We start from the raw sequence: 57671 nt of genomic DNA on the forward strand, positions 1-57671 counted from the left end.
GTCGCAGACAGAGCTTCAAAGAAGTCATAGTGAAATCCCGTTTGTTCCTTCAAATAAGATCTGAAAGAAAAAGGTTTTTCCAAAGTTCTTTGCCGATGATTTCTCAGAGTAGAAATCATGTTGCCGTAAGCATCGGGCGTAGAGCTTTCGCGTAGAGAATGGCAGACGAAAGCTTCGATAAAGCGATATGTTTTTTCGATGCTCGTGGGCTCGGGAGTTGTGATCAGGAACTTCTCGTCAGCAGCTTTAAATAGCTCTAAGTGCGCTTCTAAAGCGCCAGCACCCAGGTCCACGATGACATAGTCGGCGCGAAGCTTTTTTAGTTCTGGCAAAAGATTCTGAATTTGAGCGTAAGAAAAATCTGTCGGCGTCCATGAATCCCAAAATCCCTGAACATAAGAAAGATGTGGAAACGGGGTTGGAATAACCAGCTCTTGCAAAGTTTTAACGCCTTCAAAGAAATGACGGATATTCATGTGGGAAGGGGGTAAGCCAAGAGAAGTGTGAATATTTGCACCGCTAAGATCCAAATCGACGATCACAACGGAGTGACCCAATTTTGAAAGGGTGATGCCTAAACTTGAGGAAACAAACGTTTTGCCGACTCCACCTTTTCCAGAGGCGACGACCCACAGCTTTGTTTCAGTGTGCTCATTTGAAGTTTTTTTGAACTCCAAAGATTCTAAATAGGCCTTATGAAGATCTCGTTCCATGGTGTTTCCTCTACTTCAGCGGCGAGATTAAAATTCCTTTTTTTGTCTCTTCGGCTTCAGAGGCGCGAATATAAAGAGGTACGAAAGATTTCCAGTCTAAAGTGCGGCCCGCTAAAGCGCGTTGTTCCGCCATAATTCCCAAAGTCGATGCCAAAGCATGATCGGGAAGTTGGGGATCGCGAAGGCATTTTTTCATCAGCTCTTCAGGAAAGTACTCACTATAAGCTTCCCACCCATCACCGACGACCAGGCACTCCCTGTCGACGTGATTTTTTAGGTCGCGTACGGGGACGGCGTCAGGACCTTTGATGTAGGTGGGTTCTGCTCCACGAACATCGAATAGCCCCATGTAAACCATGTTTTTGTAAGCGTTGATGATAGCAAGGACAGGCTTGCTTTTGTCCTGCACCTGGGCGGCCAGAAGCATCAGCGTATCGATGGTCACGAGCGGCTTGTTGAAGCTATAAGAAAAAGTTTTCCCGGCATTGGCGGCAACGCGAATACCAGTGAAACTTCCCGGCCCTTGGCCTACGGCGAAGACATCAATGTCCTCAAGTGTAATTTGGGCTTTTCGTAAACAGTGCTCGATGAAGGGGCTGATGTTTTCGCTATGAGTCTTCTGACGTAAAGAGGATTCCTCAGCCACCACTTGTCCATCAATGACAACAGCAACTCCGCCAAGCAGAGTGCTGGTTTCCATAGCTAAAATCTTCATAACCCAAGAATGCGTGTGAAGTCGTTAAACAAGGCGAAGATCATAAGACTCATCAATAAAGCCAGACCTACTTGTTGTGCCAGCTCCATTTTTCTCATGCTTAATGGTGCACCCTTCACAACCTCGATGGCATAGAACACCAAGTGTCCGCCATCTAGCACCGGGATTGGTAGCAGGTTTAAGATAAAAAGGTTCACGGAAATGATCGCCATCATTTGCAAGAATTGAGTCAGGCCGATTTTGAAAGTTTCGCTGGCCGCCTGACCGATCGAGATGACGCCGCCGATATTTTTCGGAGAAATCTTCGCCTGGAATAGACGCACAAAGCTCATCACCGTCATGACTGACACGTCCCAAGTTTTTTCCACACCGCGAGCGAAAGCTTGGCCAATGTTTTCAGATCGAACGATCATCAACTCTGGAGCGGCAATATTAGCAATAGGCGCAATGCCGATCGTGTAGCGTTTTTCTTCTGTTCCGGTTGGAAGCATCTGGGTGGTCATCTTCGGCGTGATATTCAGATTCAACTTCTGACCATCGCGTAGAACCGTTAAAGCCACAGGATTTTTTCCATCAAAGGACTTGATGTTATTAATGACATCTTCCCATTTTTTAAGTGCGACATTGTTAATGGAAATCAAGCGATCCATCGCATGCAGTCCGGCAGCCTTTGCCGGAGAGTTATCCATGACTTTGCTGAGGTAAAGTTCAGAGCTTTCAAATCCTAAGCTAGCCATAGAGTACGTCTTGATTGAAGCCGTTGGTGCTAAAGTGATTGTCAAAGGTTTGGCTTCTTTGTCACCTTCGCGCAAACCCATAATTTCTATTGTTAAGGGTTCTTTGGCATTCTGTTTTGCTAAAGTGTCTTCCAGCTGTCTCCAGTAGGAAACTTTTTGTCCGTTGATAGACATGATGGAATCGCCAGTTTGCACGCCCAACGCCGCCAGCGGAGATCCTTCTAGTACGCCAATCGTGGTGCCCGCAGAATACGGAGTCAAACCATCCACATTCGCGACATAGTCGTAAGAGCTAAGAACGTTAGGGTTTGGCTCCGCTTTCGCGTCGGTTGCGATCTTCGCCGTTTCGCCAGTGCCTTCGCGTTGTACGACGACATCAATATGAAGATTGTGATTTTCTTTAAGGCTTAAAGAACGTTGTAAGTCTTCCCATGTGTTGACGGGAGTTTCGTTGATAGAAACAACTTTATCGCCAGAGCGGAAACCAGCCGCATACGCAGGCGTATTTTGAGCGACATCACCAACAACCGGAGTTTTTGCGTCTTCGCCGATAAGGGCTACGGCAAAAAATACCAAAACTGCGAACAGGAAGTTCATTAAAGGACCGGCAATAACCACAGCAATTCTTTGCCATACATTCTTATGGGTGAACGAATGCTTCTTATCTTCGTCAGAAATATGATCGCCCGGTTGTTCGCCGAACATTTTCACATAACCGCCCAAAGGAATAAGTGACAGTGCGTAGGTAGTATCACCTTTTTTATATTTCAGAAGTTTTTTGCCAAAACCCAAACTGAAAACTTCAACACGTACTCCACACCAGCGAGCGACAAGGAAGTGTCCAAGCTCGTGCACGAAAATCAAAATTCCGAGCAAGATAACAAAAGGGATGATTGCTGATAAACCTGATTGAAGATAAGAAAAGATATTCATTTGAATATTCTAGGGTTTTGGACCGGGACGAGCTAGAAAATAAAAATGTTAATGCCGGGGGGCTCGACCTTTCGATTACGACAAAAGGTGAGATAGAATCAGAATTCCGGATAGGACAACAGGACTTGCGAATAGGACCCCATCAATACGATCTAATACACCGCCATGGCCCGGCATAATCTTGCCAGAATCCTTTACGTCGGCGACTCGTTTTAAGAGCGATTCGAAGAAATCTCCAAATTGGCCGACAAAACCGGATAGAGCGGAAAGTATCAAAAAGAGACTCAAGGACTGTTCTGAAAAGAGAAAATGCCAACAGACAAATCCCGCAAGCATGGAGCCGACGATGCCACCGATGGAGCCCTGCCAAGTTTTTTTCGGAGATACGGACGGCATCACTTTATGCTTCCCAATCAAGACGCCAAAGATGTACGCCATGGTATCGCCCGCAAAAACCACAGCAAGCAAATAGACAAACCACGAAAGACCCTGAACCTGATCCAAGATGCGAAAGGCAAAGGCGGGTAATAATCCCATGTAAAACAGACCCAACGCGGCTTTCGAGTGAGCGTCAGTCATGTATTGCAAATTTCCATCTTTATGAGCGGATAACAAAACCGCAATGATCATCGCAATCAAAGAAATTGAAAAAACCAAGCCACCGGTGCTCAATGATGTGAGGGTGGCGCCAAAAGTCAGAAGCGTTAGTAGATAGAACAGAACTTTAATGAACAAAGATTTTTCTGTTTTGAAAAGCAGGCTGGTCAATTCCCAGGTGCCGACTGCAACGACGAAAGCGATCGCGATCTTCAAACCCTGGATATTGAGCGCAATATAAAGCGCGATGATTAGAGCGAGGGCTACTGCAGCCGAAACAGCTCTAGTTAGAAAGCTTTTCCACGTTGTCATTCGCTGTAACCTTGCCAAAGCGGCGTTGTCTCATCGAGAAAGCATTTAGGGCCTCCTCTAGATGAGACTCGGTGAAGTTGGGCCATAACACATCAGTAAAATAGAACTCTGAATAGGCCGCTTGCCACAACAGGAAATTTGACAGTCTTTGTTCGCCACTTGTGCGAATGATCAAATCTGGATCCGGCGTCGGATAAGTGCTGAGCGCAGAGTTGATAACAGATTCGTCAATTTCTTCAGGGTTTAATTCACCGGCCGCCACACGAGCAGCAATGTCGCGAACGGCTTCTGTGATCTCTTGGCGAGAACCATAGCTCAAAGCAAAGACCAGATTCAAGCCTGTGCACTGAGCTGTAGCTTCGATGGATTTGTCGATCGCCTCTGCGACATCCGCAGGAATGCGGGACATATCCCCGATCACCGAAAAACGAATATTTTCTTTAACAAGATTTTCTGTTTCGCGCTTTAAATAGCGACGAAGAATTTGCATTAACAAACTGACTTCGGCCTGAGGGCGAAACCAGTTTTCAGTACTGAAAGCATAAAGGGTCAGATTCTTGATTCCGCGTCGCGAACAATCAGTAATGATCTTCTTCGCGACACGAGTTCCCTTGATATGACCGAACGTGCGAGGACGACGCTTGAGCTGAGCCCAACGACCGTTACCATCCATAATAATAGCTATATGCTTCGGAAGAGTCATCGCAACCAATTTTAAAAAGCTAATTAGATAGTCAAAATAGACTTTTCTTTTTCATCAGCCACTTGGTCTACTTTTTTGATGAAATCGTCAGTCACTTTTTGAATATCAGCTTCAGCTTTTTTGCCTTCGTCTTCACTGATCGCTTTATCTTTTTGAAGTTTTTTAACTTCGTCATTGGCATCACGACGAGCCATGCGAACAGCGACGCGTGCTTCTTCAGCAATTTTTTTAACTTGTTTTGCCAAGTCTTTACGGCGCTCTTCAGTAAGATCAGGAACTTTAAGGCGGATCACTTTACCATCGTTCATGGGCGCCATGCCCAACTCAGATTTAATGATGGCTTGTTCAATATCTTTAAGAATAGAAACTTCCCAAGGAGCGATAAGGAAAGATTTTGCATCTGGTGTTGAAATAGATGCCACCTGAGAAAGAGGAGATGGAGTGCCGTAGTAGTTCACGCGGATATTATCAAGCATAGATACTTGAGCGCGACCGGTGCGGATCTTTTTAAGCTCTTCGCCCAAAGCCGCCAAAGTCTTTTCCATTTTTGCTTGAGCATTCTTTTTTACATCTGCGACTGACATAGTTGTCTCCTTTTTGCTCTATCGTTTGGTTAGTGAACCAATGTTCCGATATTTTCACCCTGAACAGCTTTTAGGATGTTGCCTGGCTGAGTAAGGTCGAAAGTGATAATTGGAAGTTTATTGTCCATGCACATGCTGATCGCGGTCGAGTCCATCACCTGCAAACCGCGGTTCAGGACATCAATGTAGCTGATCTTATCGAATTTTTTTGCATCTGCATGCTTTGCAGGATCTTTATCGTAAATTCCGTCGACTTTTGTCGCTTTCATGATGACCTGAGCATTGATCTCCATAGCGCGAAGAGAAGCTGCAGTGTCAGTCGTGAAGAAAGGATTGCCGGTTCCTGCACCGAAAATCACAATGCGATCTTTTTCTAAATGGCGAATGGCTCTGCGACGGATATAAGGCTCCGCGATTTCAGCCATTTCAATGGCCGTTTGAACGCGGGTGGGAACGTTTTCTTTTTCAAGGGCGTCTTGAAGGGCTAAAGCATTGATACAAGTCGCCAGCATACCCATGTAATCGGCGCTGGCGCGATCCATGCCTTCAGCAGAAGCGGCAACACCACGATAGATGTTACCGCCACCGATGACGATACCCATTTGAACGCCTGCTTTATAAGCCTCTGCTACGTCTTGTGCGATTTGTTTAATCGTTGCTGTACTAATCCCAGTCCCTTGCTTTCCAGCAAGAGCTTCACCACTTAACTTTAGCAAAATGCGTTTATAGACAGGCTCTTTCAAATTAGTGTCCTTTCATTTGAGCTGCAACTTCAGCAGCGAAGTCATTGGACTTCTTCTCGATACCAGCTCCCAATTCATAACGTACGAAGCGTTTGATTGTAACGTCAGCACCGATCTCTTTACCAACAGTTTTCGCCAAATCAGACACTTTCATGTCTGGATTTTTAACGAAAGCTTGGTCCATCAAACAGTTTTCAGCCAAGAACTTACGGATTTGACCTTCTACGATCTTTTCGATCATTTCTGGTTTTTTACCTGATTCAAGGTTTTTAGCAGTCAAAATTTCTTTTTCTTTTGAAACAACTTCCGCAGGGATTTGGTCAGAAGAAATAGCCATTGGGTTCATAGCAGCGATATGCAATGAAACGTCTTGAGCGAAAGTTTTCAAAGCAGGGTTCGCCACAGCTTCTGGTTTAGAAGCGGCAACTTCGATCAATACGCCGATTTTACCTTCACCGTGGATGTAAGTGTGAATCAAAGTGTTAGCAGCAGCTGTGTACTTCTCTGAACGGCGAAGAACGATTTTTTCACCGATAGTCGCAGTAGCTTCAGTGAAAAGATCAGCCAATTTCTTAGAAGGATCTTTAGAGTAAGCGTGTTCTAAAACATCGCCAGTTGCAGTTGTTTTAACCAAGTGTTCAGCAACGTCAGCAACCAAAGCTCTGAAGCCGTCGTTACGAGCAACGAAGTCAGTTTCAGAGTTGATTTCAACCACGATACCTGTGTTGCCCACAACTTGTGCGAATACGGTACCTTCAGCAGCAATACGGTCAGCTTTCTTTGCAGCAGCGCCAAGACCTTTTACGCGCAACCATTCAACAGCAGCATTGAAATCGCCAGAAGTCGCCTCAAGCGCCTTTTTGCAATCCATCATACCTGCATTTGTTTTTTCTCTTAGCTCTTTAACAAGAGTAGCGGAAATAGACATTAGGAGTCTCCTTACAATAGATTTTTAAACGAATCGATCAAACACGAAGAGCCGCGAAAGCCCGTTTATGGATGCGGCACTTATGAAAAAGGTGGCTAGGCCACCTTTTTCATTTCAATTACAGGGGAATTATTCCGCCGCTGTATCGTCTTCTTTGTTCTCAAGCTCAGCTTGGATTTCAACTTCTTCTGCTGTACCAGCAGCAACAAGTTTACGACCTTTAGTTGCTTTAACAACTGTAGGACCTGCTGATTTCTTAGGAGCTTCTTTCGCGCCGACGCGAGGACCCGCACCACGACGTTTTGGAGCCTCTTCTTTACCTTCAGAAGCTTCTTTAGCAACGTCAGATTGTTTGTCTGTCATTGTGCGAAGTTTTTGTTCCCAAGTTTTAGCACCTTCTAGGTAAGCTTCAGCAACTAGGTTTGCGAACAATTTGATAGAGCGGATCGCATCGTCGTTACCAGGGATCGCGTATTCAACAGACTCTGGATCAGAGTTTGTATCAGCGATAGCAACAACAGGGATGCCCAAGCGTTTTGCTTCAGCAACAGCGATGTGTTCTTTAGGAAGATCTACTACGAACATAGCAGATGGCATTTCCTTCATGTCACGGATACCAGACAAGAACTCAGTCAAACGAAGATATTCTTTTTCAAGCTTCGCGCGTTCTTTCTTAGTCAGGTAGTTGAATTCGCCTTTTTCTTTCATTGTGTCGATTTTGCGAAGACGATCGATAGAAGATTTGATCGTTTCGAAATTCGTCATCATACCACCCAACCAACGCTTAGTTACGTAGTACTGACCGCATTTTTGAGCTGCCTCTTGGATAGGCTCAATAGCTTGCTTTTTTGTTCCAACGAAGATCAAACGACCACCGTTAGCAGCGATTTCTTTTACGAAGTCAGCAGCTTTGTTAGCGCGTACAACAGTCTTTTGAAGGTCAATGATATGAATGCCTCCGCGAGCTGTGTAAACATAAGGTTTCATTTTTGGGTTCCAACGCTGAGTTTGATGTCCGAAGTGGACGCCAGCGTCTAACATTTCTTTCATGGTCACTTGTGCCATGGCAGTACTTCCTTTCTGGTTATTCGTCCCCGCAGGTAGAGCCAGCTTATTTTGTTTCGCCGGAAGACCCCCTTTTTCAGTACTTTGGGGGACCAGTTAATGCCTACGAGTGCTTATTGTTTGGAGTTTGGGGATATCACAGGGTGGCATAGCACGCAAGCAGTCTTTCAAGGACTCTCCCTTTGAGACGCGAGGATTACATTCGAACTTAGCCACATTAAGAAATGTTTAGACGCGGCGAATTGGATCCGATAAATAGCTCAAGCAATCCCGTTATTTGTGAACGTAAGCGAGAGGGAATGAAAGTACAAGACGATCCAAGACTCCATCATGATGTGGAGAAAATCTTCAGTGATCAGACCGATGAGATCTGCGCCCGCGTAGATCGCGGTTTTGCATATCTTATGGGATTTCAATGGCTTGGCTGCATTCTGCTGGGGGCCTTTGTGACCCCAAGTACATGGCTTGGGCAGTTAAGCGGATCAAAAGAAAATGCGTTAATTGGGCTCCTTTTTGGGGCTCTTTTTGCAATTCCCCCTATCTATGGGGCTTTGAAGCTTCCCGGAGAAAAGGTGACTCGCTATGTGGTCGCCCTAGGGCAAATGCTATTTTCGACCCTTATAATCTATCTTACTGGCGGACGAATCGAATCGCATTTCCATATCTTTGTCTCGTTGGCGGCGCTGGCTTTTTACATGGATGTGCCCGTGTTGTGGCTGGGGTCTTCCGTCGTGATTATCGATCATCTGCTTCGTGGATTTATGCTGCCGATGTCGATCTATGGGGTGAGTGCGGGGATCGAATGGAGATGGATCGAACATACAGCCTGGATTGGTTTTGAAAACTTTGTCCTGATGCTTGGAATTCAGCGCCATCGTACGGAACTTCGCGATGTGGCGATTTCGAAGGTTCAGATGATACAGGCGCGTGAAGAAGCTTTGCGACTGGCTTCCGTAAAATCCAGCTTTCTCAGTAACGTCAGTCATGAAATCCGCACGCCACTGAATAGCATTATGGGATTTTCGGATATCTTAAGAGATACGTCCCTTGATGAAGAACAGCAAGAATACGTAAACACCATTCATCGTTGCTCTGATTCCCTTCTGCATCTGGTGAATGACATTCTAGACGTCTCAAAAATTGAAAATGGTCTGCTGCAGGTGGACTCTCATCTTTTTGATGTGAAGGAGCTGCACAGCGATATTCAGAAAATATTCTTTATCAAATGTCAGGAAAAGGGACTGAGTTTAGAGCTTCACATCGATGAAAATATTCCGGCCCAAGCCGTGGGAGACTCGCACCGGTTGCGACAAGTTCTTATGAATCTTGTTGGGAACGCTGTGAAGTTCACAGAACGGGGGCGGGTGCGTATTGAGGTGAAGAAAGACTGCATTGCAAAAACCTATTCGTGGCATATCAGCGATACGGGGCGCGGAATTAAACGGGAAAACCTCAAGAAGCTGTTTCGCAGTTTTTATCAGGAGGACCCTTCCATTGCGCGCAAATACGGCGGCACGGGTTTGGGTCTTATGATTTCAAAAAACTTGATCGAAATTATGGGCGGACAGATTTCCGTTTCAAGCAACTACGGAGAAGGAACGACATTTTCCTTCTCATTGCCATTGGAAGACGCATAAGAGGCTGGTTCCCTTCTTTAGAAAAGGAACCGTGCTTTTTAGAGAGCTGCTTCTGTTGAAGAAGAAGTCTCGTCAAGAGTTTCCACTTTGAAGCCCAAAGAAGCGACAATCATTTCTGCCTGAAGCAAAGAGCCGACAAGATTCTTTTGTTCGTTGACAGTCGCTGAAGCAATCCAAAGATTTTCAAGTTCCGGAATAGTCATATTGGCGCTCAATTTGATATCACCGTTGCCAGCAATAATAGGCGCAACAAAAATTCTTTCCAACTTCAGATTATCCAATGCTTCTGGATATGCCCGCTTAATTTGGCGTTTGATTTTCTTCAAAGCCATACCAACCACTTCGGAATCCTCGGTCACTTCTTGTTCAATGAAGGTCATCCACTGAGAAGCCTGCAAAGGTCCGTTTTCAGTTTCCACTGAAGGCAGGAAGCGACCTGCACAAGGCCCAATTTCATCCTGAGTCGTGCCGTTAAGGATGTGCATTGCTGTGGAATCCGTGACGGGTTTTGCATGGCAAAGATCCAGGCAAAGAGCCGTCCAATAAGTATTCTTTGCAAGCTTCGAGCGAGCACGAATAGAGATAGCATCTTCCGGTAGAAGAAGTGCCAGATCTTTCACGGTTCCCGCAAAGATGAAGTTATGTGCGTGCAAGGTTTTTGACCCGTTGATCGTCACGTGAGTGACTTTTTCGCCCTCTTGATGAAACTTTGTGACGTACGAGCGGGGCATAAATTCGCCCTGGAATTTTTCAAACAGGGCTTGAGTCCATTCGAAAGGCTCCATCGCCAAATCCAAACGCTTGCTGGAAGTGAAGTATGCAAGCTCTTCATAGAAAGCAGGCGGGTTGTCGCCAAAACCCAGGAATGTTTTAAAGCCGCCCGATTCGTAGGTGATCGGAGCTTCTTCTGAAGCGGTATCTACCACTTTCATGTTTAAAAGATTTTCTAAAAAGCGTAGTGCCTTTTCGGAAAGAACGGAGTCTGGAACAAAACGAAGACCGTTGTTCATGGGGCCGGTGGGAAAATTCACTTTCTTGTTCACACCGAATGGAACATCAGCACCTTCAAGAAGAGCGATGTTTTTCGTTTCGCGACTAAGTGCCGCTGCGATGCTAAGGCCAGTTAAACCGCTTCCAATAATTGCATAATCGTAGATATGAGCCATGCAAATACATTCCCTTAAAAAGTGGCAGGTTTGCAAGCATCAAAGCGAAGGAATTCTAGCTAACGCATTTAATCAAAAGTCGGAGAATTGCTCTGACTGCGGGTTTCAGATGCGGTTGCTTATCGAGTAAGCAAGCAATGTGAGGAGAGAACTTATAGTAAATGGCAATAAATTTACGGCCCCATTTCGTGGGGCGAAGTGTGAAGTCACGGTAAGCTCGCAAAATCATGACTTCTGCGGACTGGGGATCTTCAAAAGCCGCTGTGGCAATAAAACAGCGAGGTCGCTCTTTGTCCGACATCTTCAAAAATTGTTTCACAATTTGAGGATTGCGCGCGGTTTTCTGAAAAGATTCAGCTTTGCGAATGATGTCTGGATAAATTGGCGTGAACTGAATAAACATTGCCAGTTGTTTGGCGGCATTGCTCATGCGCTCTGCATATTTATCGTGCGTATCGTAGATTCGCATCAAGTCCCAATACACCGAGGCGACCACTGTCAGTTCAGTCGTGCGCGCACTGTCTTTGAAAGCTTCGGGCTTAAGGCGTTCGCCTTTTTTTATGTCGAAGACGATGTCTAAAATTTTCAAATATTTTTCGTAGGCAACGGCCGCCTCTGAATAAAGCTTCTGACTCATGCACATGCGGGCCTTTTTAATCAGCATCACGCGGCTTTTCCAAAGTTGTAAGCGGTGCTGTTCTTTGGCGCGCTCTTGCGCCATCAGAATTCCCCCACTGCTAGAGGCTACTGTTCTGCGCAAATCAGAAATACATCCTGCGCAAACCTGTGGAGGCAAATTGCTTTCGCCGGCAGCCTGTAACTTCGTAATAAGTTCAGCATCTACCGGATGAAGTTCAGTAACTTGTATTCCGCAGCGAGGACATTGGATCATGAATCAAGACTTCCTTAACTTCCCATATTAGGAAAGTGTGGGAATTAAAGCAAACTCATTGGGTCAATATCGATTAAAATTTTTACGCCGGAAGGAACCCATTCTTGGTCACCCAGAAGTTGTCTTGAAAAGGGATTTGCCGCCGCAACCTGAGTCGTTTTTATAAGGAGATGAAATCGAAATTGTCCTCTTAACTTCGATAAGGGTGCTTCTGCAGGCCCTAAAACCTCGATGGAGTTGTACTGAGGAAACTGAGATTTCAAAGCATGCGCGCGCCTCGCTAAAAGTCCGGCTGTCTCTTCGACCTTTCCTAAATGAGTGCCTTGAATGCGGAAGCTCACCAAACGTCCAATCGGAGGATAGCTGAGTTGTCCGCGGATATTGAGTTCGTGTTGCGCAAAACCTTCGAAGTCATGGTTGCGAGCGAAAGTGATACTGTCATGTTCCGCATTGAAAGTTTGAATGATCACGAGTCCTGGAGCTTCACCTTCTTGAACGTGACGTCCCGCTCGGCCACTCATTTGCGTGATCAATTGGAAGCTTCTTTCTGTGGCGCGGAAGTCGGGCAGATTGAAGCCCACATCTGCCAAAACCAGTCCTACCAATTTCAGCTTTGGAAAGTCCAAACCCTTCGCGATCATTTGTGTGCCGACCAGAATATCGATGTCGCCAGTTTCCATTCTTTGTACTAAATCTTCCAGGTCAGCACGACTTTGAATTTCATCACGGTCCGCGCGGGCAATGATCTTTCCAGGGAACAAACGAGCAAGATCTGTTTCTACAAGTTCAGTTCCCAGTCCAATGGCTTCCAAATGTCCCTCTTTGCAATCCGGGCACTTTGTTTTGAAATTTTCGTGATAGTCACAATAGTGACAGATCAGATGGGAATGAGCATGTAAGGTCAAAGAAATATCGCAGTTCGGGCACTCGCGCGTGTGGCCGCAGGCGGGACAAACCACCATCTGTGCGATTCCCCGTCTATTCAGAAACAAAGCAGCTTGATCCCCACGATCCAGGACTTCATGCATTCGTTCATAAAGTTGTGGGCTTAACCAAAAGGGCAGGTGCGAATACTTTTCGATGATCTTCTTCTGCTGTTCGCTGTCGTCCTTCTGCTTTCTTAAGTCAATGACTTCGATATCTGGCAAAGCACGGTTGGCAACCCGGTTGCGAAGTGTGTGCAGATGGTATTTACCGTCTTGCGCGTTTTTCCAGGTTTCTAAACTTGGCGTGGCGGAACCCAAAACGACGGGACAATTCATCATTTTTCCCATCATGACTGCGGCATCCCGGCCATTGTATTTCAACTTTTCGTCTTGCTTGAAGCTGGGTTCGTGCTCTTCATCGACGATAATCAGCCCTAGGTTATCAATCGGACAGAACAGAGCAGAGCGGGCGCCAATAAGTATGGATTTTCGTCCCTCCACGATATCCCACCACTGATTGGTGCGCTCACGATCGGTGAGTTGAGAATGCAGGGCCGCAATCTTGTCGCCAAATCTTCGCGCGAATCTTTGAATCAGTTGAGGGGTTAGTGAGATCTCAGGAACCAGCACCAGGCCTCTTTTGCCTTCGCTCAGCACTTTTTCCAGAAGTCTTAGATAGACTTCGGTTTTTCCCGAACCTGTGACGCCGAAAAGCAGGTGAGTAGAAAAATTCTGATGCTGAGAAATGCTTTCAAAACAGGTGCGCTGTTCATCGGTCAAATTTAAATTCGTATCGCTTTCCAACTGGGGAATGACCGGAGGGCGTTTGGATTGTCGCTGTTTTTCGGTTTTTTTTAGAGGAGGAAAAGCAGACTGCGCCACCTGCCCAATCGGATGGATATAGTATTGCGCCAGCCATTCAAGCCACTTCATAAAGGGCTCGGGAAGGGGCTTGTACTCTTCATCGATAGAATCGATGCTTTTAATTTCGAAATCAGGAACTTTATCCGTGGGCCCTAGAACAAGGCCTTTTACTTTGCGACGGCCAAGAGGCACGTTGACAAGCTGGCCGCGATTTAAGGGTTCAGCAAAGCTGTACGTCAAAGCCTCTGGAAGAGGAGCGTCGACAGCCACTCTCCACAGTTGGACATCACTCATCTAAACCTCGTGTAAAACTCCGTGACGACGTCTTTTGCGGGAAGACTGTCAATGCCGTCCCACTTCAGATTAGTATCCAAAGAGGAAGGCTGGAAGAGGCTGACCGCTGTTTGCGGGCGGGCGGAAGCACTGATTAGGCGAATAGTCACTGTGTTATTACCCCAGCGAATAGTGCGCGCGCGCGGGTAGGAAAGATTTTTTGCAAACTGATTGTAGTTGTCAGCACTCATTTCCACCTGGCTTGGCAGACGAAGTTTGCGAACGACAAATTGGTCTTGCTCAATCCACAATCCTGGATAATTGATTTCCTTTTCAACAGGCGTCGGAATTCCCAGGGCGTAGTTGACCACGCCGCCAGTGCGTGAATAGCGAACCCAAGTTTCAGGTTCATACTTAATTTCCGCACCAGTGCGAGGCAGGGCCTTTTTGTTATAGGCCGTGGTCGGAATAATCTTAAAATGCGCCAAAGTATTTGCGAATATTTCTGGATTGCGGAAGTTCAAGTATCTTTCCAGAAAATCATCGGGAACTTTCTCGCTTTTACGAGTGTTTCCGATCATGCTCCACTTTTGTCCGCCGTTATAAAGGTATTGCAGGCGGAAACTGTTTTGCAGATCTTTGCCACCGGTCACCGTTAAGCGCATTGTACGGTCACTGTCGATCAGCCAAGTCTCTTTGACCGACAAAGTTTCATCGCCATTGGAAAATTGCACTTCCTGCTCAATCGCATAAATACCACTGCCGGCGTTTTCCACGGTTTTTTGCAGAATTGTGCGCGTCGGGGGAATGTAGGCGAAGGCTGAGGTCGAAAGCAAAAAAGACAGTAAAAGAATTAATTTTTTCATAGAAATTCCTAATTCAATTTTCGCGCAAGCTGTTGGATATAACTTTTCAACTCGGGTCCAAGCTCGGGATTTTGTAAAGCAAGCTCAATGTTGGCCTGCAGATAGCCCAGCTTGTCGCCGGCATCATAGCGTTCGGCGGTAAACGTCATCGCATTCAAGCCCTTTTCTTTACAAAGAACTTTCATGCTATCGGTTAACTGAATTTCTCCGTTCAGCGAAGGCTTGGCATTCTGAAGAATATCCATAATGTGATTGTCGAAGACATAGCGGCCTGGCAAAGCCCAGCGACTTGTTGTTTCTGTGGGTTTTGGCTTTTCAGTCAAGGATGTTACTCGGAAGTAGCCCTTTTGGGTGTCTTCAACTTCGGCGACGCCATATTTAGAAACATCTTTATCAGAAACCTTCATCACGGAAATAGTGGATGTTCCTGTTTCCTCGAAAGACTGAACAAGCTGGGATGTGACATTCGGTTGCCCATGAAATCCCATGGTGATTTCGTCGCCAAGTAAAACGGCGAAAGGTTCTTTGCCAATGATAGGAAGACCGCAATGAACGGCATGTCCCAAGCCTAAAGCGTGCTTCTGACGTATACTGATAATATTGGCTTTGTCGCGAATCTTAACCACGCGTTCAAGCAATTTTTCTTTGCCGTCTTTTTGAAGTTTGTCTTCAAGCTCGTAAGAAGTATCAAAAAAATCCTCGATCGCATACTTGTAGCGACCGGCAATAAGCACGATATCTTCAATACCCGCCTGAACGGCCTCTTCAACCACGTACAGGATGATGGGAGCGTCCACGATCGTGAGCATCTCTTTAGGAACTGTCTTCGTTGCGGGAAGAAATCGTGTTCCAAGTCCTGCGGCGGGTATGATGGCTTTTTTTACTTTAGGCATGCTCTATTGATCTCAAACGTTTCACTTTAAGACAAGTCTTAACGAAGTCCGGCTTTATTAAAACAAGGCCCGTTTCAGAGTGAGAATCCTTGTTATTTTTAGTAAATCTACCGAAAAGTTGTGTGATAGCCTTGTATTTGGGGGAGTAATCCATGAAAGTACGTTTGAATAAAACGGCATGGCGTGCAGCAGGAGGCATCCTAGCCTCGTTTGTGCTCGTAGTGTCGTTTCAAAACTGCGGCAAAGCGGGCTTTGATGCGGATCTAGATAGTACTCTGGACTCGGGTATGTCAGATGCTGCGTTAGCTGCAAAATATGGTGAATCCACGGCCGCCAAGGTCTCGGGGATTCCTTTCGCCTTTGAGTCGACGATCGACACCATTACTTATAATTCCTGCGCGGACACAAGCTTAAGAAGCAACACGGCCTTTACTTCCCTCAAGGTCGGTTCGTACTCTTCCGGCGGAATCAAATTGAAAGATGAATTTTTTAGTTACGCAGATCAAAACTTTAAGCCTGTTTATCCTGAGCCCGCTTTGACTGAAAATCAGTACAAAGAATATCTGGCGGATTCTCCTGCCAATAATGGTGCTGTTGCAAACATTGCCATCCGCGTGAAAAACAGCCTTACTGACGTCTATACAGCGACTAGCAACGTCGTCTTGTGGACGGACATTGTTCCTTTGGTTGGTAATCTGACCGACAGTTTGGTTATGGATGCTTTCGGAACGAAGGGTGTGACGGCAAATTATTTTCCGTTCTCTTCGGAATACCGCGTGATGGAAGCAGGTTTGAGTTTCAATGCCAGCGAAGAGTTGGCAGAAGAATATCGTAACATCTTCATGTCTTCGGGTGTGTTGGCACTCACTTATATGGCTGACAACGCCGAAATTTACAAAGTGCGCTCTTCAAGTACGGCATATCCTGTAAAATCCGCTTATGGGAAAGGGTATTCACTTTCTTTTGTGCCGGGCTCGTCAGCGGCGGGTGTGCACTCCGGAAATCCTAAACGTGTATTAGCGTCAGTTCTTGAAACCGATCTTTCAGGTTCCGGTGTCGGAGCGAAAAATTGGAATTGCAACCGCGCGTATCGGGTTGTTCGCAAAGAAGATCGGGCGACTTATTGTCCAGAGCATACCTATAGTGATTTGGCCAACTCTTCAATTCGCCAAGAGTTGGCGGTTATGCGCCGCCATCTTCGCGCCGATCAGTGGGATGTGAATGTCACTTACCGCTGTGTTGTGCCTAAGGGCGGAGTGTCCTGCTATAAAGAAGAAAATATGGCGGCCAAGGGCTTCGCGGAAGTCGAATACGACACCACGAAAGAATGTTTTAGGACGAACGGTACCTATACCGGCGCGATCCCAAGCAGTAAGTGTATGCACTATATCACTGTCTGCACACGCGACTAATTTTTAGCGACGCGTGACTCTAAGAGCTCCTCCATTTGGGGCGGAAAAGGTTTAATGTATTTCACAGGGTCGACCATTCGACCCTTTTTCTTTACAGCAAAGTGCAAGTGGGCACGTGTGCAATAACCCGTACACCCCACTTCGCCGATCTTTTCGCCGGCCTTCACCGCCAGTCCGCGACGAATGCGTTTGTCGATGCGATGAAGATGGTTGTAGGCTGTTTCCATTCCGTTAGAGTGTAGAAGAATAATATAATTACCGGCCGCGTGATTGTGCCCGTAACGCACAACAATTCCTTTGCGTGGCGCATAGATTGGTTCGCCGACAGGAAGTTCGAAATCAATGCCTAGGTGAGGCTGCAAACGCCCCGTGATCGGATGAAGGCGGTTGGGTTTAAAGCGACTTGCCACTTTGATGTATTCAACCGGCGCGTAGAAGGGACGGTCTTCCAGCAGATCCTGGGCATTGAAGAAAACGCCGCCGTCTTTGTAGCGAATGAATTTTTTCTGAACTGGAGCGCCATCGATATCCAAAGAAGTCTGCAGAACTTCTCCATATTTTATAAACTGCCCAGCTTCATATTTCTTCTCGACCGTGAACCAGAAGCGGGCGCCGCGGGCGACGTCGCGGGAGTTTTTCATATCAAAAACGTAGGCATCCATAAACCGAGTAGCCACCCAGTTCGAATCGATTTTGGCCAGGATGCTGCCCAAAAGTGATCCATACACACGACCTTCAATGCGGGTCAAAGTTGTTTTAAATTCGGGATTGTAAGAATCGGCGCTAACTTTTTGCGCTGACTTCTGAATACGGAAGGCTTGCGAGGTTTGGGAGTCGAACATGCGCAGCTCGGTTTCGCCACCGGAGCGTCGAACCAAGTATCGTGTATCCAAGGTCAGAAAGAGGTTGCGAAGTCCTTTGTGTGCCGCAAGAACTTGTTCGCGCTCTTTTTCAGAAAATCCGTTTTGACGGAGTATAGAAAGTAGGTTGTCGCCAAGACGAACAGGTTTTGCAGTAAAAGTGTTGGCGGCGGCCTGGGCCGATTGATAGGATGTGAATGCTAAAATAAATGCACTCACGATGCTTGCGAGGTGAAAAATCATGTTGCCCCATCCTTTGAGCTTAAAAAAACTTTCTGTTTTCTTGCTTGTCCAGTTTATCGCGAACCTGGCATTGGCCCAAGTTTATAATTCATCCATTTCCGCAGCGACGGGTGGAACTGGACGTGCGACGGTGGAGGTCGGTGATTCGACATTCTTGAATCCCGCAGCGCAAGTCCATCTTCGTGGGCAATACTTTTTTGCTTCCGGAGCTGAAGATGAATTTGCGATTACGTTAAGTGACAATACTGAAGAAAGTATGTTCCCGGCGACGTTGGGTTATGTGCAAAGAACGACGGATGTCACACAGGGAGAGATGAAACAAAGTGACATCATGTTGTCGCTTGCGGAATTCGTCGTAGATAAATGGGCCTTCGGAATTACTGGGCACTACATAGAACAAAAACTTCCCGAGTCCTCGTACCGCCAACCCAATGTGGATATTGGAATTATGTATACGCCGAAGTCTTATATTGGTTGGGGACTTGTCGTTTACAATGCATTCGGGGAAAATAAAGACGCTCCCACAAATATCCGCTACAAAACCACGGTGGGGGGAGGATTTAATTATATCTACAAAGAAGCCATGCGCTTCCGTCTGGACGCCACATCAGAGTCCTTTTTCGGGGCGGGGCTGGAAACTTACGTGAATCGCTTTCTAATTACCCGCATCGGATATGCCAACGATACAGATGATGAAAGGGAGCTTTTAACGGCTGGAATGGGCTTTAAAGGCCCTAGATTCGCTTTAAACTATGCTTATCAAGGAAACCAGAAATTCTCGGGAGATTATCGCCATTCGGTTGACTTGGAGATTCCATTTTGATAATTAACTCGTTCCGTTAAAAACGCAGGAGATACCATGGCTTCTAAAACAAAACGTACTGAGTACATTCGCGAAAAGAAAAAAACGACAAGCGGCAAAAAGCGTAAGGCTTCTGTGCGCACTAAAGGTACGACAAAATCAGCTAAAGCTCTTTTCAAAGACTAGTTTCTTAGTTATTTCAAGTATTTAGATTTAAGCCCTGAGGGAGTCCCAAAGGGCTTTTCGTTTTTCTGCTGATTCTAAAAAAGAAAAAGGGCCTGTTGGGGCCCTTTTTTATGATCTCTTCTTAGCGACGACTGACACTTCGGCGAAGCAATCCACCATCTTCTTGCAGGCCACCTTTAAGATCCCAGCGGAAAGGCAGTTCGACCCAACCTTCCTGACCGGGATAAAAGCGCCATTTTTTAAGAGCGGCCAGAGTTTTTGTATCCAGATTTCTAAACCCGGTAGATTTCAGCATGCGGAATTGGGACACGTGACCTTGCTTATTGATATAAGCGACAAAAGCCACCTCGCCTTGATCGCCGCGGCGTCTTTCTTCGCGGTCGTATTGTGGCCGAGGATTGCCTGGCATTTGGCGAAGTTGATCAAGGCTGCGCACTCCAGAAGGTAAACCTGCTATTTGCGATCCCGGTCCTGTGGAGCCAGAATTTCCGGCGCCATCGCCCTCTTTCATGCCCAGCCCGTTTCCATTTCCTCCAAGGCCGCCTTTTTTTGCTGCGGCTTCACGAGCAGCAGCTTGTCTAGCAGCGGCTGCGGCGGCCGCCGCTCTTTCCGCTGCTAAGGCGGAAGCAATGGACTTTGCATTTCTCTGTTTAAGAGAATCTTGTGCCGCTGCTAAGCGGTTCGCTTCCTCTTGGTTCGCATCGGCTAGGGCATTTAAACTTTCATCTTGTTCCGCTTCAAGTGCGGCCGCCATAGCATCCATAGACTGTTTTTCGTTATCAAGAACTGCTTTTTGAGAGCGATCGACTCTTTCGAAATCATCATTGAAATCTTCGTTGAGATGAGACGCCACGGCCACTTTCGCTAACTCGCCCTGATCCAACTCGGGGGCTTCGATATCATCGATGGTCATCGGAACGGCCTTAAAAGTTGTTTTAGGTGCGATACTGCGAGCCGCCTTTCCAGCAATAGCCGCCTTAGGGGCCTTTGTCGCTTTCGGAGCTGGAGCTTTGGTAATGGATTTCGCCGCAACCTTCGCCTTGGCCGCAGCAGCAGGTTTTGCGACGACGATATCACCAGGACTTCCCGCATCCTCGATTTTTTCAACGAGTGGGGTGTCTTGATGTACCGGAGTTCCACCCTGTGTTGGGGGAACGGGAACTCCACGAGGGGCCCTCATGCGAGGTGCGGGAACATCTTCGATCTCAATGGTGATAGTTTCTGTTTTCGCTGTTTCCACTAATGGAACAGTCATCATCGCAATAGCCAGAATGGCGGCCGCGTGCACCGCCGCAGAGAGGGTTACGAACTTAGGGGTTTTGCTAACCTCAGGCTCTTTATGCGCCAGCATCCACATATCGAAATCGACAGCGGCATTGTCGTGGGAAGATTGTTTGGGAGTTTCGCCAACAAAGTCTGTCTTCGGCATTTGAAAGTCAAAAAGACTTAACTGATTGTCAGCTTTGTTTGACATATCATTATCAAAGTTAAAACCCATAAAAACTCCTGTGCTATCAAGGATTGCACTATCAATTCCCAGGCCACATTAGAACCATCTGGTTCTAGTTGGACCTGGGTGATCAGGAATATTTTTCAGGGCTGTACGGGCGATTGTCAGGACTTCTTAGAACGACACCTGAGCCAGTCGCTTGAGAAATGCGAACACACCGTCGTCACTACAGCTGACAAGATTCTTCACGGAAATCTTCGAGGCATTTTTAATCAGACCAGAAACACAGGCCGCTTCGGTTTTGGTGTCTGCAAGACTCGCCGCTGTGAGCATATCCCCACTCTCAAACCCAACACTGACAACGGCGTTTATAGCCACAAGTGCTTCATCTGTTCTAATATGGCCGCAAATGGCGATTTTGGTTCTCGAAATACTGTGGCCTTTTTGATTCAGAGCCTTCAAGCACTTCACCGCCTGATCAGTGCGGATATCTGAACAGCCAGCTAACAAGTCAGCATAACCACCATAGGTATCAGCAATGTGATCCTGGCACTTTTCAACAGGGGTGCGACGATCAAAAGGGGTGTTATCCAAAATCCCTGCAGACGCCGAAGACATTGCCAGCAAGGTCACCAAAGCTACCAAAATTGATTTCATATAAACTCCTAATAAATTGTTCAATGAAGAGTTCAGCAAAAACAATTCCTGCGTGAAAGGCTACGTAATAGCTTCCCGGTGTAAAAGGTTTGTACTAAGTCGCTAGAAGGGCACTTCGGGTAAGCCGAAAAGACTCGTTTGCGGAATACTTAGACAGAACTTTAGTATGCTAAAGACTCTCTGGTGGGCCTAGGATAAATATCTGCCTCGGGAACGACTTTTGCTTCAAGAAAGTCATTGCGATACCTGTACTCACGGAAAAATCGAAATCAACAAAATATAACTTTGGAGTGAGTATGAGGTCCTGGTCTTCTGTGGTCCTAATGACGGCTATATTTTTTGCGGTTTCAACGAGTGCGTTTAATGAGGTCATTTATGACCTTCCAAATCCAGACGACTGGAGAGCTACTTTCCCAAACCCGGCTCAAGCATTTCATGAAAGAAACAGGTTGGACTCTTTCGAGCGGGAGTATGTATTTAGAACATCTCCCTCGACAGTTCCACAAACGATTCGTTCTTCAGATATCGTGGACATTTGCACGACTTTATCAACATGGGAAACTGAACGAGGATGCTTTGAAAGTTACATCCATGTACTTGCAAACGACCACCTTTCGTTTGTCAGGGACATGTGCGCTTCAAATAATGCTGAGTCTGCCGCGAGATGCTACCGAGACAGCTTCTCTCGCGAAAGACATTTTTCCTATGGGCGCAATAGATTCGAGGAAGTGACGATCGCTTCTTGCGGCGTCTCCTTTGTAAATGATGAGGCCGCCACAAAATGCTATCGGGTGACTTTACGCAGACTCCAAACGCCGGCGATGAGGGGTTTGATTAATATTGCGGATGTTTGCTCTTACGCATCCGCATGGGGACGTGAAAGAAGATGTTATGAAATGTATTTAAAAAATTCGCGCTCGCTTTCTGAGGTGCAATTAGCCCGAGCGGCAATCAGCGACGTCGGTGATAGTTATGATGATGTCGGTAGAGGAAAAATTGCCCGTGACGTCGTTGCCAAAATGTCGTCGCTGTACCCTTATTTGAAAAGAGGCACAGAGATGTGCCTTATGCTGAGCACCTGGCTCGCCGAAATTAGATGCCATGACAATCTTCTTTTCCGGGCGGACGATTTTTCTCATCATCCGGGGATGCGTGCGCAGGTCCTCACAGAGTCCTGCTCGTATCAGAATTTGGCCGAGGCCAGAGCCAAATGTCTGGGGCGCGCGGTTGAACTGTTTGTTCGCGGGGGAGAGTCTTACAAAGACATTTGTTCTAGCAAGACCTCGTGGCCCGACGAGGAAAAATGTTATAAAGCGGTCATTGACCGCTTTATAAGATAAAGGACCCCATTCGCAATATTTTAAGCTGAAACTTTAATTGCGAAATTATTCTGGTAGAAGTCCTTCAGGCATCTGTCCGCTTGCAATAGCTTTCGCAATTTTTAAATGGTCGGGATGGCCGACAATATTAATCACTTCATTAAGTGGCAAAGGTTCCGGGTTGGGAATTTTTGCTTTTTTCAGATCCATGATACGACGGTAGCTTTCGTCAAGACGTGCTTTGGATAGGCTGCCTTGAGCTGTCGCCTCTAGAACGGCTTCAAAGGCCTGGGGCGGAACTTCAGGATCATTGCAATATAGAAGTAGATCCACGCCGGCTTGTAAAGCGCGGACTGGAACCTCGGTGATACCATAGTGTTTTGTCATGGCCTTCATGCCTAGGTCGTCGGTCACAATCAAGCCGCGATATCGACACTCATCACGAATAATCTTTTGCACAAAGATTTCGGATAAGGTCACAGGCCAATCCGGATCTATCTTCGGAAACTTAATATGAGACGTCATGACCATGTCGACGCGGGCTTTGAAACTTTTCTTGAACGGAATAAGCTCACAGGCTTCAAGCCTTTCCAGATCCAGGTTTTCTACTGGAAGGTCTTCGTGGCTATCTACAATTGTGTTGCCATGGCCAGGAAAGTGTTTGGCGCAGGTGATAATCTCTGCCTTGATATAGCCACGAACCAAAGCAGAAACATGTTTGGCAACCAGTTCGGGATCAGAGCCTATGGACCGATCTCCGATCACGGTGTTGGCTTGGTTGGTAAATATATCCACGCACGGAGCAAAATCCAGGTTGATACCGACTGCTTTCATTTCTTGCCCCATGCGGTTGGCAAAATGGAACGAGACCGTGGGGGCATCAAGTTCACCCAATTTTCTTAAAGGTGGCCAGACTGTGAAGGGTGATTTGAGTCTGTGGACGCGACCGCCTTCCATATCGATGCCGATAAAAAGAGGCGCTTTTTCTTCTTGTCTATGACGCAAGGATTGAATTTCAGCGCACAGCTCACGCACTTGCTTCGGATCGGCTACGTTTCGTCCGAAAAGGCAGACGCCGCCAATATTGTTCTCAACGATAAATTTCTTTTCTTCTGCAGTCAGAGCATGTCCGGAGATTCCAATAAAAAAGTGCTGACCGATTATATGACTGATACTGCTCATGAGCTAATTTCCTTTGTTATCCGCTTTCTCTGGCTGAGCTTTAATAATAATCCCTTGCCCCTGGGGAACTCCCATCTGTTTCGACGGTGCTGGAGCATTGGCCTCGGCTTCTTTCAATTTCAGAGATCTATAAACAACATTAGCCTGACCCGCAGGTATGTTGCCAAATAAAGTTTTCAACAACGTGGCGCTGTAGGGGAGATTCGCGGTTGCTTCCGAAGGATTTGCGACAAGCTCTGTAGTGATGCCTTGTCCCATGGCGTTTGTCCCTAAAACTTCTCCACGATCGTTGACGTAGCTTAAAAACTTCATGTCTTTGAAGGTATTTAAAATTTTGAATACTTTAAATCCATTGTAGGTTTCTTCTTTTCCGACCAAAGCCTGTCCCTTGGTGATGGCTCCGTCTTCTTCGGCAATGGCCTGATATTCATAGTTGGTTTCTGACTTTAGGCCTTCTTTACTTTTCAGCATAAGGTAAACCAAGAAGGTCGAAAGAAAGGTCCCCTTAGGGATTTTCTTTTCTAATCGTTGCGTTTTCCCCCCGGAAATGATGACGCCGCTAAGAGTTCCATTCTTAAACTTAGCATCGATCGTTTTGCTCTCTTTGCCAGCCAGATTTGTGTATTCATAAGAAAGAGGACCGAGTTCTGCATCCGCGATGGCTTTTAGGCTTTCCGTTACTTCCGTTGGGCCTTTGCCGGTTTTTAAAAAATAGGTTGAAATAAAGTGCTTCTTCTTAGCGTCGAACTCATAGCGACTGATCACATAGCCAATGTGCTGATCGTTCGAAAGGATTTTTGAATACCCTTCAAATAGAATTTCTGCCTTGGCTGCTAGCGATAAAAAAGACACGCAGACTGCGAGGAGAATGGATTGGACCATCGTCGAGTTCCTCCGTTGAACTATGTCCAAAAGTCTGTCATCTCACTATAGAACAAGTCAAAGTTTTAGAGGTCGAGTTATTGCTTCGTGAGACAGACTAAGAGACAATGTGTAAACACAATGTTAAACAGACGAAGCACCTTCAATCAGAACTTAAAAAATCGCAAAGGCCAGGTCGCCCTTTTCGTGGCTTTGATTTTTCAAATTCTGTTTCTATTCTTTGCGATGGTAATCAACGTCGGTCTTCTGGTTCATCATAAAATCAATCTGCAAAACTCTGTGGATCTTGCGGCTTATTACGCCGCCTCAAAACAAGCAGAGAACATGAACGCCATCGCCCACATGAATTATCAGATTCGTCAAAGCTGGAAACTGCTGGCGTGGCGCTATCGCATGTTAGGAAGTGCGGGGGAGTGGTACGAACATCCCTATGACAAGACAACAAGACAGCTGCGCCCGAATCTGCTTGAAGACGTTGTGAATACATCGAATTCTATCGCCCGGGACTATCAAATAGCGCCGCCGTTTTGTATTACTTATATCCCGTTTAAGCCGATGCCACCCGGAGAAAATACCTGCCGTAATATGGCCTCTCTGAAGGCCACGCGTCTTTGGAATGCTCCTGGCGTCATTGCATTTCACCAGGCCTTCTCGAAACAAATTGATAAAACCAGTAATGTCCTAAAGAACAACGCAATTCAACGTTGCATGTATTTTGGTTCCTATAACTATCTGATGCTTGCGAAGTTTGTAGTTGGTTTCAATTTAGATCAAAACAATCGCATGGAAGCCATTAAACATCTTTCGCGCGCGACCAGTGGTACGAAATCTGACTTTTACGATATCGATGGGCAAAGTGTTAAGACTGGTGTTGAAAAAACGTTGGCTAATAATCTAACGGCGGCCAATCGTGCAACGGTTAAAATGGATATGTTCAACTCTTTAGGGGCAGATGGTTGTAACGCCGAAGGTTTGAATCAAGGAGCCCCAGCGAAATGGCTGACGCCTGTGCGTATTTATCCGGGCTTTAGATACATCGATACCATGTGCGGTGTTAACAACGAAATTAAGATTATTCCTAAGGAACACTCCAACAACCCAGAAAGCTTTCCTTACCATAAAGCGAACACGGAAATGAGTTCGTCCATCGATAAAATGGCGGAGTGGATTGGGTATCGCGATAATCTTAATGACAACTTCAACTTTTCTATCGGTGTCGAAAAGAATCCGTGGTGCATGGCTTACACGGGGGTGTCAGCGACCACACAACCAAAAATTCCATTTTCTCCTTTGGGTGCCATAACCCTAAAGGCCCGTGCATTTTACAAACCTTTCGGGGGAAGAATTGGGCCGTGGTACTATAAAAACTGGAATCGTGGTTCAAATTGGTCTGAGGGAAACCCGAACGATAAGACGGATCCCAATATGGCTCCGCGTGTGACGGACACGGCAGCTCTTTCTACAATTAGTGAAAGTGCTGAAGGGACAGAGACTCGGGCCGCAAATTTCAGTCGTTTTGTAGGCGATAAATTTGGTTTGAAGACTTATAAGATGTTGGGTTATTACGGGAAAGCGATTTATGAATTAGATTCAGGCTGGAGAAACGGAACTGCTCCGAATGATTCTTCGAGTTCCAATTCGGTCTATGACGGTGTTGATGCACCCAACTTTGCTCACTGGGATGATCTGCCATTCGACTTTATCAATAAAGGCGGATCCGGTGATGTCATGGCGTTTGATCGTGTGAATAATCGTCCATCGCCGATGAGAATTTTGGAAACGGCAGCCATTCTGCCTGATACTTTCGATGCGGCTTACTATTCCATCGATCCGGACTACTACCATAACTATTATACCCGATTGCGAGATGGCTTCTTTGCTGGTCCGGGGACTGCATTTAGTAGTACTCAAGATTTGCGCCCTGATCTTGGCTACCGTCGTGGCTATGTGCAAGGTGCATACGATTATGAAAAATTCAGTATCAAGGATCAATTTAAAGTGATTAATGATCCCGGTGATATGGTGAATACAAAGGGATTGGTCAAAGATCAATTTACATTCACGCTCAGCGATTGGAAGCATGTTTTAACTTCGTGGGCGCCGATAGGTTTGAATAATTACGCTCTGGATACCAATAAGTTTGGTAAATGTACTGATTTGCCCAAAGGGGCTGACAACAACGCGCCAAATCCTCCCGCCCCCGGAAATTGTGTTATGGGCGGAACCACGGGATACGCGGTAAAAATGGTATCTTCGGATTATTTGCGTTCTGCTGATTTAAAGCTTGGCGGAGAATCAGCGGGCTCGGGCCCTTTGAAGAATCCCCCGCCGCCTGACGATGAATTCTAATTATTTCCGCTTAGAGCGTCTCATTTTGCAACACCAAGAAATTATTTAAGATCAATAGACCTTTGTCCGAAAAGTGAGACATAGGGGAATCTCATGAAAAGTCTATTCATTGTACTTTTATTATTGGGCTCGATGAGTCTCTATACTCCTCATGCATTTGCTCAAAGTGGCGGGGCCAGTGCTCCAGCAGCCGGCGGTGGGGGAGGAGCTGGTGGTGGTGATTATTGTGCAGACACCGATGATGATAAGGCTAATGCCGCGGCACCAGGTACCGGACTGACCAACGGTGCAAGTGGAACGAATCCTGGGAAGGATGAAGCAGGAAAAGGGAAAATCGAAAGTTGCAACAAAATTAAATCCCTTATGGAAGGTATCTCTACCAACATTCAAACCTACAAACAAAAAGGAATGGTCAACGATCAGTTTGAAAAGATTAGAGAAGGCTTTGAGCAATATGCTGGTTGGCGACAATCTTGCTTAAGCAACCATTCTCGTGCCTCGACGGTCTGTCTGGAAGACTGGAGCCCCGATCTTGCTTCAACAGCTTCTAATATCAATATCCTTCTTTCTACTTTAGGAGGCATGGCGGTTAATGATTCATGTAGTGGCTTTGCAAAAGCCATGGACCTCGCAAAAGCGGGTTTGACAGCATATACGTCTGCCTGTGGTGTCATGAAGGCGGGCTGCGGGGTTTCTTGCGTAAAAGCTCGGTCGGGCTTGGAATCAATGCAAAAGTTTGCTGCGGCAGCGGCAAAGTCCACGCAGTGTGCGCCTTTGACAGGCCCGGATATGACTGCATGTGCTGAGGCGAAAGAAGCCTATGCGAAGGACCTTCAAAGAGTTGTCGATTATACCAAAGAAGAACAAGATAAGGCCGATAAGAAGTCCATATCGGGAAAAGTGAGTTTGTGCACGGGTAAATACGCTCAGCTTCTGGCTTCTGCCGGCACGGGAATTATGTCTTTGGCAAATTCAATGAAGCAAGGTCAAAAATGTGACGAAGATACTAGTGGTAGCTCGACCCCCACGACGACAGCTTCGACCGAAGAAAAATGTAAAGACTCCGCAAATGCGAATTTGCCAGAATGTATTTGTTTGGCAAATCCAAGAACTCCAGGTTGTGCTAACAGTTATGAAAAGCCGGGTGAAAGTTCTACAATTTCGGGATTATCAACAGGATCAACTGATAAAACAAACGTAACAGGCGATCGCAGTGTTGCCGGTCTTGGCGGGGGCGGTATTCCTGGCCTTGATTCACCGACGGGCGGCAGCAGTGGTGGTGACAGTGGTTTGCCGGGCGCTCCTTCCGGCGGCAGCGCTGGTTTAGGCGGCGGTGGCGGCTTGAATAGTAGTGGTGGCGATAAACCGTCTGAAGCATCAGCAAAAGGCTTAGATACAAATATCCTTGGTGGTGCTGGCGGTGGCGGCGGCGGGGGGGGCTTCGGTAGTTTCGGTGGAGGTAGTGGTGATAAATATCGCGCTTATCTTCCCGGCGGAGCCAAAGATCCAAGTAAAGGTCTTGCGGGTCAGCAACAGGCTTGGAAAAACGAAGTGACCGGCCAAGGTGGCAAATCCAACTGGGAAAAAATTAAAGAACGCTACCGTGATAATAAAAATACGTTGTTGAATAACTAGGGGGCACAGTGACGAACACTTTTATCAAATACATTTGTGCATTAAGTTTGGCGTGCCCTTCTGTTGTATTGGCTGAGGCGACGACGGTGACGGCACCCGATGCGACACACAAGGCTCCGGGCACGGGTTCTGGCGCATCTAAGGGTATTGAGACTACAGGTGGTGGTCAGCCTTCCGTAAATGACTCTGCTGATAAAACCAATGATTCCAATAGTGATGGTAAAACAATGTCATTTTTGACGGGCGGTATGTTTATTGCGATGGGTACGAATGACATTTCAACGGGAACAGCACCTTGCGGAACTCCGGCTGGATGTAATGTGCCCTTGATTGCCAAAGGCGTTTTCGAAGTTATGCTTGGAATGTTGTCAATGAAACAGGGGGGCGCTCACGGTAAAACAGCCGGGATGGCAAACATCACGGGCCTCGATACAGATGGTTTGGGAAGTTTGAATACAGACAATACCACCTATGACCCCAATGACCTGGGTGCCGCCGCAAAAGATCCTTACGCTGCTGCGGCCGCGAAGAATCTAAAGAAGCTTGAGAATATGGGCGTGATTAACGCGAAGGCTGGAACTGCTAAAGTGGGTGACAAAACCTATAAACTTTCAGACTTCGCCTCTAAGGAGTCGATGGCGGCAGCAGGAATTCCTTCGGGTGCCGTGGATGGTTTGATGTCTCTTGCGGGAGCTATTGAGAAAAAAGCGGCTGAAAAAATGGAAAAGTTGAAACTAGGAGCCAAGACTGCGGCCAACGGATTTGATGAAGGTGGCGGTAGTGGTGTCTCTGGCTCTGGACCATCAGGATATTCTGATGACAGCACAGATGGCTCAGGTGCTTATGCCGGAGCTGGCGGTGGTCGCGGCGCTCTTGATCGCGATCCTTCAAGTCTTGCGGGTATGCAGAAGAACTACAATGGCGAGCCGATCGGTGTTGCCGCTGACAGTATATTTTTAATGATGACTCGAAGATACAAAGTAAAAGAAAGCCAAGAGTCCTTCTTTACCGACGCAGAACTTGCATTGCAAAAGTAACAGAAAAATAAATGTCACGAGGAAAACGGTGTTGGTTCAACACCGTTTTTTATTTTATACGTCTTCCAGAAAGAACGTGTTACTAGCTTTGGTGCCTGCGCTGACCTGAACGCCATCGCCGACAATTACATTTTCAAGATGACAACCAGAGGCCACAGAGCTGCCGGAGCCGATACAAAAAAATCCCTCGATATGCGAAGATATATCGATCTTGGCCCCATCCGAAATCATGCGCTGTCCACCAAACTCAAGCGTGATATGCACGGGCTTTGGCGCATACTCTTGAATATTCGCCGTTAAAGCGCGCTTTTGAAAAGAATCTTCAGTAGAGGCTAGATAAGAAAAGCACTTTTTGCTGGCCTCTAAAAAATCACCGGGATTGCCTGTTTCAAACCAGCTGCACTGAAATGGAAATGCCTTTACCGTAAACCCTTTTTGAATCGCGACAGTCAAAGCATCATACAAAATATTAGATTCGCCTGCCAACGGAATGAAAGAAAAGACTTCTTCAGACAAAATTTGCACACCAACAAAATGCCAAGCTTTTGCACTTCCGGGAATGGGTTGTTTGCCAAATCCCAGAACATTGTTCTGGGCATCCGTCCACACACCGCCGAACTGACTTCCGACACCGGGGTGATCCATCACCAGCAAAGTGCCCAAGGCCTTGGTCTGCGAATGAAGATCGATAGCTTTCGCCAAGACGGAAGGATCCTGCGGAAGAATGACTTCATCCGCGTTCATCATAATGAAGTCACCGCCGTTTTGAAAATGTGCTCGAGCCTGTCCCAGCCCGCCACCACTTCCCAAAATAGCACCTGTTTCATTCGAGAAATGTAGGCTTTCGGCTTTGTGAGGAAGTCTGTGGAAAAGTTCGTGGATTTTCTTTGGTAAGTGAAAGGTGTTGACCACCAATTTTTCGATTTTAATTTCTCGTAAAAAGCCTAAAGCATGTGCGGCCAGGGGGATTGTTAAAAAAGGGATCGCAGGTTTAGGTAACACTGTTGTGTAGGGGCGAAGACGGGTGCCTTCGCCCGCAGCAAGCAACATCACATTCATAGTGATTCGTACTTTCTTTCAAGGGCACCGGAGTCGATCAGGACATCCGCAAAAGTTTTGTATTCAGGGAACTCGTTAATAGCCTTCATAACACGTCGAAGTGTTCCCGACAGATACTTCAGATAACGGCGGTCTTGACGCAAGTGAAAGAAACTTGCGAAGCTGCCACAGGCCTTGAAGCAACGCTGAATGGATTGCAGTTCGTAAATACGGTCGAAGTGTTCTCTAGAAAAATCTTTGGGCAGGTACTGTTTGGATTTTTCCAAATAATATTCCAAAAGTTTATTGGCCATATCGTCGGTCATGTCTACGTAGGAATCCCGCATCAGACTGACGAGGTCGTACTGAATGGGACCCAAGCGCGCATCTTGGAAATCAATAACGCTCATCTGATCAAGTTTGATCATGAGGTTTCGCGAATGATAATCTCGGTGGGCGATACGTTTGGGCTCTTTATCCAAACGTGTGCAAACATCTAAGAATATATCGCCGATCTCTTTCTGTAGCTTTTCATTAAATTGAAATTTGAGAACGCCGTGAATCAGGTTGTCTTTTCCATAATTCATTTCCCACAGAAACTTTTCGGTATTGAATTCGATTTTGAAAGCGGTGCAGTCTGATTTGTTCAAAGTAGCGGGATGGTGAATTTTCACAACCTCGTCTATCGCCATCTGATAGAAATCCATCGCCGCTTCCTGATTTTGGCTTTCCCAGAATTTTCTTTCTAAGGTCAGATCACCAAGATCTTCAAGCAGAACCAGGCCCTCTTCCGGTGACATCGCAATGACTTCAGGAACGTGTACGCCGTTTTTTGCAAAATGATTAAGAACGCTTAAAAAAGGATAGTTGTCAGGTTGAAAGGGTTCCCATCGCATCAACACCCATGACTGATGATCCAAGACCACTCGATAATAACGGCGGTTTGAAGCGTCGCCAGCCAAGGAAAAGACTTTATAAGAGTCGCTTTTCAGCGAGCGCGAAAGAAATGGGATTAAATATTCATCATGAGTGACCATAAGAAAAATTCTCACAGACACTCAGATGATTATCAAGGAATAAACTTTTAGGCGTCGATCTGGGAGTCTCTCATAAAAAAGAGCTCCAGGACCTCCTTAAGGCCTTGAGTTGTCAAGGGTGCGCGATCTACCTCAAAGCAATTTACGGAAAGTTCATCGATGAGGTTCGAGGCCAAATCAGAACGGGTCAATTCATCCAAAGAGACCGAAGAACTTGTGATTATCAAAGGCTCTTCAGACGTGCGCTCTTCTGCAATATAGTCCATCAAAAGCTCTTGTTCCGAAGTATTCAGCTTTTCCACGTTCTCTACGAAAATTGTCATAGCGCCCATCTTGGCGATATCCTGCTCTGAATGAAGTTGTCCCTTAATGTCATCAAAGGGAACAAAAGCCCAACGGCCGGTGATTTCATGTAACTGCAAGGCTACTTTCTTATTAGTATTTTCGGAACGTCCTTCCAGATGAATTAAATGAGAGATCAATTCCGGAGCCAGACCTTCGTTTAGATCCAGATCGGGCTCGCTCAGTATTTCATCAATAGAAAGTAGCGGCTCATCGCCAAACAAGGCCACATTATCCAAAGTCAGATTGGCCTTACTGAGCTCCAGAAGGTTTGATTCCTTTTGGTCGAGATACCATTTGTACATGGCAGGCTCTAGCACCATGCGAACCAGTTGAGCCACCCCTTGGCGTTTTTCGCTATTGAGATCATCTGCGGACGGGACGACCGCTGTTCCTAAAACAGCGCCGTTCACCCGAATTGGGATGTGAAGATCACGCCCTCGCGTGAACATATCCTCGGTCCCCAGTTCTGCCAGATCCATCAGTTGACGAATCTGTAAACCCTTCCCATAGCGGCTTGCTAGAATTTGCTTCAATCGATTTACGAAAGAGCTATCCAATGTTGAGTTCTGCATACCCACGTCCCCTTACACTCAAACCTCTTCATTACAAGACTGATGCCAAAACTTGTGTCATTGGAAATATCTTCGATATGACGAGCACTTAGGTCTTCGGGGTGTTTAAAGAATGTGCGCCCCAAAGGGATTCTAAAACCCGCTAAGTTTCGATCATATCGGTAAAATATTTAGGGTAGGTGCAGGAAGTGTCACCGTAAGATAGTCATGTCTTCCAAAATAAAAAGCCCCGGCTTTACCCGGGGCTTTTTAATTGAGAATGTGACTTTTAATTAGCGAGCCAGCTTACGCTTATCAAGGCCGTATTTTTCGACTTTCATGATAAGACCGGCGCGGCTGATGCCCAGCTCTTTGGCAAGTTTGGATTTGTTCCAACCCGTGCGGCGAAGTCCTTCACGGATCATTTCGCGTTCTAAGTCTTCCAAGGCGTCCTTCAACTTACCTTGCAAACGAGATCCTTGAACTTTGTTCTTTTCGCCTGCTTCCAAAACCTTTGGAGAAAGCAATTCTGCCATTAGCTTCGTTTCGTCGCCGGAAAGAACGCAAAGTCGTTCGATTTCATTTTGCAGCTCACGCACGTTACCTGGCCATGGATAGTCATACAATTTTTCCAAGGCGCGTTTTGTGATCTGACGTTTTGGTCCACCTTGCTGGTCGTGGATTTTATTCAAGAAGAAATCCACAAGGAATGGAATATCTTCCTTTCTTTCACGAAGAGGCGGAACGCGGATGTTGATAACATTCAAGCGGTAGTACAAGTCTTCACGGAAAGTACCTTGTTCAACCATTTCTTTTAAGTTACGGTTTGTCGCCGCAACGATGCGTACATCCACTTTTCTTTGTTCTGTCGCGCCGACCGGAGTGAAAGTGCCTTCTTGCAACACGCGCAGAAGCTTAACCTGCATTTGTGGCGAAGTATCACCGATTTCATCCAGGAAGAAAGTCCCTTTGTCCGCCATTTCGAAAAGACCTTTTTTATCTTTAAGAGCGCCCGTGAAGGACCCTTTCACGTGACCGAAAAGTTCAGACTCCAAAAGGTTGTCATTGAATGCGGAACAGTTCTGGATAATGAACGGTTTGTCTTTGCGGTTCGAGTTGTAGTGGATTGATTTTGCAATCAACTCTTTACCCGTACCGTTTTCACCTTGCACTAACACTGTCGAATCCGCACCTTTGATTTTATCAAGAAGTGCATACAGTGATTGCATGGGCTTGGATTTGCCGATCATGTTGTCATATTTAAAGCGGTTGCCAAGTTCCTTATTTAACTCCTTGATGCGGTCTTCGCGAGAAGAAATTTCAAGGTGAAGGGTGACAATCTCTTGTGCAACCAATTCGCAAAGCTCGCTGAAGTGAGCACGATCCTGATCGTCCAGGAATTTTAATTTGCCCAAACATTTTTCGATCACTTCGCCAGACATGCCGAAAGCGGCAAGGCGTTCACGAATTTCAGTCAGGCGGTCGGTGTAGTTAGAGTCACGGAAGAATCCCATCGCAACAACGGTGCCCACACAATCATTATCGATCATGATCGGAAAAACACCGACATCAAAGCCAACCATGTCCCACTTGCGCAGGCTGTAGCGATTTTGCGAAGTTCTTAGATCATCCAAAGATTTTGTAACCAGCTCTGCAATGCTGGATTGACCGGCTTCTTTTTTAACAAGAGCATTGATCGCTGGATTGTTGAAGGTGACTTTATCAGAGTCATAACCTTTCAAAGCGCCGCGCTCATCAGTGAAAACCACGTCAATGTTCCACCAAGCGCTGAGAATCTGTTTGAGCTTGTTAATCACATGTATATGTTCAAACTCATCCCAATTAATCATAAGTCCGTTCCTTTCAGTCAGTGACGAAAAAAGTGTCAAATCTTTTATCGTCAAGAAAGTAGACGAACTTTAGGTGGGACTGTCTAAAATGAGTGCGAATCCTGCAAAAGCTTGGATCGAGTGTCTCAATCTGAGAAATTAAGTATGTTGGAGGCTGTGAAAGCGGAAATATTCGCCCTGCTGGCCTAAAAGATGACTATGATTCCCAACTTCGACGATCTCACCGTTCTTTAAAACGACAATCTTGTCAGCTTTTTGGATAGTGGATAGGCGGTGAGCAATCACCAGGGCCGTACGGCCTTCCATCAAATGATCCAGGCCTTTTTGCACTTCGATCTCGCTGGCCGTGTCTAGGGCGCTAGTCGCCTCATCTAGAATAAGCAACGGAGCATCTTTAAACATTGCCCGGGCGATGCTGATACGTTGTTTTTCACCACCTGAAAGCAGATTGCCGCGGTCGCCGACCCGGCTTTCATATCCTTTGGGCATTTTCATAATGAAGTCGTGGGCGTTAGCTAATTTCGCCATTTGCACTACGTCAGTGCGGCTTCTATTGTAATCTCCGGCCCAAATGTTCTTTTCGATGGTGTCGCTGAAAAGGAAGACATCTTGAGTAACCAGAGCGACGTTGCGACGCAGATCCTGAAGATTTAGATCCAGGATGTTTGTGTCGTCTATCAAGATTTCGCCTGAAGTGGCGTCAAAGAATCTTTCTAGTAAATTTACAATTGTGGACTTACCGCTGCCGCTGGCTCCGACCAAAGCGACGACTTCACCGCGATTGATCTCAAGATTGATGTTCTTAAGAATCATGTCTTTGCCATAAGAAAAGCTGACGTTGCGGTAAGTGATCTTCTTCCAGTTTTTAGGAAAAGGTTTGTTGGCAGGACTTTGTGGAACTTCAGAGGGATCCTCGATAATTGAAAAAATACGCTGCACGGAAATAGTGACTTCCTGAATGCGTACGTAAGCTTCCTGAACTCGCTTGATGGGTTGATTGATCATTAAAAGCGAAGTCAAAAATCCAATGAAAGTTCCTGGCGTTGCTCTGCCCGCGGCCACTTCAAAGCTCGTGTAAAGAAGGACGCCCAAAAGAATGAAGGTCGCAATAAGCTCAGTCGCGGGGCCAGCGGCTTCCTGGCGTTTGTAAATCGTTTTGCGGATATCCAAATACTTATTGGAATCATCGATCAGACGTTTCGCCATGTCCTTTTCAAGATTGAATGACTGGATAATGCGTACGCCATCCAAACTTTCTTTGATTGTCGACGTCATATACTCTAAGGCATCTCGTTCCTGAGGAATATATTTTCTCATACTGCGAGAGATGGATTTTAGAATCCCTGCAATGAACGGAACGGCAATCATCGTGCCCAGCGTAAGTTTCCAGTCAATGCGGAAAAGGTTCGTGACCAGAGCGATAAGCAATAAAGGATGCAGGAAAATATCCGCAACAACGCGCAAGCCGTCTTGAATGGTTCGAATATCATTTAAGATACGACTGATCAGACCGCCAGAGCCCGCGTGATAATTATTGTGGAAAGAAAGATTCAAGCTCATGAATTTCTGTTGCAACTTCTGACGGATGTTTTGCACCACGCACTCGGCAACATAGTTCATAAGATAAATATGATAGTAGCGACCAACTGCCATCACTAGCGCAAGTCCCAACGCCAAGGGAACTAGGTTCAAGATTTCCTGGTGATTGGAAGCCGAAAGTGCATCGAACAAAGATTTCGTCATGAAAGCAAACTTAGCAGCCGCCAAGGCGTAGGCGACTCCGGCCACCGCGACAATAGCGATCGTTTTTTTGTATGGTTTGAGTTCGACGACTAACTTTTTGATCTCAGGTAACATCTTTTTCCAAACTTTAAGGACCTTTTTGGTCTTCTAAATAGCGCTTCAAATACTGGCCCGTCAGACTTTTTTTGGTCTTCATGATGTCTTCAGGAGACCCCACGGCCACTATGTTTCCGCCTTTTTTACCCGCTTCAGGCCCCAGGTCAATGACATAATCAGAGCCGCGAATAACATCCAAATTGTGTTCAACAACCACGACACTGCCACCAGTTTCAATCAGTTTGTTTAAAACCTTCATGAGCAGGTCCACTTCGCGAAAATGCAGGCCAGTGGTGGGCTCATCTAGGATATAAAGCGTAGCCTTCTGATTCACCTGAGAAAGCTCTTTAGCCACTTTCAGGCGCTGGGATTCCCCACCGCTGAGCGAATTGGCTGGCTGACCCAGTTGCAGGTAATCCAGACCCACTTCCTTGAGGACGCTCAAAGGCTTGCGGATATTCGGGTGAGCCACAAAGAAGTTCATGGCCTCATTCACGGTCATCGACAAGATTTCATGAATATTTTTATTCTTGTATTGGATCTCTAAAATCTCGGGCCGATATTTTTTGCTGTCACAGACGTCACAGGGAATAACCACGTTATCCATGAACATCATGTCGATTTCTTCGTACCCCGTGCCCTTACAGGCCGGGCAACGTCCGCCATCCACATTCAAGCTGAAAGTGCCGGGAGTATATCCGCGAGACTGAGCCTCGGGTGTGCTCGCCATGATAGTACGAATAGCATCAAAGGCCTTTAAATAAGTGATCGGTGAACTTCGCGCAGACTTACCAATCGGAGATTGATCTATCAAAAGCACGTTTTTGATATGCTCTGTGCCTTCAAGGCCGGCGTAATCTTGTGCTGGAAGATATTCCAGATCCAGGGCGCGGGCCAAAGCAGGGTAAAGTGTTTTGGTAATGAGGGTCGACTTGCCCGAGCCACTCACGCCCGTGACCGTGACTAAACGATTCAAGGGAATGGTCACATCCAGATTTTTTAAGTTGTGACCTTTGGCGCCTTTTAGTTCCAGCTTCACTTTGTACGAGTCTACATCCACGGGACGGGACACGCGCAAAGGGGCTTTATTCTTATTTGGTTTTAAATAGGGAACGGTGTTTGATTTTTCAAAATCATAGAAATCGTCTGTTGGCCCCGAGTAAACCACTTCTCCGCCCAAATATCCAGAACCAGGACCCATCTCGATGATGTGTTCGCTGGATTTGATGACGTCATGGTCATGCTCAACAATGACCAGCGTGTTGCCCAGTTCTTTAAGGTCTTTAAGAATGGAAATCAGTCGATCATTGTCGCGGGGGTGAAGGCCTACGGTGGGCTCATCAAGTACATACAAAGCTTGCGATAGTCCCATGCCCAGTTGATTGGCCAGAATCAAGCGTTGATATTCTCCGCCAGAAAGTGTGCGAGTCTCACGACTCAGAGACAAATAGTGAACTCCGACGCGCATAAGAAATTCCAAGCGCGAACGGATTTGCTTCAGGATTTCTCCTGCAAGCTCCTGATGATGTGGAGTCACTTCTAGCTTTTGAAAGAATTGATGCAAATCTTCGATCGTCATGGTCGACAGATCATTGATATTGGCATTTGCCACCAAAACATTATTAGCTTCAGGGCGAAGACGGGCTCCCTTGCAAGTCGGGCAAAGGAACGGACTGCGAAAGCGCGAGATGAACACGCGCACGTGCATCTTGTATTTTATCTGATCTAGGTATTCAAAAAGACCGCGAACACCAAAGAACTCTTTGTTGCCATTCCAGATGTCTTCGCGTTGTGCCTTAGGCAGATCTTTCCAAGGTGTGTGGACATCGATCTTCGCTTTTTTGCAGTAGCTTAAAAGCTGTTTCTTTTCATGAGCGGCGCTGGGCATCCAAAAAGGACTCAAAGCGCCTTGGGCAAGACTCATGTTTGGATTTGGAATGACTTTGCCTTCGTCAATATCCAGCGTGTTGCCAAAACCTTTACAAGTCGGGCAAGCCCCAATAGGAGAATTAAAACTGAATAGTCGAGAACTCAGCGGTGGGGGAGTATAACCACAAACCGGACACGACGCTTCTTCACTGACTTGAAGGCGCTGACCTTCCGTCGTTAGAATCGTGGCTCGACGAGTGATGTTCGTCGTATTGTACTTAATGCTGGCTTCATAGGCCTGAGTCAGTGAATCGGCAATACGGCCGCGCTCATCTTCGTTGAAGCTCATGCGGTCGATAACCAGATAGAAGGTCTCTTTGGGAAGACCTTTCTTTATTGCAGCGGCATCACCGATTTCAACGACGGTACCCATTTCTTCGTGAGTCAAACCACTCGGAACGACAGGTGCGGCAGGAACGAATTCTGGTGTGGCTCGTTTTGAGGCTTTTTTCGCAGTCTTCTTTTTGGCGGCTTTTTCCGGAGCGGGCTTGGTGTCAGTTCCCTTTGGGATATAGATACGCAGATAGCCGTCTTGCAAAAGTAAAGAGTGAAGTTTCTTGCCTTGAGCGACGCGACCTTCTTCGCTGATTTCTACCAGGATGTAGCCGCGTTTTCCGGAAAACTCTTTGATGGTTTTTTCCGTGGCTTCAGTGACACTTTCTTTTTCCGTTGGACAATGATGTGTCGGGCAGTAGGACTTTCCGATTTTTTCGTAAAGTAAACGAAGATAGTCGATGATTTCAGTCGTCGTACCGACTGTCGAGCGGGAGCTTTTAACCGTGTTCTTTTGTTCGATGGAAATAGCTGGAGGAATATTGCTAATGCCCTCGATGTCAGGTTTGGGAGCCTTGTTTAAAAACTGCCGTGCGTAGTTCGACATGCTTTCGATAAAGCGTCGTTGGCCTTCGGCAAAAAGAGTCTCGAAGGCAAGTGAAGACTTTCCTGAACCACTGGGGCCACAAATCACCGTCATTGAACCGACCGGAATTTTGACCTCAATGTTTTTTAGATTGTTTTGTTTCACCCCCCAGAGGTGAATATCTTTCATTCAGAGAGATCCTGTTTGTAAAAGTCCGTGGCTTCTTCCGCTTTGCTTGAAGAAAGAGTGGGTTCCGTTCCTTCAACAAAGGCCTGACGAATAATTTTTTTAGTCTGAGCCGAAGCCAGTTTTCCTGTGTCAGCATCAATATTTGCAAACACAATACCTTCAGGAATCGGGAAAGTCATCTGAGGAAGTCCTTCGTGAGCGGCTTTCATGTAATCTACCCATATAGGTAACGCCGCACGTCCACCAACCTCGCCTTTGCCAATGCTCTTCTCTTTGTCAAAGCCCACCCAAACGCCTGTTGCGATTTGTGGGCTGTAGCCGATAAACCACGCGTCAAAGTAGTTGTTGGTGGAACCAGTTTTTCCAGCGACTTCGCGACCCACAGCGCGCGCTCTTCCACCAGTTCCGCCAGCGTCTTCAACCACCCCTTTGAGAAGTGTTGTCATAACGTAAGCTGTTGTCGGGCGAATCAGTTGATCTGGATCCTGGAAGAAAATACTTTCATCAATCTTTGCATGCTTAGGATCTTTTTTCTTAAGTTCTTCCAGTTTCGCAGGGTCGTTGACGATTTCCAGAAAAGCTTTGCGACGATTTTCAAATTCGTCGTTGATAGCTTTGAGCTCTTTTTCAAAGCGTGTGTCCAGACTCATAACTTTAAGTAAGGATTTACCTTGAGCGTCTTCCACCTTGTGAATCAGCAAAGGCGAAAGTCGTTTTCCCAGGCGGCCAAACTCGGCAAAAACTTTGGTCATTTCATACAACGTCACGCTGCTGGAACCCAGGGCCAACGTGAAGTCCGGATTCAAAGGTGAATAAATACCCAGGCGCTTTGCATAGTCCGTAGCCCATGGCACGCCCACGTCCTCGATGATTTTCACCGTGGGAATATTTAATGATTTAACCAATGCATTTCGGAAAAGGATGTCACCACCAAAGCTTTTTGAGTGATTGGACGGTTTCCAAACTTTTGGATCACCTTGTCCCTCAGAATCGTCTGCCGAACCGCCTTCTTCGAAGACAATCGGCGCATCCATAATGGGCGTCGCTGGTGTGTACCCTTTGTCTAAAGCAGAAGCGTAAACGATGGCTTTGAATGCAGACCCGGTTTGACGGGGAGCTTGAATCGCACGATTAAATTCGCTTTTGGCAAAGCTGGAGCCGCCGACCATGGCCACCACATCCTGTGAGTCCTGATCGAAAGAAATCAAGGCGCCTTCTACCAAGGGTTCCTGATCCAGTTCTAGTGCGACAAATTTTGTGAAATCAGGAAGGTTTGCCGGTTTTTTCTTCGCGTTAGTGATGCGGTTAGAAGAAAATTTTTCTGCAACCACTTTCACTAAAATGACGTCGCCCTTCTTCAAGGCTTGGGATGGCTTTTTAATAACTCCTAAGTCGTAGCGCACCTCTGTGTCTGGCTGGCGCGCCCAAGTCATTGTGTCAATATCAATAAGCCCCAGAGCTTCCGGAAGTTTTACCGTGACCAATCCAGTATCATCATTCACCTCTTGCACAATGCCCTGAACCGAGTCTCTCAGTTTGATATAGGGCGGAAGAAGAGACACCTCTGATTTGGTGTCTTTCGCAGGAACGATATCTGCAAATTTACCTTCGGGCAGAATGGTTCTTTCTGGTGTAAAATCTGAGATCAGTTTCTTCTGAGTTTCTTTTAGAAACTCTTCCATATCTTCTTCGTCAGAAATATTTTTGATTGGCCCGCGATAGCCCTGGCGTTTGTCCAAGCCTTTCAAGCCCGCAAGAACAGCGTCTTGAGCCGCCAACTGTTTTTCCAGATCAAGGCTTGTATGAATGCGCAGCCCTTTATCTAAAACCATGTCCTCGCCCAACTGGGTGACCAAGAGCTGACGGACAGTTTCCAGGAAGAAGGGGGCGTATTCTTCATAGTTTTCGCGCACAAAAACTTTGACGGGCTCTTTAATCGCCGCTTCCGCTTCGTCCTTCTTAACATAGCCGACGTCAGCCATGCGACGAAGCACGTAAATCTGACGTTCTTTTGCACGCGAAGGGTTGCGAACCGGACTATAGGCGCTGGGTGCTTTGGGAAGTCCGGCAAGAATCGCTGTTTCAGATAAAGTTAATTTACTCGCAGGCTTACGGAAGTAGGTCTGGGCTGCTTGTTCAATGCCGTAGGCGCCCTGACCGAAGTAAATTTGGTTTAAGTAAAGGAACAAAATGTCTTCTTTACTTAGGTTCTTTTCCATTTCGATAGCCAGCAGAATATCACGAACTTTCCGAGTCAAAGTTTTTTCATCAGTCAACAGAAGTGTTTTGGCCACTTGTTGCGTGATCGTCGATCCCCCTTGAACAGAACGACCTGCGCGTAAGTTGGCTAAAGCGGCCCGGAAAATCGCTTGCGGGTTGATGCCCTTGTGTTCGAAGAACTGGTCGTCTTCCGCTGCCAGAAAGGAATTCACGACGTGCTTAGGAATTTTTTCGTAAGGAATTAACGTTCTTCTTTCGCGGAAGAACTCACCGATCTTTTTTCCGTGACGGTCATAAACCTGACTAACTAGAAGAGGCTGGTAGTCTTTAACAGTGATTAGTTGCGGTAAACCCGACTGAACAGACTTGATAATAAGGTAGGCGCTGAGGATGCCAATAAGTCCAAGGGCGACAATAAACAGTACAATCTTTTTTAACACGAGTGGGGGCTCCTTTAACAAGCCCCCATTCTAACAGTGTGATGGGTATGGGTCCAGGGATACTAGACTAGTCGGAAGACGGGTTACTTTACACCCAGGCTTTTTAGCTTTTCTTTAGCCGTAGCGACTTCGTTCGTACAAGAAGGGAAGTTTCTTTGGATGCTCGAAATAATATTAATTTGGGATGAAATCTCACTGGACGCCTCATCCGCAGTATCTTCCGCCCCACGCTTTGGTGCAGGCCCCAATGTCATTAAAGATTGGTTGGCGCGATTCAAAGCCGCCTGCAGACTTGCTTGTTTGGAGGCCAGTGTTTTCAAGTTTTCCTGCATCTTAGTATAGGCAGTTTGCATTTGTGTCTGAGAGCGCGTGCCTAAATCAATAACACTTTGAAGGGCATCTGATTTTTCTTTAACAGACGCCTGCTTCATTTCTTCCAGTTGCGAAGAAGCCAAATTCAAGCTGTTTTGAATCTCATCAAAGCTTGATTGAATATCCGCAATTTGTTTAGTCAATTCGTCTTGTTCTTGCTTTTTGGATTCATTCAAAGCGACACGTTGTTGGTCAAAGGCATCCATACAATCGTTGTAAATATTAATAAGCTCCTGACGCTTTTTCTTCGCTTGAGCAATGTGATTTGCACTAGTGGCGGAAGAAACACTGTCATAAGATTTTTTCGCGTCGTTAACGGCTTTCATGCAGGCGCGCTTACCAGAAGCCTCTGTCATAGCAATCATTTTCAACGCTTTATCACGTTGTGATTGAACCAATTGGCCACGCAGCTTTAAGATGTCAGATCCCTTTTTGCGCATTTCTTCCTTAGCTTGATTTTGGCTTGAGTTGAAATCAGCGATGCGCTCGCGCTCTTTTGTGTCAATTTCAAGGGATTTTGCCTTGTAGTCCTCTTGTGCTTTGGTCAGAGTCTCTTGGATTTTATCCATCTCTTTTTGATAGTCTTCCTGAATCTGAGCTTTGTCGTCGTTCAGCTCCGCCAGTTCTTTTTCAGTGTCTTTGATCTCTTTTTGAATATTGTTTTTTTCTGTAAAGTAATCGCGGCCGTTCATTTGTGGGCAAGCGTTGCTGATATTTTGTAAGCCTGTCGCCGCTGTTGAAGACATTCCAAGGACCGTGGCGAAAGCGGCCGTTGTGTCGAAAGAATCTTCGCCAGAAGCTGTCGCACAAGACTTGGCTTTGGAAATACAGTCTTTTGCGGACCCAAGTCCCGCTTTCTTACAAGCCTCACCGATTTTTTCTTCGGCTCTGTCCATTTTATCACGAGCGTCGCGGCACTCATTATAAGTAGGCGCAGCGTAGGGATAGGTCGTGATCGTAGGGACCGTTGAAGCTTGCGGTTGCTGCTGCTGTTGTCCTGAGGTGTTGTTTTGAGTCGTCGGACTGCCGTTTCCAGAAGCTCCCGAGCCCTGAGCTAATGCTATAGAGGAAAACAACGATGTGGCGGTAATAAAGTTGATAAAGATTTTGACAACTGTTCTGTCCGTTGTGCGTGAAATCTTATTCATTTGATTCCTCCCCGATGAAAATAGGTGATGCAATACCAGTACCAATTATCGGCAGGGATGAACAAAAGGTTTACGTATCAAAATGAGAAAGTGGGTGAAGTATGCTGCGATCTTCAAATATAAAGAGCGATGAAATAGTCTCGTCGCTCTTTATGGCAGAAACCCCTTATTCTTCTACGGATGACCCTTTTGGGCTGCAGCTTATGCAGCCTGGGGACTTCCGCAGTGAGCACACTTGCGAGCTTTCGAGGGAATAGTTGAAAGACATTCGGGGCATTCTTTACTATTCGGCGGCGGAGGAACTTCTTCCTTTTTCATTCTGTTCGCAATGCGAACAATCAGAAAGATCGCAAAGGCCACGATCAAAAAATCCAAGACAACATTCATGAATAGTCCGTAATTAATAGTAGCGACTCCCGCTTTTTTTGCTTCTTCAAGAGTTGCGTAGTGCTCACCATTAAGCGCCAGGAATAAGTTTGAAAAATCCACTTTGCCTGCGCCAATGCTAATCACCGGAGTCAGAATGTCAGAAACAAAGGAAGAAACGATTTTGCCGAAGGCGGCGCCGATAATAATACCGACTGCCAGATCTAAAACGTTTCCTCTCATTATAAAGGCTTTGAATTCCTTAAACATGGGGGGTGTCCTTTCCCTAAAATTTCGCCACCAGATTCATTGTTGTTGTGGTTGTCGTGTATTTGCCACTGACAGAAGGAACATTTTGATATTGTAAAAGATAAGCGAGCTTCAAAGAGAAAATCGAATTTAACATAATGTTCAAAGAGGCTTCGGTGTTTGCAAGGTAAGCATCAGGTTCTGTGAAGTTTGGCAAATACTCAGCCCAATACTTGAACGACAAGGTTTTATCCAGAGTTCTGTTGTATTCCGAATAGACACGGCCAAGGTTGTCATGAAGAGTTCCGCCCGCAGTGGGCAGGGTTTTTTGATAGCGATAACCGGCCTCGAGTGTCCATTTTGTTTCATCAGTTTTAACAAGGAAGTATTTAAGACCCGCGTCCGTAGAGTCCCTTTGTAAATAGCCGTTGAAGATATCACTTTCCGCTTTTTGACCTACGTAAACACTTAAATAATCGGCAAGTTGATGCTCGTAGCGGACACCGATTTCCCAATTGCGCGCACTTTCGACACCCAAAGAATTTGTCTTAAGATATCGACCGAAAGCAGCATAAAGATTCTTTTCAATAGTGTATTCTGTTTTTGCCTTTGCGTTGTACGATTCAGAATCGTTGTTTCCGCTAACAATGATGGCGCCGGCCTCTGCCTCGCCTTTCCAAGGTGGTGGCGGATTTTCTTGTGCCATCGTCGCAAGAGAAAATAGAAATGCTAAAGCTATCAGCGTGAAACGTACTGCTCTCATCGTAAAGCCCCTTCAATTTATGTAACCACTTTAGTTTCAATTCACAATGGGACCAAGAAAAAATTGATGAGAACGGGAAGAATTTCTGTTAGCTTCTTTTGCGAGGTTTGTAGAAGTGCAAAAAGGTTTCAATTCAGATATCACCGTACGCGGACAGAAATATCATGTACAAACAGAGGACTGGGGTTTACAAAATCCTTTCTTAGTCAGTCGTATATTCTGTAATGGTGCCGTGATGAAGACAATTAAAACACCTTACGACTCTGTTTTAAGAATGGGGTCCAACCGGACTGAAGAGGCCATCAAATTGGCCTTGCGCCGACAACACTCGACGATCATTGATACCCTGATGGCGGGGGGGATGCCCTAACCGGGGCGAAAAGTTTCATTTCAATACAAAACCTCGACTTCCGGCGAGTATTCATCCCTGCGAGTCTTTCATAAGATAAAGGGATGATTGAATTCTCTCACGTCTATAAGACTTATCCCGGCCCGGTTCACGCATTAAAAAATGTTGATTTGCGCATCGACAAGGGCGAATTCGTTTTTCTAACGGGACCCAGTGGTGCCGGGAAGACAACGCTTTTCAAAATGATTTCCGCGTATGACATCGCCACTTCGGGTGATGTGAAAGTAGCGGGGCATGATCTTATTTCAATCAAAGACGGACAAATTCCCTTATTCCGCCGGAAAATTGGCGTCGTCTTTCAGGATTTCAAGCTCTTAAAAGATCGAACAATCTTTGAAAACGTGGCTTTGCCCTTAGTCGTTCGTGGCGATAAACCCCCAGCAATTGCCCGTCGTGTGTCTGAAGTTCTGGAACAAGTGGGACTGTCTCACAAGCACGATCAATATCCCGATTATATTTCTGGCGGCGAACAGCAGCGAACCGCGATCGCGCGCGCGATTATTCATCAACCCGGCGTTTTGATTGCCGACGAACCTACGGGCAATCTTGATCCGCGTTTAAGCGAAGAAATCATGGATCTGTTAGAGCGTGTTTGTGCCCAAGGAACCACAGTCTTTGTCGCCACCCATGACCACGAAATGGTGAAGCGTAGGAACAAACGCACATTAGAGCTTCGTGATGGAATGATTGTCGGGGATAAAAAATGAGGTCTTCACAAAAAAACCTTGCCCTAAAAATATCTACGCTGGTTGTTGTTACTGCTTGTTTTGCGGTGATGGCTTCGGGCCTTCTGATTTCGCAAAATTTTAAAAATATTCTGACCCTGTGGGGAGAAGACGTACAAATGACCGTCTATCTTTCCCAAGATCTTTCTGAGCAGGGCCGGCTGTTTATCGAAAAGAAGCTAAAAGAGTCCGGCAAAATTGGCGCCATCCAACTTGTTAATCAAGAGAAAGCTCTTAGCGACTTTCGTGCGCAGATGGCAAGTTATGCCCCGGATATTTCACAGGATGAAGAGCTTTTAAGACTAATTCCTGCCAGCTTGCAAGTCAGCCTTGCTGCCGATGTCAGTCCTGCTGAACAAATTCAGGTTCTGCGATCACTTGCCAGTGAGGTCAAGGGACTGGAGGGAGTTGATGAAGTCAGCTACGGCCAGGATTGGGTTGAAAAATACTCCTCGTTGGTAACAACGATCGAAGCGACATTCAGTCTTTTGGGCTTTGTGATTTTGGCCGCCGCACTCTTTGTCATATCAAATGCCATTAGAGCTTCGATTCAGAATAGAAAAGAAGAAATTGTGGTTCTTGAGATGATCGGAGCCACTCCTAGCATGATTCGCAAGCCATTTATGGTTGAAGGTGCTGTGCTTGGATTCAGCTCTTCGGTGCTCGGGTTGATTTTTTGTCTTTTGTTATTTACGGCCCTCAAGAGCTTTTTAACAACTCGGCTCAGCTTCCTTCAGCTGGGTGAGCATATTCACTTTATCAGCCTTTCTTCTTTGTTCTTTTTTATCGTTGCGGGAACCAGCCTGGGTTCTTTGGCTTCCTATCTGTGTGTACGCCGTCTTAATGACGGCTATGCGGGAAGTCGGGTGTGACTTTGGCGCTGACGCGAATTCTTGTGGCAATATGTTTCCTTGCGACGGTGACGACAGAATCTATGGCGTCGACGGCAGCGGATACTATTGCCAAAGACTTTGAGGCTCAGAAGAAGAATATTGAGGACGCAGAACTTAAACAGCGCCAGGTTCTTTCAGCTCTTTACCAATTGAACAAAAAAATTAAAAAGATTGTCACCGAGAAAGGCGACCTATCCCAGCAGCGCGCGTTTCTTGAGGTGAATATTCGCAACCTCACGCAAAAAGTCGAGGAACTTGATCAGCGTTCGCGATCGCAGAAGGCTCTTTTGGCTGAAAGGCTACGAGCTATCTATAAGCTGGGCGGCCCTTCAGTGGCTCGATTTCTATTTTCTTCAGACAGCTCAGCCTCTTTGGAAAGAAATTTGAAAATCTTGGGGATCGTGGCGGCGCGGGATCTGGATCTTATCAAAAATTATGGTCGGGATCTTAAAGAGCTACAGAATAAAAAACAAATGCTGGCCCAGCGATTAGACAGTTTAAGAGCGATTGAAAATAAAATCCTGGCTCAGGAAAAACAGTTTCGCAAAGAACAGGATCTGAAAGGGCGCCTTCTTGACGGCATTCGCAAGAACAAACTTTTTGCGATCAATAAAATCAATGGTCTTCGGGAAAAGTCCTTGCAGTACAATATTGACGACGCTGGACTTTTTGATCTTCTTTTTAAACCATCATTCGCCGATCACAAAGGAGCTTTGCCTCAACCTCTTTCCGGCGTCGTGACACAAAAATTTGGACTTATGAAAGGGGAAGATCACCCCTATACTATATCGCACAAAGGAATTTTTATTTCTGCGGCAAAAGGCAGTCCTATTAAATCAGTTTTTGAAGGACGTATTTCATATGTTGGCGAACTGCCCGGCTTCGGCAAGACGGTGATCGTGGATCATGGCGACCATTATTACACCGTCTATGCGCATGCCGAAGAAGTGAAGGTGAATTTGGGTGATGAAATCACTCAGTCACAAGTGCTCGCACAGGTGGGTGAAGCTGCCCGCGAAGGCAACCCTGGATTGTATTTCGAAATTAGACATTTTTCCGAACCCTACGACCCGCAGCAGTGGATGAAAGGACTCTAAAACACTATGCAATCATTGAAACGCTACTGGAAAACCTACATCCTGGGATTCGCTCTTTTGCTGACTCTCTTTATAATGGCCGAGACGGGCTTTCAGATTCGAGCCTTCGCACAAGAGCGATACGCTGATCTTCAGAATTTCTCGAAGGTTCTTAATCTGATCCAACAGTACTACGTCGAGCCCGTTGATACCAAGAAGCTGGTTTATGGCGCTATTAAAGGAATGTTGCGAGAGTTGGATCCGCATACGAACTTCATGCCTCCGGATATTTTCAAAGACTTTGAAACCGAGACCAGCGGTGAATTCGGTGGTCTAGGAATTGAGATCTCTATTCAGAACGGTGTTTTGACAATTATTTCACCCATTGAAGACGCTCCTGCTTGGGAAGCCGGTATCAAAGCGGGTGATAAAGTCATAGCAGTCGATGGTCATAGCACGAAAGGTGTGAGCCTGGTCGAAGCCTCGCAATTAATGCGCGGCAAACGGGGCAGTAAAGTCATCCTTCGTGTCGTTCGTGATGGCGAAGATAAACCACGCGATATCACTGTGACGCGAGGAAGTGTTAAAATCAAATCTGTAAAATACACAGATTTAGGCGATGGTTTTGCTTATGTGAAAATCACGAGCTTTATTGAGAACACCGCGAAGGATCTGCAAAAAGCGATTGAAAAGCACATGAAAGAAAACAATGGAAACACGGCGGGCCTTTTGATTGACCTGCGCAGAAATCCTGGCGGTCTTTTGGATCAAGCCGTTAAAGTTAGCGATATGTTTCTTAAAGAAGGAACGATCGTTAGTACGATCGGACGCAATAAAAACGATAAAGAGGTGGCTGTCGCAACTCGCCGCGGACAATACACAAACTTCCCGGTTGTGATTCTTGTGAATGAATACACGGCCAGTGCGAGTGAAATTGTTTCGGGGGCTTTACAAGACAACAAGCGAGCATTGATCGTCGGTCAAAGAACGTTTGGCAAAGGTTCTGTTCAGTCTGTGATTAAGCTTGGCGATGGCAGCGGCTTGAAGTTGACGGTAGCACGTTACTACACTCCAAGTGGTATTTCCATTCAGGCAGAGGGCATTCATCCTGATATTGAAATCGATGACGTCGATCCGGAAGCATTTTCCAAAGCGGTCGTAAAATCTCCAACGACACGTGAAGGAGATATCGCGGGACACTTGAAAGGTGATCGAGAAAAAGCGGCTGAAAAACTTGACACAAAACAAAGTGCTGAAGAAGGCGCATTGGCTTGGTGGAAAGATGTAGGTTCAAAGAAGGAAGAAAAGTTGTCGCCACGCGAACAAATTTTCAAAAGAGATTATCAAGCATATCAGGCATTTAGCTATCTTAAAGCATGGGGCACATTGAAGGCCTTGACGCGCTAGTTATTGCTTCTGATGTTTAGAGGCCCTACTCTACGCCCACAGCAAAATGTGGCAGGCAGAGGGGGCCTTTCATGTTGAAGGTGATGACTTCAATTCTATTATTTACTTCCATAGCATCTGCAGAATACGTGGGTTTCTCGCGTGGAAACGAACTGTCAGCGACGCCTATTTCTGGCACCGTGCGAGTTATTTGCAGCGGTTTTAATGGCAGCGGCTCGGCAGTTTACACTTGTCGTGACACAGCTTTGAATCCCGCAGCTTATGATTATTTCGTCGGACCTCAAGACTCCAGAACCGATCGAGTCGAACTAACAGCAACGCATGCCGACGGCTCGACACGCTCTAAAACTATGGAATACGATGGTTACCGAGGAAAAAGCAAAGAGGCTTTCAATCTTTGGATCTCTACTATTTTTCAGAAGCCGCTCTTGGAGACCGGAAGAAATACAATTCGGTTCCGCGTATTTAGTCGAAATATTCAGCCAATGGCAGAAGGCACATTCATCGCTACAGTTAAACGAGATGCCGCCCGCCAATGTCCCACGGCTCAGTATACATCTTCTGATATTAATGACTGCAGCTCGCAGTATTCTATCTGTCAAAGATACTTTGAAGAGTACAATAACTGTCAATAGATTCAACTATTGGCAGTTTATTGAAAGCTCAGTTCCCGCAATTTCGATGTAAGTATTCATAACTTCACTTTCGGTGAAGAAGCTCTGTCCATCGGACTCGCTCAATCGAAATTCTTTTAAGCTCACCAAGAAGGCGACGATTTCAACATCTTCAACTGTGGCGCAGTTTTTATTGCCGACGATTGCTGTCGAGGCAGGGGAGGGACGCTTCTAAATATCTTATCGGGAAAATAAAAAAGGCCCCCTTGTGGGAGCCTTTTTGCCTTTAAGAAAGGTGGGAAGCTTAGTTGCCTTCTTCTTTCAAAGAACCAGCTGGAACTTCCTTGATTTTTACAGTCTTTTTCAAGAAATCGATCACTTTTTCTTCAGTGATCATGTAAGTCAAACGGCTTGCTTGCTCTGGACGACCGTAGAATTCACGGATGCGTGATTCTTCGATATTCGTTTGTTGAGCGTATTCCTGAAATTTCGCATCAAGATCTTCTTTTTTCGCGAACAAGTCATGCTTCTTAGCGATCGCATCCACTAGGAAAGAAGACTGAATCATTTCCGCCGCTGTTTTTTCGAAGTCGCTGTCCCATTTATCAACATAAGAAGCGAAATCGTTAGGGCCCATGCCTTGTTCAGTCATGCGCTTTTTGAAGTCTTCAACCAAAGAAGCCTTTTGTTCTTTAAGCAAAGAAGGAGGAACTTCCACTGGATTTTCTTTAACAAGCTTTTTCAACATACGATTTTTGAAAGCGTCGTCGATACGTTTTTGTTCAGTTTGCTCTAAGTCCTCAGTGATCGTCTTTTTCAAAGCAGCCAAATCACTTGGGCCGCCCAAAGATTTAATGAATTCGTCATTGAGCTCAGGCAAAACTTTCGCTTTGATCTCGTTCAAAGTCACTTTGAACTCAACCGGCTTACCAGCAAGATCTGCGGAGTGGTATGGATCTGGGAATTTCAAAGAAAGAGTTTTAGTTTCTCCTGCTTTCATTCCGACGATACCTTCTTCAAAACCTTCAATGAATTGTTTTGCGCCCAATTCAAGGTGGTGGTTTGTTCCAGAACCGTTTTCCAAAGGTGCGCCGCCCATGAAGCCTTCGAAATTGATAACGGCGATATCGCCCATTTTTACGGCGCGACCTTCAGTAACAGTTTCGAAAGTAGCACGTGAAGAACGGATGTTTTCTAAAACCTGATCAACCTTAGAGTTATCAAGTTCGAACTTTTCCTTTTCAACTTCCAAACCTTCGTATTTTTTCAAGTTGATCTCGGGGCGCACGTCAAAGTTTGCAGAGAAAGAAAAATCTTTGTTTTCAGTTGGGTCGGCAAATTCAAACTCAGGGTAGCTGATGGGCTCAAGCTTGTGTTCGTCCAAAGCCATCGCGTAGTGTTTTTGGACAAGTTCTTGAACGACGTCTTGTTTAACACGGTCGCCATAGATGCTTTTGATTGTTGCCAAAGGTGCTTTACCTTTGCGGAATCCCTTGATCGTTACGTCCTTTTGGATGCCAGAGTAAATTTTATTGAAAGCTGATGCCACGGCAGCCGCAGGCACTTCGATGCTCAATTTGCGGGAAAGATTAGAGACTTTTTCTACATTCGATTTCATGTCTTTTTCTCCTAATATAAAACCGATGGATATTAGAAGAGTCCCTGACTGAAGGCAACGCTATCGCGCCGCGTAATGCCTATATTTCCGAGGTCAGCGACACTCTTAGAACGTATGAAGCAAGAGATTCACTTTGTGACCGGAAAAGGGGGCGTGGGAAAGTCCGTTATCGCCGCGGCCCTGGCTCTTAAGAAAAGTCGAGAAGGCAAGAAGGTCCTTTTAGTGGAGCTGGGGGATCAAAGTTTTTACAAAGACTTTTTTGACCTTGCCGAGATCACCTTTAAGCCGACTGAAATCAAAAAGAATTTGTCTGTCGCACTGTGGACCGGAGAAGCCTGTTTGCAGGAATACGCGCGCCACCTTATCAAGGTCGAGAGCCTGGCAAAATTATTCTTCGAAAATGCCGTTATGAGGGCTTTCATCAATGTGGCTCCCGGTCTTCCCGAGTTGGCCATTTTGGGTAAGGTCACTAGCAGTCCTCGCCAGCACGGCCCGCCTTTGCCCTATGATGTTTTGGTTGTTGATGCTTTCGCAACAGGCCACTTTCTGGCGCTTTTGGAAGCTCCCAAGGGAATGGCGCAGGCAGTGCAGTTCGGTCCCATGGGCGAACAAAGTCGCAGCATCGATGCGTGTTTACGAAACCAGGATCTTTGCAAGTATCATATCGTCACGCTGCCTGAGGAACTTCCCGTAAAGGAAGCCACAGAGCTTATGCAAAGACTTCAGGCAGAGTTTTCAATCGCCGCCAATCTAATTGTAAATAAGATGATTCAAACTTCAGTATCTGATGAAGAGTTGAAGGCCACGCAAAACGAAAATTCTGACTTAGCAAAATTCGCTGAATATCTAGAGCATCAAATCGTGCATCAAAGAGATATGTGGAACAAGGCCCAAGAAAAAGCCACTACGATGAAAGCGATTCCGCTGTACTTTGAAACAGATGCTTGGGCGTTGGTTGAAAAAGTGGGAGACGTTTTATGAGTCTCGATATTTTCAATAACACGCAAGTTTTGATTTGTGTCGGCAGTGGAGGCGTAGGAAAAACGACCGTTGCGGCTTCGTTGGCCGTGATCGCCGCGAAAGAAGGAAAAAAGGTTTTAGTCCTGACCATCGATCCGGCTAAGCGGTTGGCGCAGACTCTAGGTATTGAAGGCACCAAAGACATCACACGCGTGCCTAACCAAAACTTCAAGGGGGAAATCTATGCCTCCGTCATCGATCACAAAAAAACTTTTGATGACTTTGTCGCCCGCGCGGCAAAAAGAAGCGAAGCTGTTCAGAAGATTTATAAGAATCGACTGTATCAACAGCTTTCAACCAACTTAAGTGGTTCACAAGAATTTACCGCTCTGGAAAAATTGTATTCCGTCTATGAATCAAAAGAATTTGATCTGATCATCTTGGACACACCTCCGACGAAACACGCCATTGATTTTCTTCAGGCGCCGCAGAAGTTGTCAGCGCTTTTCCACGAAGGCGTGGCGAAATGGTTCCGCGATCCCGAAGGAAAAAAATCAGGTTTCTTGGGCCAGCTTTTGCAAACGGGCACTCGACAGGTTTTAAAGATACTTGAAACCCTTACAGGCTCAAATTTCATTCGCGAGTTGGGCGACTTCTTTCTGAATATAGAACAATGGCAGGGCCAGCTACTGAAGCGCACCGTAGATGTGCATCGCATGCTGGTCTCGCCAACCACGCACTTCTGTCTGGTGACGGCCTTTGATCAGGCAAAGCTGAAAGAAGCAGAGTATTTTTCACGAGAGATAAAAAAAGGCGGATATCACCTGACCACCGTTGTGTTAAATCGGGTCTTTCCATATTGGCTGGACCTCCGTTCGGCACAGCAGGATCAAAAAGGTCATGAAGAACTCCTGCGCTTGTACTCGCAAATGCGAAGCTACTACAATCAGAAAGAAGTTCTTTATTCGAAGTTCGAAGCAACTATCAAAAAGGACGCACGAGTTTTTCGCATTCCAGATCTGGTCAAGGATATATCTGACCTGACGGGGCTGGAAGAACTCAGCACGTTGATCGTCGAAGGGGAAAAGAAGCCATGAAAAAGTATTTGATCCTTTTGCCAATCGTCCTTGGTGGTTGCGCCACTTTGCTCGGACAGCGTCCGGCGACTGAGGCAGAACAAGCCGCGCTCCTTGCAAAAAAAGCCGCAGAGGAAGCGGAAATTAAGAACGCGGAAAAAGTTTTGGAAATAGGCCGCTTTAAAGAAGCGCAAATTCTTTTTAAGGATTTCTACGGACGTCATCAACAATCATCATATTATCAAGCAGCTCGTCTTGGTGAAGCCGATGCTCTGCATGGCATGGAAGAGTACCAAAAAGCGGCGGCCTTGTACCGCGACATTTATCTGCGGACGATTCAAGAACAACCCGATATTGCCGCTTTAGCTCTTTATAAAATGTCTTTTACGTATGAGGCTTTGGGCGAAGATGACAAAACAATTGCCGCCCTTCTCGATGCAAAAAAATTAAGTGACCAACTGCCTGTCGAAGTTGCTGAGGCGGAAATTCCGGCCCGCTTGGCAGCCATTTACGGTCGTCAGGGACGCGAGCAAGAAGCTGTAGATTATTTGGGACAAGCAGATAAGGGTGTTGCGAAGGTGATGCAGCAACAACGCACACAGGTTCAGCCAGGGTGGTTAGCGAAAACCTATTTCCAAATGGGATTGGTTTCGACAAATCAACTTTCGGAACAGAATTTTTCTGACTTTGCGCAAGGGCAAAGATGGATTCAAGTGTATTTGTTCAAAGCGATGAAACAGGATGACGAAACGTGGTCAGCCCGCGCCCAGGAAGAGCTCCAAAAAATCTATCGCGATCTTTTTACTCAAGTTGAGTCATCGCAGAATCGTGACATGCAAAGTCGCATGGGTGGGGACCTTTTGGATCTGATGGATCAGGCAGAACTCTACAAACCCATTCTTGGCCAAAAAGAAACTTCATATGAGAAAAGCTTCTTTTCGTATCTAGTGGAAGTTAGAAAGAAATTAGACAAGGTCTTATATGGCAGCGGTGAAACAATGTCGTTGACCGAAGAGTCGCAACGTCTGAACAGCATTAAGCGGGCCGGCCGAGTCAAAGCGGACTCGCTCTTGCCAGAGGAGAAGAAGTCGCCTATACCTCTTCCTCCCAAAGTTGTCCCCGAAGAAGATCCCAATCTGTAGGAATAAGATCGAAGGAGAATCCATGGCGAAACTAACGCTACACAAACAAACTCTCGCCAATATGAATGAAATTTGCGCGTGGTTTTCATCTAAGACCTCGAATCTTTCATACCCTATTTATTCAAGTTATGACATTCGTGATTCGGGCTACAAAGTATCCAATGTCGACGCGAACATTTTTCCGGCTGGTTTCAATAACATTTGCCCCACGGACAAAGAGACCTCGATTGGTTTGATGAATAAATACATCGTCAAACACTATGGCGCCGACGTAAAAAACATTCTGCTCGTGACAGAGGAGCACACCAACAACGCTTTTTACTGGGAAAACGTTCACACGATTCGCAATCTTATTGAGGCCAGCGGTCGTACAGTCAAGGTTGCGATTCCCCGAGAGCTGCCGGAACCCTTAAAGCTAACAAGTTCTGCGGGCAACGAAGTGACGGTTCATTCCGCTTTGAAAGAAGGCGAACTTTTAAAAACCTTCAAGCCGGATCTTATCATCAGCAACAATGACTTTTCTGAAGCCTATGAAGATTGGGCGAAGACGGTCACTGACTTTCCGATGAACCCACCGCGCGAGTTGGGTTGGTATCAGCGCAAAAAAAGCACGTACTTTAAATACTACAACGAGCTTGTGAATGAGTTTGCCGCGATCACAAAAATTGACCCATTTCTTTTGAGAGTCGAAACGGAATTGTTTGAACACTTCGATATTGGCGATGAGAAAAGCCGGGAAGAGTTGGCCGCGCGGGTGGATGCCATGTTGGCGCACTTAAAAGCGGAATATCAAAAACGCGGCATCAATCAAGAGCCCTTCGTTTTTGTGAAGAACAACGCCGGAACCTATGGCTTGGCGGTCATTCGGGTCGGCTCTGGCGCCGAAGTGAAAGAATGGTCTTATAAGTCTCGCAAAAAGATGAAAGCGGCCAAGGGCGGCCGTGATGTGGAAGAAGTCATTATCCAAGAGGGCATTCCCTCGGTGGTTCAGGCAGATGGCGCCAGCGCGGAACCTGTCATTTACATGATCGGCAGCGAGTTGGCCGGCGGGTTCTTGCGCACTCACGCGGAAAAAAGCTCTACCGACAGCCTCAACAGCCCAGGGGCAGTTTATAAAAGATTGTGTGTTTCCGATTTGGCGATCAACACGCCAGGCTGTCCGCAAGAAAACGTCTACGGTTGGACTGCAAAGTTAGGTTTGTTGGCGATTGCTCACGAAGCTCAAGAACTGAATGCCGTTTTCAAAGGATATCAGCCCTCGAGCATGTGTGACAAAAAGGACATCTAAAAACACGCGGGAAGTTCTGTGTCCAGTCGTCCCGTTTCCCCTATCGAGACTATCGTGTCGGTTCCGTAGGGTTGTGGAATGAACTGGACTGAATTATTGAGGGGATTGCGACAGGCGGAGCCGCCCAAACCCAAAGCACGCAAATTCAGCTGTTCATCAAATTCAAAATAACTTTCACCAAAGGTCTGCGCGAAGGGATTCCAGTAGGAAGCGTAATTCACTTCGCCATATTTGAACTGCATCGGGGTTGACGGACTGACGGCGCCTCGGATGGTCACAAGATGACCGTTTTGATGAAAGACCCAATCCGTGCCCGTCACAGTAAAGCGGCCCTTTTCTGTAGCGTATTCCATAAATGGCAGCGCACACTCAGATTGTCTTGCAAATTCAGGCGCAACACGAAGAGTTTTAAATTTTCCTGAAGATTGAAAAGTCACGACGCCCAAGTCCCTTTCATCCGACAGGCAAACAAACTTCACATTGTCGAACTCGAAAGCCTGTTTCCCGGCTAAGACAGCGGCTGCGATAAAGTCGGATTTTTCAAAATAAAGCGCATTGGATTGCCAATAGCCCGCGGCATCTGCGGCGCCTAATGAAAGAACCAAACCGTTATAGGTATAGGTCGTGAAATGCAGCTCTTGCAGAATTTGGATATAGTCAGAAAGCGACAGGCCTTCAAATCCGTGCAAATGGACAAGTCCATTGAACATGCGGATTCTTTCTGAAGTCATTTCGCTGGTTCGAGCCGTCATGAATTCCCGATAAACGATTTCATGCAAAACCAAAGCGGCTTGTTGATTGATATCAAGCTGATTCCATAAAGCAGTGTCTATGATATAGCGATGCTGGTTTAGAGCCGATGGATTTCTTTGGAAGATGACCTGCTTAAGCTGACAATTTGCAGGCAGGGATACGTAGCCCAAATCAGGTGTTTGAACCAGCTCTGTAGAAGGGGTCAGAGCGGTGGATTCTAAGAAAAAATTCTGCGCCCAGGAGTGATAAAGTGAGGCGCGCTGGGCATCTACTTTTTCCAGGCGCGCAATCAGATCATGAACCTTTTCAATGACGTCGAATTGCTGAGAATAAATAAGAGCTCGACCGCTACGTTGACGGGCTTCGTGAATATCCAAAACCACAGGAGCTTGTCCTTCGCAAAAAAGGACAAAACCCGCATTCCCACGATCATACCAGTTGTTTGCCCATGCCGAGGTGCTCGCCAAAAAAAAGAAAGTAAGCAGCCAGATTTTCATTATTTGCCCACCTTCGTGACTGGGAAAAGCTGTACGTTCAAATTATAGACGTCTGTTTTTGGTCCTTGAGTCATCAAGGTGGCCATCTTGCGGCGGAAATTTCTGATCAGTCTTTTCGCTTCGGGAATCTTTTTTCGATTCATGGGGAAAGTGATGGAGGTCACATCTCGCAGATCCAGTGGCACGCGATCCATATTGTCCAGAACTTGAGTGATGGATTGTTTGTGGGACCGTCGCAAGGACTCTGAAGGAATATTGTGAGTTGTTTCTAGCTGCTTCTTTGTGACGATGAATTTTCCGTTTTCAACGGATAGAAGCCCTAGGCGGCGAAGACGATCAATGGCGGCATGGGCTACCTCAACGGGTATATTCAAACGATCCGCTATCCAACCCGCGTGAGGTTGGAAGGTTTTGACGGGAACCAGAGCAAGTATTGCGAAGTGATACCAATCGCAGA

At 46.3% G+C, this 57671-nt stretch carries 50 protein-coding genes (2 of these 50 cut by a window edge); 18 read left to right on the forward strand and 32 right to left on the reverse strand.

The window, feature by feature from the left end:
* From OM95_RS10945 to rpsB, 9 genes are all read right to left on the reverse strand, one after another.
* Positions 1 to 713: the 5' portion of a P-loop NTPase gene (locus tag OM95_RS10945; protein WP_291516159.1), read on the reverse strand. 259 nt of this gene lie to the left of the window's left edge; 713 of the gene's 972 nt are visible here — the first part of the coding sequence; it begins with the start codon at positions 711 to 713; its stop codon lies beyond the left edge, outside the window.
* Positions 714 to 723: 10 nt separating this feature from the next.
* On the reverse strand, positions 724 to 1428 hold the full coding sequence (gene tsaB / locus OM95_RS10950) for a tRNA (adenosine(37)-N6)-threonylcarbamoyltransferase complex dimerization subunit type 1 TsaB (protein ID WP_041873651.1): 705 nt from the start codon (positions 1426 to 1428) through the stop codon (positions 724 to 726).
* Positions 1425 to 3098 (reverse strand): RIP metalloprotease RseP, encoded by a 1674-nt coding sequence (gene rseP, locus OM95_RS10955; RefSeq protein WP_041873653.1) that lies wholly within the window; start codon positions 3096 to 3098, stop codon positions 1425 to 1427. The genes tsaB and rseP overlap by 4 nt, the downstream gene beginning before the upstream one ends.
* Before the next feature lie 75 nt (positions 3099 to 3173).
* Complete coding sequence (locus tag OM95_RS10960) at positions 3174 to 4007, reverse strand: phosphatidate cytidylyltransferase (RefSeq protein ID WP_041873655.1); 834 nt, start codon at positions 4005 to 4007, stop codon at positions 3174 to 3176.
* On the reverse strand, positions 3979 to 4710 hold the full coding sequence (locus OM95_RS10965; protein ID WP_041873658.1) for an isoprenyl transferase: 732 nt from the start codon (positions 4708 to 4710) through the stop codon (positions 3979 to 3981). The genes OM95_RS10960 and OM95_RS10965 overlap by 29 nt, the downstream gene beginning before the upstream one ends.
* Positions 4711 to 4733: 23 nt before the next feature.
* Positions 4734 to 5294, reverse strand: a complete 561-nt coding sequence (frr, locus tag OM95_RS10970; protein WP_041873661.1) for a ribosome recycling factor — start codon at positions 5292 to 5294, stop codon at positions 4734 to 4736.
* A 29-nt stretch (positions 5295 to 5323) separates the two neighbouring features.
* Complete coding sequence (gene pyrH, locus OM95_RS10975) at positions 5324 to 6037, reverse strand: UMP kinase (protein WP_041873663.1); 714 nt, start codon at positions 6035 to 6037, stop codon at positions 5324 to 5326.
* A gap of 1 nt (position 6038) precedes the next feature.
* Positions 6039 to 6965, reverse strand: coding sequence for a translation elongation factor Ts (gene tsf / locus OM95_RS10980; RefSeq protein WP_041873666.1), 927 nt, complete (start codon positions 6963 to 6965; stop codon positions 6039 to 6041).
* Positions 6966 to 7094: 129 nt separating this feature from the next.
* Positions 7095 to 8030 carry a 30S ribosomal protein S2 gene (gene rpsB, locus OM95_RS10985; RefSeq protein ID WP_041873668.1) on the reverse strand — a complete coding sequence of 312 codons (936 nt, stop codon included), beginning with the start codon at positions 8028 to 8030 and terminating at the stop codon, positions 7095 to 7097.
* Positions 8031 to 8329: 299 nt separating this feature from the next.
* Here rpsB and OM95_RS10990 point away from each other — a divergent pair, with 299 nt between their 5' ends.
* Positions 8330 to 9667 carry an ATP-binding protein gene (locus tag OM95_RS10990; protein WP_291516161.1) on the forward strand — a complete coding sequence of 446 codons (1338 nt, stop codon included), beginning with the start codon at positions 8330 to 8332 and terminating at the stop codon, positions 9665 to 9667.
* A 38-nt stretch (positions 9668 to 9705) separates the two neighbouring features.
* Here the strand turns inward: OM95_RS10990 and OM95_RS10995 are convergent, their stop codons facing one another.
* The 5 genes from OM95_RS10995 to galU are packed head-to-tail and all read right to left on the reverse strand — an operon-like array spanning position 9706 to position 15547.
* Positions 9706 to 10833: an FAD-dependent oxidoreductase gene (locus OM95_RS10995; protein ID WP_041873670.1), complete on the reverse strand. Its 1128-nt coding sequence runs from the start codon at positions 10831 to 10833 to the stop codon at positions 9706 to 9708.
* Between the two features lie 55 nt (positions 10834 to 10888).
* Positions 10889 to 11725 carry a CFI-box-CTERM domain-containing protein gene (locus OM95_RS11000; protein ID WP_041873673.1) on the reverse strand — a complete coding sequence of 279 codons (837 nt, stop codon included), beginning with the start codon at positions 11723 to 11725 and terminating at the stop codon, positions 10889 to 10891.
* Positions 11726 to 11769: 44 nt separating this feature from the next.
* Positions 11770 to 13809 carry a primosomal protein N' gene (gene priA, locus OM95_RS11005; protein ID WP_041873676.1) on the reverse strand — a complete coding sequence of 680 codons (2040 nt, stop codon included), beginning with the start codon at positions 13807 to 13809 and terminating at the stop codon, positions 11770 to 11772.
* Positions 13806 to 14654 carry a hypothetical protein gene (locus tag OM95_RS11010; protein ID WP_041873678.1) on the reverse strand — a complete coding sequence of 283 codons (849 nt, stop codon included), beginning with the start codon at positions 14652 to 14654 and terminating at the stop codon, positions 13806 to 13808. The genes priA and OM95_RS11010 overlap by 4 nt, the downstream gene beginning before the upstream one ends.
* 8 nt (positions 14655 to 14662) lie before the next feature.
* The gene (galU, locus tag OM95_RS11015; RefSeq protein WP_041873680.1) at positions 14663 to 15547 is read right to left on the reverse strand and encodes a UTP--glucose-1-phosphate uridylyltransferase GalU; all 885 of its coding nucleotides are present in this window, start codon (positions 15545 to 15547) and stop codon (positions 14663 to 14665) included.
* A 152-nt stretch (positions 15548 to 15699) separates the two neighbouring features.
* Here galU and OM95_RS11020 point away from each other — a divergent pair, with 152 nt between their 5' ends.
* Positions 15700 to 16959 carry a hypothetical protein gene (locus tag OM95_RS11020; protein WP_041873682.1) on the forward strand — a complete coding sequence of 420 codons (1260 nt, stop codon included), beginning with the start codon at positions 15700 to 15702 and terminating at the stop codon, positions 16957 to 16959.
* Here OM95_RS11020 and OM95_RS11025 read toward each other — a convergent pair.
* Positions 16956 to 18062, reverse strand: a complete 1107-nt coding sequence (locus tag OM95_RS11025; RefSeq protein WP_041873684.1) for a M23 family metallopeptidase — start codon at positions 18060 to 18062, stop codon at positions 16956 to 16958. The two genes, OM95_RS11020 and OM95_RS11025, sit on opposite strands and share 4 nt — an antisense overlap.
* On the opposite strand from OM95_RS11025, the gene OM95_RS11030 reads away from it, so the two are divergent.
* Together OM95_RS11030 and OM95_RS17295 are read left to right on the forward strand one after the other, a co-directional pair.
* Positions 18061 to 18885 carry a hypothetical protein gene (locus OM95_RS11030; RefSeq protein WP_041873686.1) on the forward strand — a complete coding sequence of 275 codons (825 nt, stop codon included), beginning with the start codon at positions 18061 to 18063 and terminating at the stop codon, positions 18883 to 18885. The genes OM95_RS11025 and OM95_RS11030 overlap by 2 nt on opposite strands.
* A gap of 36 nt (positions 18886 to 18921) precedes the next feature.
* Complete coding sequence (locus tag OM95_RS17295) at positions 18922 to 19050, forward strand: hypothetical protein (protein ID WP_291516163.1); 129 nt, start codon at positions 18922 to 18924, stop codon at positions 19048 to 19050.
* A gap of 121 nt (positions 19051 to 19171) precedes the next feature.
* Here the strand turns inward: OM95_RS17295 and OM95_RS11035 are convergent, their stop codons facing one another.
* Both OM95_RS11035 and OM95_RS11040 read right to left on the reverse strand, forming a co-directional pair.
* Positions 19172 to 20548 carry an energy transducer TonB gene (locus OM95_RS11035; RefSeq protein ID WP_041873688.1) on the reverse strand — a complete coding sequence of 459 codons (1377 nt, stop codon included), beginning with the start codon at positions 20546 to 20548 and terminating at the stop codon, positions 19172 to 19174.
* A gap of 126 nt (positions 20549 to 20674) precedes the next feature.
* Positions 20675 to 21157, reverse strand: a complete 483-nt coding sequence (locus tag OM95_RS11040; RefSeq protein WP_041873690.1) for a hypothetical protein — start codon at positions 21155 to 21157, stop codon at positions 20675 to 20677.
* Positions 21158 to 21978: 821 nt separating this feature from the next.
* Between OM95_RS11040 and OM95_RS11055 the strand changes: the two genes are divergently transcribed.
* The gene (locus tag OM95_RS11055) at positions 21979 to 22497 is read left to right on the forward strand and encodes a hypothetical protein (RefSeq protein ID WP_291516164.1); all 519 of its coding nucleotides are present in this window, start codon (positions 21979 to 21981) and stop codon (positions 22495 to 22497) included.
* A gap of 45 nt (positions 22498 to 22542) precedes the next feature.
* Here OM95_RS11055 and nagZ read toward each other — a convergent pair whose 3' ends face one another.
* Together nagZ and OM95_RS11065 are read right to left on the reverse strand one after the other, a co-directional pair.
* The gene (gene nagZ, locus OM95_RS11060) at positions 22543 to 23658 is read right to left on the reverse strand and encodes a beta-N-acetylhexosaminidase (protein ID WP_041873699.1); all 1116 of its coding nucleotides are present in this window, start codon (positions 23656 to 23658) and stop codon (positions 22543 to 22545) included.
* Between the two features lie 3 nt (positions 23659 to 23661).
* Positions 23662 to 24540, reverse strand: a complete 879-nt coding sequence (locus tag OM95_RS11065) for a hypothetical protein (RefSeq protein WP_041873701.1) — start codon at positions 24538 to 24540, stop codon at positions 23662 to 23664.
* Positions 24541 to 24660: 120 nt separating this feature from the next.
* Between OM95_RS11065 and OM95_RS11070 the strand changes: the two genes are divergently transcribed.
* The 3 genes from OM95_RS11070 to OM95_RS11080 all read left to right on the forward strand — a co-directional run bounded on the left by OM95_RS11070 (position 24661) and on the right by OM95_RS11080 (position 29561).
* Positions 24661 to 26889, forward strand: coding sequence for a Tad domain-containing protein (locus OM95_RS11070; protein WP_041873703.1), 2229 nt, complete (start codon positions 24661 to 24663; stop codon positions 26887 to 26889).
* A gap of 93 nt (positions 26890 to 26982) precedes the next feature.
* Entirely contained in the window at positions 26983 to 28524 is a 1542-nt protein-coding gene (locus tag OM95_RS11075) for a hypothetical protein (RefSeq protein ID WP_291516165.1), read from the forward strand.
* A gap of 8 nt (positions 28525 to 28532) precedes the next feature.
* Positions 28533 to 29561 carry a hypothetical protein gene (locus OM95_RS11080; RefSeq protein WP_041873704.1) on the forward strand — a complete coding sequence of 343 codons (1029 nt, stop codon included), beginning with the start codon at positions 28533 to 28535 and terminating at the stop codon, positions 29559 to 29561.
* Positions 29562 to 29615: 54 nt separating this feature from the next.
* Here the strand turns inward: OM95_RS11080 and OM95_RS11085 are convergent, their stop codons facing one another.
* The 10 genes from OM95_RS11085 to OM95_RS11130 all read right to left on the reverse strand — a co-directional run bounded on the left by OM95_RS11085 (position 29616) and on the right by OM95_RS11130 (position 44756).
* Complete coding sequence (locus OM95_RS11085; RefSeq protein ID WP_041873706.1) at positions 29616 to 30620, reverse strand: sugar phosphate nucleotidyltransferase; 1005 nt, start codon at positions 30618 to 30620, stop codon at positions 29616 to 29618.
* On the reverse strand, positions 30617 to 31651 hold the full coding sequence (locus tag OM95_RS11090) for a phosphotransferase (RefSeq protein WP_291516167.1): 1035 nt from the start codon (positions 31649 to 31651) through the stop codon (positions 30617 to 30619). Before OM95_RS11090 ends, OM95_RS11085 begins: the two co-directional genes overlap by 4 nt.
* A 32-nt stretch (positions 31652 to 31683) precedes the next feature.
* Complete coding sequence (locus tag OM95_RS11095; protein WP_041873712.1) at positions 31684 to 32553, reverse strand: hypothetical protein; 870 nt, start codon at positions 32551 to 32553, stop codon at positions 31684 to 31686.
* A gap of 272 nt (positions 32554 to 32825) precedes the next feature.
* Complete coding sequence (locus OM95_RS11100) at positions 32826 to 34382, reverse strand: sigma 54-interacting transcriptional regulator (protein ID WP_291516169.1); 1557 nt, start codon at positions 34380 to 34382, stop codon at positions 32826 to 32828.
* A gap of 138 nt (positions 34383 to 34520) precedes the next feature.
* Positions 34521 to 36239 (reverse strand): ABC transporter ATP-binding protein, encoded by a 1719-nt coding sequence (locus tag OM95_RS11105; RefSeq protein ID WP_041873727.1) that lies wholly within the window; start codon positions 36237 to 36239, stop codon positions 34521 to 34523.
* A gap of 13 nt (positions 36240 to 36252) precedes the next feature.
* Entirely contained in the window at positions 36253 to 39198 is a 2946-nt protein-coding gene (uvrA, locus tag OM95_RS11110) for an excinuclease ABC subunit UvrA (RefSeq protein ID WP_041873729.1), read from the reverse strand.
* On the reverse strand, positions 39195 to 41858 hold the full coding sequence (locus tag OM95_RS11115; RefSeq protein WP_041873732.1) for a PBP1A family penicillin-binding protein: 2664 nt from the start codon (positions 41856 to 41858) through the stop codon (positions 39195 to 39197). Before OM95_RS11115 ends, uvrA begins: the two co-directional genes overlap by 4 nt.
* A gap of 83 nt (positions 41859 to 41941) precedes the next feature.
* Positions 41942 to 43378 carry a hypothetical protein gene (locus tag OM95_RS11120; RefSeq protein ID WP_291516171.1) on the reverse strand — a complete coding sequence of 479 codons (1437 nt, stop codon included), beginning with the start codon at positions 43376 to 43378 and terminating at the stop codon, positions 41942 to 41944.
* 201 nt (positions 43379 to 43579) lie between these two features.
* Positions 43580 to 44014, reverse strand: coding sequence for a large conductance mechanosensitive channel protein MscL (gene mscL / locus OM95_RS11125; protein ID WP_041873734.1), 435 nt, complete (start codon positions 44012 to 44014; stop codon positions 43580 to 43582).
* A 16-nt stretch (positions 44015 to 44030) separates the two neighbouring features.
* A complete protein-coding gene (locus OM95_RS11130) occupies positions 44031 to 44756 on the reverse strand; it encodes a DUF481 domain-containing protein (RefSeq protein ID WP_291516173.1) in 726 nt (241 codons plus the stop codon).
* A gap of 115 nt (positions 44757 to 44871) precedes the next feature.
* Here OM95_RS11130 and OM95_RS11135 point away from each other — a divergent pair, with 115 nt between their 5' ends.
* The 6 genes from OM95_RS11135 to OM95_RS11160 all read left to right on the forward strand — a co-directional run bounded on the left by OM95_RS11135 (position 44872) and on the right by OM95_RS11160 (position 49901).
* Positions 44872 to 45126 (forward strand): hypothetical protein, encoded by a 255-nt coding sequence (locus tag OM95_RS11135; protein WP_291516175.1) that lies wholly within the window; start codon positions 44872 to 44874, stop codon positions 45124 to 45126.
* Positions 45127 to 45209: 83 nt separating this feature from the next.
* Positions 45210 to 45872 carry a cell division ATP-binding protein FtsE gene (gene ftsE, locus OM95_RS11140; RefSeq protein ID WP_041873739.1) on the forward strand — a complete coding sequence of 221 codons (663 nt, stop codon included), beginning with the start codon at positions 45210 to 45212 and terminating at the stop codon, positions 45870 to 45872.
* Positions 45869 to 46762 (forward strand): permease-like cell division protein FtsX, encoded by an 894-nt coding sequence (locus OM95_RS11145; RefSeq protein ID WP_041873741.1) that lies wholly within the window; start codon positions 45869 to 45871, stop codon positions 46760 to 46762. The genes ftsE and OM95_RS11145 overlap by 4 nt, the downstream gene beginning before the upstream one ends.
* Positions 46759 to 47880 carry a peptidoglycan DD-metalloendopeptidase family protein gene (locus tag OM95_RS11150; protein ID WP_291516177.1) on the forward strand — a complete coding sequence of 374 codons (1122 nt, stop codon included), beginning with the start codon at positions 46759 to 46761 and terminating at the stop codon, positions 47878 to 47880. The genes OM95_RS11145 and OM95_RS11150 overlap by 4 nt, the downstream gene beginning before the upstream one ends.
* A 6-nt stretch (positions 47881 to 47886) precedes the next feature.
* The gene (locus OM95_RS11155) at positions 47887 to 49266 is read left to right on the forward strand and encodes a S41 family peptidase (RefSeq protein ID WP_041873743.1); all 1380 of its coding nucleotides are present in this window, start codon (positions 47887 to 47889) and stop codon (positions 49264 to 49266) included.
* A 71-nt stretch (positions 49267 to 49337) separates the two neighbouring features.
* Positions 49338 to 49901: a hypothetical protein gene (locus OM95_RS11160; protein WP_041873745.1), complete on the forward strand. Its 564-nt coding sequence runs from the start codon at positions 49338 to 49340 to the stop codon at positions 49899 to 49901.
* Positions 49902 to 50184: 283 nt separating this feature from the next.
* Here OM95_RS11160 and tig read toward each other — a convergent pair whose 3' ends face one another.
* Positions 50185 to 51498, reverse strand: coding sequence for a trigger factor (gene tig, locus OM95_RS11165; protein WP_041873748.1), 1314 nt, complete (start codon positions 51496 to 51498; stop codon positions 50185 to 50187).
* Positions 51499 to 51612: 114 nt separating this feature from the next.
* Between tig and OM95_RS11170 the strand changes: the two genes are divergently transcribed.
* Genes OM95_RS11170 through gshA form a run of 4 tightly spaced genes read left to right on the forward strand, consistent with a single transcriptional unit; the run spans position 51613 to position 55964 of the window.
* Complete coding sequence (locus tag OM95_RS11170) at positions 51613 to 52479, forward strand: ArsA family ATPase (protein WP_291516179.1); 867 nt, start codon at positions 51613 to 51615, stop codon at positions 52477 to 52479.
* Positions 52476 to 53555 carry an ArsA-related P-loop ATPase gene (locus OM95_RS11175; protein WP_041873753.1) on the forward strand — a complete coding sequence of 360 codons (1080 nt, stop codon included), beginning with the start codon at positions 52476 to 52478 and terminating at the stop codon, positions 53553 to 53555. Before OM95_RS11170 ends, OM95_RS11175 begins: the two co-directional genes overlap by 4 nt.
* Positions 53552 to 54676 (forward strand): hypothetical protein, encoded by a 1125-nt coding sequence (locus OM95_RS11180; RefSeq protein ID WP_041873756.1) that lies wholly within the window; start codon positions 53552 to 53554, stop codon positions 54674 to 54676. The genes OM95_RS11175 and OM95_RS11180 overlap by 4 nt, the downstream gene beginning before the upstream one ends.
* Before the next feature lie 22 nt (positions 54677 to 54698).
* The gene (gshA, locus tag OM95_RS11185; RefSeq protein ID WP_041873758.1) at positions 54699 to 55964 is read left to right on the forward strand and encodes a glutamate--cysteine ligase; all 1266 of its coding nucleotides are present in this window, start codon (positions 54699 to 54701) and stop codon (positions 55962 to 55964) included.
* On the opposite strand, the gene OM95_RS11190 is transcribed toward gshA, so the two are convergent.
* Positions 55961 to 57214 carry a hypothetical protein gene (locus OM95_RS11190; RefSeq protein WP_041873761.1) on the reverse strand — a complete coding sequence of 418 codons (1254 nt, stop codon included), beginning with the start codon at positions 57212 to 57214 and terminating at the stop codon, positions 55961 to 55963. The genes gshA and OM95_RS11190 overlap by 4 nt on opposite strands.
* On the reverse strand, positions 57214 to 57671 hold the 3' portion of the coding sequence (locus OM95_RS11195) for a TIGR02147 family protein (RefSeq protein ID WP_041873764.1). 292 nt of this gene lie beyond the right edge of the window; the window shows 458 of its 750 coding nt (coding positions 293–750); its start codon lies off the right edge, out of view; the stop codon is at positions 57214 to 57216. Before OM95_RS11195 ends, OM95_RS11190 begins: the two co-directional genes overlap by 1 nt.

This window comes from Bdellovibrio sp. ArHS (genome assembly GCF_000786105.1).
Classification (GTDB): domain Bacteria; phylum Bdellovibrionota; class Bdellovibrionia; order Bdellovibrionales; family Bdellovibrionaceae; genus Bdellovibrio.

Excerpts from the sequence above, each read along its gene's own strand:
- uvrA (WP_041873729.1), bottom strand. The coding sequence starts at position 39,198 with ATGAAAGATATTCACCTCTGGGGGGTGAAACAAAACAATCTAAAAAAC.
- OM95_RS11120 (WP_291516171.1), bottom strand. The coding sequence starts at position 43,378 with ATGAATAAGATTTCACGCACAACGGACAGAACAGTTGTCAAAATCTTT.
- OM95_RS10990 (WP_291516161.1), top strand. The coding sequence starts at position 8,330 with ATGAAAGTACAAGACGATCCAAGACTCCATCATGATGTGGAGAAAATC.
- OM95_RS11160 (WP_041873745.1), top strand. The coding sequence starts at position 49,338 with ATGTTGAAGGTGATGACTTCAATTCTATTATTTACTTCCATAGCATCT.
- OM95_RS17295 (WP_291516163.1), top strand. The coding sequence starts at position 18,922 with ATGGCTTCTAAAACAAAACGTACTGAGTACATTCGCGAAAAGAAAAAA.
- OM95_RS11070 (WP_041873703.1), top strand. The coding sequence starts at position 24,661 with ATGTTAAACAGACGAAGCACCTTCAATCAGAACTTAAAAAATCGCAAA.
- OM95_RS11155 (WP_041873743.1), top strand. The coding sequence starts at position 47,887 with ATGCAATCATTGAAACGCTACTGGAAAACCTACATCCTGGGATTCGCT.
- OM95_RS11190 (WP_041873761.1), bottom strand. The coding sequence starts at position 57,214 with ATGAAAATCTGGCTGCTTACTTTCTTTTTTTTGGCGAGCACCTCGGCA.
- nagZ (WP_041873699.1), bottom strand. The coding sequence starts at position 23,658 with ATGAGCAGTATCAGTCATATAATCGGTCAGCACTTTTTTATTGGAATC.
- OM95_RS11130 (WP_291516173.1), bottom strand. The coding sequence starts at position 44,756 with ATGAGAGCAGTACGTTTCACGCTGATAGCTTTAGCATTTCTATTTTCT.
- OM95_RS11040 (WP_041873690.1), bottom strand. The coding sequence starts at position 21,157 with ATGAAATCAATTTTGGTAGCTTTGGTGACCTTGCTGGCAATGTCTTCG.
- rpsB (WP_041873668.1), bottom strand. The coding sequence starts at position 8,030 with ATGGCACAAGTGACCATGAAAGAAATGTTAGACGCTGGCGTCCACTTC.
- OM95_RS11025 (WP_041873684.1), bottom strand. The coding sequence starts at position 18,062 with ATGATTTTTCACCTCGCAAGCATCGTGAGTGCATTTATTTTAGCATTC.
- gshA (WP_041873758.1), top strand. The coding sequence starts at position 54,699 with ATGGCGAAACTAACGCTACACAAACAAACTCTCGCCAATATGAATGAA.
- rseP (WP_041873653.1), bottom strand. The coding sequence starts at position 3,098 with ATGAATATCTTTTCTTATCTTCAATCAGGTTTATCAGCAATCATCCCT.
- OM95_RS11010 (WP_041873678.1), bottom strand. The coding sequence starts at position 14,654 with ATGAAAAAATTAATTCTTTTACTGTCTTTTTTGCTTTCGACCTCAGCC.
- tig (WP_041873748.1), bottom strand. The coding sequence starts at position 51,498 with ATGAAATCGAATGTAGAAAAAGTCTCTAATCTTTCCCGCAAATTGAGC.
- OM95_RS11020 (WP_041873682.1), top strand. The coding sequence starts at position 15,700 with ATGAAAGTACGTTTGAATAAAACGGCATGGCGTGCAGCAGGAGGCATC.
- ftsE (WP_041873739.1), top strand. The coding sequence starts at position 45,210 with ATGATTGAATTCTCTCACGTCTATAAGACTTATCCCGGCCCGGTTCAC.
- galU (WP_041873680.1), bottom strand. The coding sequence starts at position 15,547 with ATGCCTAAAGTAAAAAAAGCCATCATACCCGCCGCAGGACTTGGAACA.
- OM95_RS11065 (WP_041873701.1), bottom strand. The coding sequence starts at position 24,540 with ATGGTCCAATCCATTCTCCTCGCAGTCTGCGTGTCTTTTTTATCGCTA.
- OM95_RS11000 (WP_041873673.1), bottom strand. The coding sequence starts at position 11,725 with ATGATCCAATGTCCTCGCTGCGGAATACAAGTTACTGAACTTCATCCG.
- mscL (WP_041873734.1), bottom strand. The coding sequence starts at position 44,014 with ATGTTTAAGGAATTCAAAGCCTTTATAATGAGAGGAAACGTTTTAGAT.
- OM95_RS11100 (WP_291516169.1), bottom strand. The coding sequence starts at position 34,382 with ATGATTAATTGGGATGAGTTTGAACATATACATGTGATTAACAAGCTC.
- frr (WP_041873661.1), bottom strand. The coding sequence starts at position 5,294 with ATGTCAGTCGCAGATGTAAAAAAGAATGCTCAAGCAAAAATGGAAAAG.
- OM95_RS11105 (WP_041873727.1), bottom strand. The coding sequence starts at position 36,239 with ATGTTACCTGAGATCAAAAAGTTAGTCGTCGAACTCAAACCATACAAA.
- OM95_RS10965 (WP_041873658.1), bottom strand. The coding sequence starts at position 4,710 with ATGACTCTTCCGAAGCATATAGCTATTATTATGGATGGTAACGGTCGT.
- OM95_RS11035 (WP_041873688.1), bottom strand. The coding sequence starts at position 20,548 with ATGGGTTTTAACTTTGATAATGATATGTCAAACAAAGCTGACAATCAG.
- tsaB (WP_041873651.1), bottom strand. The coding sequence starts at position 1,428 with ATGAAGATTTTAGCTATGGAAACCAGCACTCTGCTTGGCGGAGTTGCT.
- OM95_RS11055 (WP_291516164.1), top strand. The coding sequence starts at position 21,979 with ATGAGGGGTTTGATTAATATTGCGGATGTTTGCTCTTACGCATCCGCA.
- OM95_RS10960 (WP_041873655.1), bottom strand. The coding sequence starts at position 4,007 with ATGACAACGTGGAAAAGCTTTCTAACTAGAGCTGTTTCGGCTGCAGTA.
- OM95_RS11175 (WP_041873753.1), top strand. The coding sequence starts at position 52,476 with ATGAGTCTCGATATTTTCAATAACACGCAAGTTTTGATTTGTGTCGGC.
- priA (WP_041873676.1), bottom strand. The coding sequence starts at position 13,809 with ATGAGTGATGTCCAACTGTGGAGAGTGGCTGTCGACGCTCCTCTTCCA.
- OM95_RS11095 (WP_041873712.1), bottom strand. The coding sequence starts at position 32,553 with ATGCAGAACTCAACATTGGATAGCTCTTTCGTAAATCGATTGAAGCAA.
- OM95_RS11170 (WP_291516179.1), top strand. The coding sequence starts at position 51,613 with ATGAAGCAAGAGATTCACTTTGTGACCGGAAAAGGGGGCGTGGGAAAG.
- OM95_RS10995 (WP_041873670.1), bottom strand. The coding sequence starts at position 10,833 with ATGGCTCATATCTACGATTATGCAATTATTGGAAGCGGTTTAACTGGC.
- OM95_RS11145 (WP_041873741.1), top strand. The coding sequence starts at position 45,869 with ATGAGGTCTTCACAAAAAAACCTTGCCCTAAAAATATCTACGCTGGTT.
- OM95_RS11075 (WP_291516165.1), top strand. The coding sequence starts at position 26,983 with ATGAAAAGTCTATTCATTGTACTTTTATTATTGGGCTCGATGAGTCTC.
- OM95_RS11030 (WP_041873686.1), top strand. The coding sequence starts at position 18,061 with ATGTTGCCCCATCCTTTGAGCTTAAAAAAACTTTCTGTTTTCTTGCTT.
- OM95_RS11085 (WP_041873706.1), bottom strand. The coding sequence starts at position 30,620 with ATGAATGTGATGTTGCTTGCTGCGGGCGAAGGCACCCGTCTTCGCCCC.
- tsf (WP_041873666.1), bottom strand. The coding sequence starts at position 6,965 with ATGTCTATTTCCGCTACTCTTGTTAAAGAGCTAAGAGAAAAAACAAAT.
- OM95_RS11180 (WP_041873756.1), top strand. The coding sequence starts at position 53,552 with ATGAAAAAGTATTTGATCCTTTTGCCAATCGTCCTTGGTGGTTGCGCC.